The sequence below is a fragment of the Actinacidiphila guanduensis genome, from assembly GCF_900103985.1.
Classification (GTDB): Bacteria; Actinomycetota; Actinomycetes; order Streptomycetales; family Streptomycetaceae; genus Actinacidiphila; species Actinacidiphila guanduensis.
The window spans coordinates 459372-517042 of the sequence record NZ_FNIE01000005.1; the positions used below are offsets into that span (position 1 = coordinate 459372).

At 73.7% G+C, this 57671-nt stretch carries 49 protein-coding genes (1 of these 49 only partly in view); 31 read left to right on the top strand and 18 right to left on the bottom strand.

The window, feature by feature from the left end:
• The 8 genes from rapZ to BLR33_RS13610 all read left to right on the top strand — a co-directional run.
• A protein-coding gene (rapZ, locus tag BLR33_RS13575; protein WP_093784650.1) for an RNase adapter RapZ crosses the window boundary here: on the top strand, positions 1–883 show its 3' portion. The gene continues 176 nt to the left of window position 1, outside the view; the window shows 883 of its 1059 coding nt (coding positions 177–1059); the start codon falls outside the window, past its left edge; its stop codon occupies positions 881–883.
• 2 nt (positions 884–885) lie between these two features.
• Positions 886–1905 carry a gluconeogenesis factor YvcK family protein gene (locus tag BLR33_RS13580; protein WP_093784803.1) on the top strand — a complete coding sequence of 340 codons (1020 nt, stop codon included), beginning with the start codon at positions 886–888 and terminating at the stop codon, positions 1903–1905.
• A complete protein-coding gene (gene whiA, locus BLR33_RS13585) occupies positions 1896–2873 on the top strand; it encodes a DNA-binding protein WhiA (protein WP_093784651.1) in 978 nt (325 codons plus the stop codon). Before BLR33_RS13580 ends, whiA begins: the two co-directional genes overlap by 10 nt.
• A gap of 202 nt (positions 2874–3075) precedes the next feature.
• Positions 3076–4080, top strand: coding sequence for a type I glyceraldehyde-3-phosphate dehydrogenase (gene gap, locus BLR33_RS13590; protein WP_093784652.1), 1005 nt, complete (start codon positions 3076–3078; stop codon positions 4078–4080).
• A 142-nt stretch (positions 4081–4222) separates the two neighbouring features.
• Entirely contained in the window at positions 4223–5437 is a 1215-nt protein-coding gene (locus BLR33_RS13595) for a phosphoglycerate kinase (RefSeq protein ID WP_093784653.1), read from the top strand.
• A 7-nt stretch (positions 5438–5444) separates the two neighbouring features.
• Positions 5445–6230, top strand: a complete 786-nt coding sequence (tpiA, locus tag BLR33_RS13600; protein ID WP_093784654.1) for a triose-phosphate isomerase — start codon at positions 5445–5447, stop codon at positions 6228–6230.
• A 218-nt stretch (positions 6231–6448) separates the two neighbouring features.
• The gene (gene secG / locus BLR33_RS13605; protein WP_093784804.1) at positions 6449–6679 is read left to right on the top strand and encodes a preprotein translocase subunit SecG; all 231 of its coding nucleotides are present in this window, start codon (positions 6449–6451) and stop codon (positions 6677–6679) included.
• Positions 6680–6879: 200 nt separating this feature from the next.
• Positions 6880–7215 carry an RNA polymerase-binding protein RbpA gene (locus BLR33_RS13610; RefSeq protein WP_073497103.1) on the top strand — a complete coding sequence of 112 codons (336 nt, stop codon included), beginning with the start codon at positions 6880–6882 and terminating at the stop codon, positions 7213–7215.
• A 109-nt stretch (positions 7216–7324) separates the two neighbouring features.
• Here the strand turns inward: BLR33_RS13610 and BLR33_RS13615 are convergent, their stop codons facing one another.
• A complete protein-coding gene (locus BLR33_RS13615; RefSeq protein ID WP_093784655.1) occupies positions 7325–8230 on the bottom strand; it encodes a MurR/RpiR family transcriptional regulator in 906 nt (301 codons plus the stop codon).
• A 180-nt stretch (positions 8231–8410) separates the two neighbouring features.
• Between BLR33_RS13615 and BLR33_RS13620 the strand changes: the two genes are divergently transcribed.
• The 4 genes from BLR33_RS13620 to BLR33_RS13635 all read left to right on the top strand — a co-directional run bounded on the left by BLR33_RS13620 (position 8411) and on the right by BLR33_RS13635 (position 11333).
• Positions 8411–9451, top strand: a complete 1041-nt coding sequence (locus BLR33_RS13620; protein WP_093784656.1) for an N-acetylglucosamine kinase — start codon at positions 8411–8413, stop codon at positions 9449–9451.
• A gap of 73 nt (positions 9452–9524) precedes the next feature.
• Positions 9525–10289 carry a sugar isomerase domain-containing protein gene (locus tag BLR33_RS13625; RefSeq protein WP_093784657.1) on the top strand — a complete coding sequence of 255 codons (765 nt, stop codon included), beginning with the start codon at positions 9525–9527 and terminating at the stop codon, positions 10287–10289.
• A 165-nt stretch (positions 10290–10454) separates the two neighbouring features.
• On the top strand, positions 10455–10910 hold the full coding sequence (locus BLR33_RS13630; RefSeq protein WP_093784658.1) for a hypothetical protein: 456 nt from the start codon (positions 10455–10457) through the stop codon (positions 10908–10910).
• A gap of 123 nt (positions 10911–11033) precedes the next feature.
• Positions 11034–11333, top strand: coding sequence for a PadR family transcriptional regulator (locus BLR33_RS13635; RefSeq protein ID WP_093784659.1), 300 nt, complete (start codon positions 11034–11036; stop codon positions 11331–11333).
• 26 nt (positions 11334–11359) lie between these two features.
• On the opposite strand, the gene BLR33_RS13640 is transcribed toward BLR33_RS13635, so the two are convergent.
• A complete protein-coding gene (locus BLR33_RS13640; RefSeq protein ID WP_093784660.1) occupies positions 11360–12295 on the bottom strand; it encodes an LLM class flavin-dependent oxidoreductase in 936 nt (311 codons plus the stop codon).
• A gap of 110 nt (positions 12296–12405) precedes the next feature.
• Here BLR33_RS13640 and BLR33_RS13645 point away from each other — a divergent pair, with 110 nt between their 5' ends.
• Positions 12406–12873, top strand: a complete 468-nt coding sequence (locus tag BLR33_RS13645; RefSeq protein WP_093784661.1) for a MarR family winged helix-turn-helix transcriptional regulator — start codon at positions 12406–12408, stop codon at positions 12871–12873.
• Between the two features lie 290 nt (positions 12874–13163).
• Here the strand turns inward: BLR33_RS13645 and BLR33_RS13650 are convergent, their stop codons facing one another.
• Together BLR33_RS13650 and BLR33_RS13655 are read right to left on the bottom strand one after the other, a co-directional pair.
• Entirely contained in the window at positions 13164–13847 is a 684-nt protein-coding gene (locus tag BLR33_RS13650) for an SMI1/KNR4 family protein (protein WP_093784662.1), read from the bottom strand.
• Between the two features lie 168 nt (positions 13848–14015).
• The gene (locus BLR33_RS13655; RefSeq protein ID WP_245771381.1) at positions 14016–15281 is read right to left on the bottom strand and encodes an APC family permease; all 1266 of its coding nucleotides are present in this window, start codon (positions 15279–15281) and stop codon (positions 14016–14018) included.
• 263 nt (positions 15282–15544) lie between these two features.
• Between BLR33_RS13655 and pgi the strand changes: the two genes are divergently transcribed.
• Positions 15545–17203 (top strand): glucose-6-phosphate isomerase, encoded by a 1659-nt coding sequence (gene pgi, locus BLR33_RS13660; RefSeq protein WP_093784663.1) that lies wholly within the window; start codon positions 15545–15547, stop codon positions 17201–17203.
• Between the two features lie 131 nt (positions 17204–17334).
• On the opposite strand, the gene pgl is transcribed toward pgi, so the two are convergent.
• Genes pgl through tkt form a run of 5 tightly spaced genes read right to left on the bottom strand, consistent with a single transcriptional unit; the run spans position 17335 to position 23943 of the window.
• Positions 17335–18117, bottom strand: a complete 783-nt coding sequence (gene pgl, locus BLR33_RS13665) for a 6-phosphogluconolactonase (RefSeq protein ID WP_093784664.1) — start codon at positions 18115–18117, stop codon at positions 17335–17337.
• Positions 18114–19151 (bottom strand): glucose-6-phosphate dehydrogenase assembly protein OpcA, encoded by a 1038-nt coding sequence (gene opcA / locus BLR33_RS13670; protein ID WP_093784665.1) that lies wholly within the window; start codon positions 19149–19151, stop codon positions 18114–18116. The genes pgl and opcA overlap by 4 nt, the downstream gene beginning before the upstream one ends.
• Positions 19148–20701: a glucose-6-phosphate dehydrogenase gene (zwf, locus tag BLR33_RS13675; protein WP_093784666.1), complete on the bottom strand. Its 1554-nt coding sequence runs from the start codon at positions 20699–20701 to the stop codon at positions 19148–19150. Before zwf ends, opcA begins: the two co-directional genes overlap by 4 nt.
• Before the next feature lies 1 nt (position 20702).
• Positions 20703–21824, bottom strand: a complete 1122-nt coding sequence (gene tal, locus BLR33_RS13680) for a transaldolase (protein ID WP_093784667.1) — start codon at positions 21822–21824, stop codon at positions 20703–20705.
• A 34-nt stretch (positions 21825–21858) separates the two neighbouring features.
• Complete coding sequence (gene tkt, locus BLR33_RS13685; protein ID WP_093784668.1) at positions 21859–23943, bottom strand: transketolase; 2085 nt, start codon at positions 23941–23943, stop codon at positions 21859–21861.
• A 295-nt stretch (positions 23944–24238) separates the two neighbouring features.
• Between tkt and BLR33_RS13690 the strand changes: the two genes are divergently transcribed.
• The 3 genes from BLR33_RS13690 (at position 24239) to BLR33_RS13700 (ending at position 26880) form a co-directional block, all read left to right on the top strand.
• A complete protein-coding gene (locus tag BLR33_RS13690; RefSeq protein ID WP_093784806.1) occupies positions 24239–25198 on the top strand; it encodes a heme o synthase in 960 nt (319 codons plus the stop codon).
• Between the two features lie 116 nt (positions 25199–25314).
• Positions 25315–25674, top strand: a complete 360-nt coding sequence (locus BLR33_RS13695; protein ID WP_093784669.1) for a hypothetical protein — start codon at positions 25315–25317, stop codon at positions 25672–25674.
• Between the two features lie 111 nt (positions 25675–25785).
• Positions 25786–26880 (top strand): amidohydrolase, encoded by a 1095-nt coding sequence (locus BLR33_RS13700; RefSeq protein ID WP_245771382.1) that lies wholly within the window; start codon positions 25786–25788, stop codon positions 26878–26880.
• A 118-nt stretch (positions 26881–26998) separates the two neighbouring features.
• On the opposite strand, the gene BLR33_RS13705 is transcribed toward BLR33_RS13700, so the two are convergent.
• Positions 26999–28087, bottom strand: coding sequence for a COX15/CtaA family protein (locus tag BLR33_RS13705; RefSeq protein WP_245771383.1), 1089 nt, complete (start codon positions 28085–28087; stop codon positions 26999–27001).
• 321 nt (positions 28088–28408) lie between these two features.
• Between BLR33_RS13705 and BLR33_RS13710 the strand changes: the two genes are divergently transcribed.
• Positions 28409–29707 carry a glycosyl hydrolase family 28-related protein gene (locus BLR33_RS13710; RefSeq protein ID WP_093784670.1) on the top strand — a complete coding sequence of 433 codons (1299 nt, stop codon included), beginning with the start codon at positions 28409–28411 and terminating at the stop codon, positions 29705–29707.
• 49 nt (positions 29708–29756) lie between these two features.
• Here the strand turns inward: BLR33_RS13710 and BLR33_RS13715 are convergent, their stop codons facing one another.
• The gene (locus tag BLR33_RS13715; protein WP_093784671.1) at positions 29757–30566 is read right to left on the bottom strand and encodes an ABC transporter permease; all 810 of its coding nucleotides are present in this window, start codon (positions 30564–30566) and stop codon (positions 29757–29759) included.
• Positions 30563–31489, bottom strand: coding sequence for an ABC transporter ATP-binding protein (locus BLR33_RS13720; RefSeq protein WP_093784672.1), 927 nt, complete (start codon positions 31487–31489; stop codon positions 30563–30565). Before BLR33_RS13720 ends, BLR33_RS13715 begins: the two co-directional genes overlap by 4 nt.
• A 180-nt stretch (positions 31490–31669) precedes the next feature.
• Here BLR33_RS13720 and BLR33_RS13725 point away from each other — a divergent pair, with 180 nt between their 5' ends.
• The 12 genes from BLR33_RS13725 (at position 31670) to fxsT (ending at position 45619) form a co-directional block, all read left to right on the top strand.
• Complete coding sequence (locus tag BLR33_RS13725; protein WP_093784673.1) at positions 31670–32545, top strand: helix-turn-helix transcriptional regulator; 876 nt, start codon at positions 31670–31672, stop codon at positions 32543–32545.
• The gene (gene sufB / locus BLR33_RS13730; protein WP_093784674.1) at positions 32542–33963 is read left to right on the top strand and encodes a Fe-S cluster assembly protein SufB; all 1422 of its coding nucleotides are present in this window, start codon (positions 32542–32544) and stop codon (positions 33961–33963) included. The genes BLR33_RS13725 and sufB overlap by 4 nt, the downstream gene beginning before the upstream one ends.
• Before the next feature lie 65 nt (positions 33964–34028).
• Positions 34029–35195: a Fe-S cluster assembly protein SufD gene (gene sufD, locus BLR33_RS13735; protein ID WP_093784675.1), complete on the top strand. Its 1167-nt coding sequence runs from the start codon at positions 34029–34031 to the stop codon at positions 35193–35195.
• Complete coding sequence (locus BLR33_RS13740; RefSeq protein WP_093784676.1) at positions 35195–35533, top strand: non-heme iron oxygenase ferredoxin subunit; 339 nt, start codon at positions 35195–35197, stop codon at positions 35531–35533. Before sufD ends, BLR33_RS13740 begins: the two co-directional genes overlap by 1 nt.
• 7 nt (positions 35534–35540) lie before the next feature.
• Complete coding sequence (gene sufC, locus BLR33_RS13745; protein ID WP_093784677.1) at positions 35541–36305, top strand: Fe-S cluster assembly ATPase SufC; 765 nt, start codon at positions 35541–35543, stop codon at positions 36303–36305.
• On the top strand, positions 36302–37579 hold the full coding sequence (locus tag BLR33_RS13750; protein ID WP_407639670.1) for a cysteine desulfurase: 1278 nt from the start codon (positions 36302–36304) through the stop codon (positions 37577–37579). The genes sufC and BLR33_RS13750 overlap by 4 nt, the downstream gene beginning before the upstream one ends.
• A gap of 13 nt (positions 37580–37592) precedes the next feature.
• Positions 37593–38060 carry a Fe-S cluster assembly sulfur transfer protein SufU gene (sufU, locus tag BLR33_RS13755; RefSeq protein ID WP_093784678.1) on the top strand — a complete coding sequence of 156 codons (468 nt, stop codon included), beginning with the start codon at positions 37593–37595 and terminating at the stop codon, positions 38058–38060.
• Positions 38057–38398 carry a metal-sulfur cluster assembly factor gene (locus BLR33_RS13760; RefSeq protein ID WP_093784679.1) on the top strand — a complete coding sequence of 114 codons (342 nt, stop codon included), beginning with the start codon at positions 38057–38059 and terminating at the stop codon, positions 38396–38398. The genes sufU and BLR33_RS13760 overlap by 4 nt, the downstream gene beginning before the upstream one ends.
• Positions 38399–38732: 334 nt before the next feature.
• Complete coding sequence (locus BLR33_RS34755) at positions 38733–38924, top strand: hypothetical protein (protein ID WP_143031687.1); 192 nt, start codon at positions 38733–38735, stop codon at positions 38922–38924.
• Positions 38925–38956: 32 nt separating this feature from the next.
• Positions 38957–40105 carry an FxsB family cyclophane-forming radical SAM/SPASM peptide maturase gene (locus BLR33_RS13765; RefSeq protein WP_176930255.1) on the top strand — a complete coding sequence of 383 codons (1149 nt, stop codon included), beginning with the start codon at positions 38957–38959 and terminating at the stop codon, positions 40103–40105.
• Positions 40106–40490: 385 nt separating this feature from the next.
• Complete coding sequence (fsxC, locus tag BLR33_RS13770; RefSeq protein WP_093784680.1) at positions 40491–41681, top strand: FxsC protein; 1191 nt, start codon at positions 40491–40493, stop codon at positions 41679–41681.
• Positions 41678–45619 carry an FxSxx-COOH system tetratricopeptide repeat protein gene (gene fxsT / locus BLR33_RS13775; protein WP_093784681.1) on the top strand — a complete coding sequence of 1314 codons (3942 nt, stop codon included), beginning with the start codon at positions 41678–41680 and terminating at the stop codon, positions 45617–45619. Before fsxC ends, fxsT begins: the two co-directional genes overlap by 4 nt.
• A gap of 148 nt (positions 45620–45767) precedes the next feature.
• Here fxsT and BLR33_RS13780 read toward each other — a convergent pair whose 3' ends face one another.
• From BLR33_RS13780 to BLR33_RS13800, 5 genes are all read right to left on the bottom strand, one after another.
• Positions 45768–46991, bottom strand: a complete 1224-nt coding sequence (locus BLR33_RS13780; protein ID WP_093784682.1) for a toll/interleukin-1 receptor domain-containing protein — start codon at positions 46989–46991, stop codon at positions 45768–45770.
• A gap of 71 nt (positions 46992–47062) precedes the next feature.
• Positions 47063–49978 carry a hypothetical protein gene (locus tag BLR33_RS13785; RefSeq protein WP_176930256.1) on the bottom strand — a complete coding sequence of 972 codons (2916 nt, stop codon included), beginning with the start codon at positions 49976–49978 and terminating at the stop codon, positions 47063–47065.
• Positions 49975–51003, bottom strand: a complete 1029-nt coding sequence (locus tag BLR33_RS35190; protein WP_093784684.1) for a hypothetical protein — start codon at positions 51001–51003, stop codon at positions 49975–49977. Before BLR33_RS35190 ends, BLR33_RS13785 begins: the two co-directional genes overlap by 4 nt.
• Positions 51000–51905 carry an AAA family ATPase gene (locus BLR33_RS13795; RefSeq protein WP_093784685.1) on the bottom strand — a complete coding sequence of 302 codons (906 nt, stop codon included), beginning with the start codon at positions 51903–51905 and terminating at the stop codon, positions 51000–51002. The genes BLR33_RS35190 and BLR33_RS13795 overlap by 4 nt, the downstream gene beginning before the upstream one ends.
• A 433-nt stretch (positions 51906–52338) precedes the next feature.
• Positions 52339–54669: a hypothetical protein gene (locus BLR33_RS13800; protein WP_093784686.1), complete on the bottom strand. Its 2331-nt coding sequence runs from the start codon at positions 54667–54669 to the stop codon at positions 52339–52341.
• A gap of 323 nt (positions 54670–54992) precedes the next feature.
• Here BLR33_RS13800 and BLR33_RS13805 point away from each other — a divergent pair, with 323 nt between their 5' ends.
• On the top strand, positions 54993–56093 hold the full coding sequence (locus tag BLR33_RS13805; RefSeq protein WP_143031688.1) for a hypothetical protein: 1101 nt from the start codon (positions 54993–54995) through the stop codon (positions 56091–56093).
• Between the two features lie 141 nt (positions 56094–56234).
• Here BLR33_RS13805 and BLR33_RS13810 read toward each other — a convergent pair whose 3' ends face one another.
• Positions 56235–56954, bottom strand: coding sequence for an aminoglycoside N(3)-acetyltransferase (locus tag BLR33_RS13810; protein WP_322987161.1), 720 nt, complete (start codon positions 56952–56954; stop codon positions 56235–56237).
• Between the last annotated feature and the right edge of the window lie 717 nt (positions 56955–57671).

Sequence of the window (57671 nt, forward strand, 5' to 3'; positions counted from 1 at the left end):
CAGGGGCGGCGAGCCGGGCGCGGCCATCCCCGAACTCGTCATCATCTCCGGGATGTCGGGCGCGGGCCGCAGCACCGCGGCCAAGTGCCTGGAGGACCTGGGCTGGTTCGTGGTCGACAACCTGCCGCCCGCCCTCATCCCCACCATGGTCGACCTCGGGGCGCGCTCGCAGGGGAACGTGGCGCGCATCGCGGTCGTGGTGGACGTGCGCGGCCGGCAGTTCTTCGACACCCTGCGCGAGTCGCTGGCCGACCTCGCCGGCAGGAGCGTGCGGCGCCGGGTGATCTTCCTGGAGGCGTCCGACGACGCGCTGGTGCGCCGCTTCGAGTCCGTACGGCGCCCGCACCCGCTGCAGGGCTCCGGGCGGATCGTGGACGGCATCGCCGCCGAGCGCGACCTGCTGCGCGAACTGCGCGGCGACGCCGACCTGGTGATCGACACCTCCAGCCTCAACGTGCACGAGCTGCGGGCCAAGCTGGACGCGCAGTTCGCCGGCGAGGAGGAGCCGGAACTGCGGGCCACCGTCATGTCGTTCGGCTACAAGTACGGCCTGCCGGTCGACGCCGACCTGGTGGCGGACTGCCGCTTCCTTCCGAACCCGCACTGGGTGCCGGAGCTGCGGCCCTTCACCGGGCTCAACGACGAGGTGGCGACCTACGTGTTCAACCAGCCGGGGGCCAAGGAGTTCCTGGACCGCTACGCCGAACTGCTGCACATCATCGCCGCCGGGTACCGGCGGGAGGGCAAGCGGTACGTGACCATCGCCGTCGGCTGCACCGGCGGCAAGCACCGCAGCGTGGCGATGTCGGAGCGGCTCGCGGCACGGCTGGCGGCGGACGGAGTGGAGACGGTGACGGTGCACAGGGACATGGGGCGCGAGTGATCATGACAGGTCGGCGGCGGCGCCGCGGCGGACTCGGGTCCGCTGCGGGCCGTCGCGGCGGGGCGACGCCGAAAGTCGTCGCCCTCGGGGGCGGGCACGGCCTGTCCGCCTCGCTGGCCGCGCTGCGCCGGATCACCGGCGACCTGACCGCGGTCGTCACCGTCGCCGACGACGGCGGCTCCAGCGGCCGGCTGCGCGCCGAGATGGGCGTGCTGCCCCCGGGCGATCTGCGCAAGGCCCTGGCCGCGCTGTGCGGGGACGACGAGTGGGGCCAGACCTGGTCGCGGGTGCTGCAGCACCGTTTCGTCAGCGGCGGCGACCTGCACGGCCACGCGGTGGGCAACCTCCTCATCGTCGCGCTGTGGGAGCAGCTGAAGGACGAGGTGGCCGCCCTGGAGTGGGTGGGCCGGCTGCTGGGCGCGCACGGCAGGGTGCTGCCGATGTCGGCGGTGCCGCTGGACCTGGAGGCCGTGGTGCGCGGCCACGACCCGGAGCGGCCCGAGGCCGTCTCGACGGTCCGGGGGCAGGCCGCGGTCGCCCTCACCCCCGGCGAGGTGCAGCAGGTGCAGCTGGTGCCGGCCGACCCGCCGGCGGTGCCGGAGGCCGTGCAGGCGGTCATGGACGCCGACTGGGTGGTGCTCGGGCCCGGCTCCTGGTTCTCCTCGGTGATCCCGCACCTGCTGGTGCCCGAACTGGCCGACGCGGTGGCCCAGACCCGGGCCCGCCGGGTGCTCACGCTCAACCTGGCGCCCCAGCCGGGCGAGACCGAAGGTTTTTCTCCGCAGCGTCACTTGGAGGTTTTGGGCCGACACGCCCCTAAACTCACCATCGACGTGGTTCTCGCCGACGAAGCCGCCGTGCCCGACCGGGACAGCCTCTGCGAGGCCGCCCGCAAGCTGGGCGCCTCGGTGGAGCTGGCCGCGGTCGCCGCCCCGGACGGGCCGCGGCACGACCCGGAGTCGTTGGCCGCCGCGTACGACCGGATTTTTCGAATGCGTGGAAGGATCGGCCCATGGCGATGACGGCAGCGGTGAAGGACGAGATCTCCCGGCTCCCCGTCACCCGGACCTGCTGCCGCAAGGCGGAGGTCTCGTCGATCCTGCGCTTCGCGGGCGGCCTGCACCTGGTGAGCGGGCGGATCGTGATCGAGGCGGAGCTGGACACCGGGATCGCCGCGCGCCGGCTGCGCAAGGACATCCTGGAGATCTTCGGGCACGCCTCCGACCTGGTGGTCATGGCGCCCGGCGGGCTGCGCCGGGGCAGCCGCTACGTGGTGCGGGTGGTGGCCGGGGGCGACCAGCTGGCCCGGCAGACCGGCCTGGTGGACGGGCGGGGCCGGCCGATCCGCGGCCTGCCGCCCCAGGTGGTCTCCGGTGCCACGTGCGACGCCGAGGCGGCCTGGCGCGGTGCCTTCCTCGCCCACGGCTCGCTCACCGAGCCCGGCAGGTCCTCCTCGCTGGAGGTGACCTGCCCCGGGCCCGAGGCCGCGCTCGCCCTGGTGGGGGCGGCGCGCCGGCTGCAGATCCCGGCCAAGGCGCGCGAGGTGCGCAACGTGGACCGCGTCGTGGTGCGCGACGGCGACGCGATCGGCGCGCTGCTGACCCGGCTCGGCGCGCACGACTCCGTGCTGGCCTGGGAGGAGCGGCGGATGCGGCGCGAGGTGCGCGCCACCGCGAACCGGCTGGCCAACTTCGACGACGCGAACCTGCGGCGCTCGGCCCGGGCCGCGGTCGCCGCGGGCGCGCGGGTGGCGCGCGCGCTGGAGATCCTCGGCGACGAGGTGCCCGAGCACCTCGCCGCGGCGGGGCGGCTGCGCATGGACCACAAGCAGGCGTCGCTGGAGGAACTCGGCTCGCTGGCCGAGCCGCCGCTCACCAAGGACGCGGTCGCCGGCCGTATCCGCCGCCTCCTCGCGATGGCCGACAAGCGGGCCTCCGACCTGGGCCTGCCGGGCACGGAAGCGAACCTCACCGAGGAAATGGTCGGCTAGCGGCACCCCGCGCCCCCGAGGTGCCAGACCGTGCCGTTCCGAGCGGCGGCGCCACGGCGAGCCGTACCCCGTGGAGCAAGCCGCAGGCGGCCCGCCGGTGTCACCCCGTACACCTCGGGGAGGTAGGGTCGGAGGTGGTCGGGGACATCCCAAAATTCGCAGCCGGAGAGGGACTCCGGCGACTGAGCGAGGAGATCGGTTCGTGACGATCCGGGTAGGCATCAACGGCTTTGGCCGCATCGGTCGTAACTTCTTCCGCGCCGCCCTGGAGCAGGGCGCGGACATCGAGATCGTGGCTGTCAACGACCTGGGTGACACCGCGACCACCGCGCACCTGCTGAAGTACGACACCATCCTCGGGCGCCTGAAGGCCGAGGTGAGCCACACCGCCGACACCATCACCGTGGACGGCCACACCATCAAGGTGCTCGCCGAGCGCGACCCCGCCGCCATCGCCTGGGGCGAGCTGGGCGTGGACGTCGTGATCGAGTCCACCGGCATCTTCACCAAGGCCGCCGACGCCGGCAAGCACCTCGCGGGCGGCGCCAAGAAGGTCATCATCTCGGCGCCCGCCAAGGACGAGGACATCACCATCGTCATGGGCGTCAACCAGGACAAGTACGACTCCGCCCAGCACAACATCATCTCCAACGCCTCCTGCACCACCAACTGCGTGGCGCCGATGGCGAAGGTGCTGCTGGAGAACTTCGGCATCGTCAAGGGCCTGATGACGACGGTGCACGCGTACACCAACGACCAGCGCATCCTGGACTTCCCGCACAAGGACCTGCGCCGCGCCCGCGCCGCCGCCGAGAACATCATCCCGACCACCACGGGCGCCGCGAAGGCCACCGCGCTGGTCATCCCGGAGCTGCAGGGCAAGCTGGACGGCCTGGCCATGCGTGTCCCGGTCCCGACCGGCTCGGTCACCGACCTGGTCGTCGACCTGGAGCGCGAGGTCACCAAGGACGAGGTCAACGCCGCGTTCCAGAAGGCGGCCGAGAGCCAGCTCAAGGGCCTGCTGGAGTACACCGAGGACCCGATCGTCTCCTCGGACATCGTCAACACCCCGGCCTCGTGCACCTTCGACTCCTCCCTGACGATGGTCCAGGGCAAGACCGTGAAGGTCGTCGGCTGGTACGACAACGAGTGGGGCTACTCCAACCGCCTGGTGGACCTCACCGTCTTCGTCGGCGAGCAGCTCTGACCTGCCGGCCGGCACAACCGCCCCACCGCACCGCGATGTGAGCGACAGGGTCCGGACGGACGCGACGACGCGCCGGCCGGGCCCTGTTCGTGTGCGCGCGGCGCGGGACCGCACGGACCCGTACTCACAGGAGACCGCAACGATGAAGACGATCGACGATCTGATCGCCGACGGGCAGGTAGCGGGCAGGCGCGTGTTCGTCCGCGCCGACCTCAACGTGCCGCTGGACGGCAGCACCATCACCGACGACGGCCGCATCCGCGCCGTCGTGCCGACGATCCGCCGGCTCGCCGAGGCCGGCGCCAAGGTGATCGTGGCCTCGCACCTGGGCCGGCCCAAGGGCGCCCCCGACCCGGCGTTCTCCCTCGCCCCCGTCGCCGCGCGGCTCGGTGAGCTGCTGGGCACCGAGGTGGCCTTCGCCGCCGACACCGTGGGCGACTCCGCCCGCGGCACCGTGGCGGGCCTGGCCGACGGGCAGGTCGCGCTGTTGGAGAACCTGCGGTTCAACGCGGGCGAGACCGCCAAGGACGATGCCGAGCGCGGCGCCTTCGCCGACCTCCTGGCCGAGCTGGCCGACTCCTACGTCGGCGACGGCTTCGGCGCGGTGCACCGCAAGCACGCCTCCGTCTACGACCTGCCCGCGCGGCTGCCGCACGCCGCCGGCGAGCTGATCGCCACCGAGGTCGGGGTGCTCAAGAAGCTCACCGAGGACGTCGCCCGCCCGTACGCGGTGGTGCTCGGCGGCTCCAAGGTCTCCGACAAGCTCGGCGTGATCGACCACCTGCTGGAGAAGGCCGACCGCATCCTGGTCGGCGGCGGCATGCTCTTCACCTTCCTCAAGGCCCAGGGCCACGATGTCGGCAAGAGCCTGCTGCAGGAGGACCAGCTGCCCGCGGTCACCGAGTACCTGGAGCGGGCGAAGGCGCGCGGGGTGGAGTTCGTGCTGCCGGTGGACGTCGTCGGTGCCACGCAGTTCCCCGACCTGAAGACCAAGGCCCCGGCCGACCCGGTCACCGCGCCCGTGGACGCCATCCCCGCCGACCTGATCGGCCTGGACATCGGCCCGGAGTCGCGCAAGCTGTTCGCCGCCAAGCTCGCCGACGCCGCCACCGTCTTCTGGAACGGCCCGATGGGTGTCTTCGAGCACCCCGACTTCGCCGACGGCACCCGCGCCATCGCGCAGGCGCTGGTCGACGGCGCCGGCTTCAGCGTGGTGGGCGGCGGCGACTCCGCCGCGGCCGTGCGCATCCTCGGCTTCGACGAGGACGCTTTCGGCCACATCTCCACCGGCGGCGGCGCCAGCCTGGAATACCTCGAGGGCAAGACCCTGCCCGGTCTCGCCGCACTGGAGAACTGACACCGACATGACCGAGCAGAGCACCCGCACCCCGCTGATGGCGGGCAACTGGAAGATGAACCTCAACCACCTCGAGGCCATCCGCCACGTCCAGAAGCTCGCCTTCGGGCTCACCGACAAGGACCACGACGCCGTCGAGGTCGCCGTCCTGGTGCCCTTCACCGACCTGCGCTCGGTGCAGACCCTCGTGGAGGGCGACCGGCTGCGCATCCGCTACGGCGCCCAGGACGTCTCCGCGCACGACTCCGGCGCCTACACCGGCGAGGTCTCGGGCCCGATGCTGTCCAAGCTGAAGTGCACCTACGTGGCGATCGGCCACTCCGAGCGCCGCCAGTACCACGGCGAGGACGACGCCCTGGTGAACGCCAAGGTCAAGGCCGCCTACCGGCACGGGCTCACCCCGATCCTGTGCGTCGGCGAGGGCCTGGACGTGCGCAAGGCCGGCAACCAGGTCGCGCACACCCTCGCCCAGGTCGACGGCGCCCTGAAGGACGTCACCGCGGAGCAGGCCGCCACCGTCGTCATCGCCTACGAGCCGGTGTGGGCGATCGGCACCGGCGAGGTGGCCACCCCCGAGGACGCCCAGGAGGTCTGCGGGGCGATCCGCGGCCGGCTGGCCGAGCTGTACGACCAGGAGCTCGCCGACGCCGTGCGCATCCAGTACGGCGGCTCGGTGAAGTCCGGCAACGTGGCCGCGATCATGGCCCAGCCGGACGTCGACGGCGCCCTGGTGGGCGGCGCGGCGCTCGACGCGGACGAGTTCGTCAAGATCGTGCGCTTCCGCGACCAGTAGCCGGGCAGTAATCGGACACCAGTCGGGTGGCAGCCGGGCCGTGGCTGTCCGGTGGCCGGGCACGTGGCCGCCCGGTGGGCAAGCCGTGAGCGACCGGTGATGTCCTGGGCGCCGTGAAGTACCCTTGCGGGGCCGAACCGTGTAGCTCGACGGTTCGGCCCCGCACTGCAACCGTGCAGTGCCGTCCTGTAGTCGAGAGAGTTGGTCCAGCCGTGGAAATCGGGTTCTCCATCGCCCTCATCATCTTCAGCCTGCTGCTCCTGCTGCTCGTGCTGATGCACAAGGGGAAGGGCGGCGGCCTTTCCGACATGTTCGGCGGCGGCATGCAGTCCTCGGTCGGCGGCTCCTCGGTGGCCGAGCGCAACCTGGACCGGATCACCGTGGTCGTCGGGCTGCTCTGGTTCGCCTGCATCGTCGCGCTCGGCATCGTGATGAAGGTGAACAACTGACGTTCCGTCCGGGTCGGCACACGGCGTCCGACTTCCGCCCGTACGGGGAGATCTGACGCCTCGTCGCCAAGGCGGCGCATCCGCGACTTATCATGGAGCCGCGCCTTGGGATACGGTGCCCATTCCCGCCGGGGTGCGGGGGCGTACCGGTCTCCCCTCCAGGGCGACCTCGCAGCACCATCACGCAGGGAGTTACGACCGTGGCAAGTGGCAACGCGATCCGTGGCAGTCGGGTCGGAGCGGGGCCGATGGGAGAGGCCGAGCGCGGCGAGTCCGCGCCGCGCCTGCGCATCTCCTTCTGGTGCTCCAACGGGCACGAGACCCAGCCGAGTTTCGCCAGTGACGCGCAGATCCCGGAGACCTGGGACTGCCCCCGCTGCGGCTTCCCGGCCGGGCAGGACGAGGAGAACCCGCCGGCGCCGCCGCGCACCGAGCCGTACAAGACCCACCTGGCGTACGTGCGCGAGCGCCGGTCGGCCGCGGACGGCGAGGCGATCCTCGCCGAGGCGCTGGCCAAGCTCCGCGGCGAGATCTGATCCGCATCACCCTCCTCACCCTTCGTCCGCTCCTCGCCGTACCCGTCCCGCCCGTGCGGACCGTCGCGGCCCCGCAGCGGCGGCTCCGGCCCCCGGCGGCCGGGCGGGCTCACCGTGGCGAACGCGGCGGATCCCCCCGGCGGCCGGGGGCCTTGCGTGTGCTGTGGCCGTCGGCGATGTGCGCGGTCAGCGCGATCGAGGCGGTGGCCCGCTCGTAGGTGAGCTGGGCAACGCGCGCATAGAGGCAGTCCACCAGCAGCAGCACCGAGTGGCGGGTGCCGAAGTTGCCGCGGCGGAAGCTGGTCTCGCCGGAGAAGAATGTCAGCGTGATGTCGGCGGCCCGGGCGATCGGCGAGCGCGGGTCGCCGGTGACCGCGATCGTGGTGGCGCCGCGGTCGGCGGCCAGCCGCAGCGGCTCCAGGACCTCCCGGGTGGTGCCCGAGTGCGAGACGGCCACCACCGCGTCGGAGGGCGTCAGCAGCGCCGCGGAGGTCTCCGCCGCGTGCACTTCCGTCCAGGCGTGGGCGGCGCAGCCGATACCGAACAGCCGGGCCTGTGTCTCGTGGGCGACGATGCCGGAGCCGCCGACGCCGTAGACGTCGATCCGGCGGGCCTTGGCGAGGGCCTGGGCGGCCCGCTCCAGCGCCTCGCGGTCCACGTGCTCGGCGGTGTGCCGCAGGGCCCGCAGGTCCGCCTCCGCGACAACGGCGATGACCTTCTCCAGATCGTCGTCCGGCCCGATCCGCGGGCCGAGCGCCGCCTGAGCGTCCGGGCCGGCCTGCGCTCCCTGGGCGCCCTGCTCCTGGGCGAGCTCGATGAGCAGCTGCTGGTAGGAGTCCAGGCCCAGCGCGCGGCAGAAGCGGGTCACGGTGGCCTGCGAGGTGCCGGTGCGGCGGCCCAGCTCGGCGGCCGAGCCGTGGGTGGCCGCGGCGGGATCGGCGAGCACGCCCTCGGCGACCTTGCGCAGGGAGCCGGACATCCGGGGGAGTTCCGAGCGGATCGTTGCGGTGATCATGGCGACTCGTCTCGGTCGGGGGCCGTGCGGGTGGCTGTACGGGGCGGGGTCGGGGTCGGGCGGGGCGTGGGGGGCGTGGGGGTGAGTCGGGGCTGTATGTCTGCGCGAGGCCGTGCGGGGGGGTGCTGGATGCCGTTCGGGGTTGTGCTGGGGTGAATCTATCAACCACCATGCGTGTCGATGAGTGGAACAGACAGCCGGCACCTGGTGGTCGGCATCGACGCGGGCGGCACCCGCTGCCGGGCCTGCCTCGCCGCCGTGGGCCCCGGCGGCGCCCGTACCGTGCTGGGCCGCGGCAGCGGCGGCCCCGGGAACGCGATGAGCGTCGGCCGCGCCGACCTCACCCGGCACCTGACCGAGGCGGTCGGCGGCGCGGTCCGCGCGGCGCGGGCCGCCGACCCGCGGATCGCCACCCGGGTGGTCGCGTCCTTCGGCGGCTTCGCCGGCGGGGCGGCCGGGCTCGGCCCCGAGCGCGGCAAGGACCTGGCCGTCTCCTGCTTGCGGGACGCGCTCGCCGCGCACGGCATCACCGGTGTGCCGGTGGGGGCCGGCGGCGACATCGAGGTGGCGTTGGCCGCGGGCCCGGGCGCTCCCCGCGACGGACTCGTGCTCATCGCCGGCACCGGCGCCATCGCGGCCCGGCTGGCCGCGGGCGGCCGCCGCATGGTCTCCGACGGGCACGGCTGGCTGCTCGGCGACGAGGGCAGCGGCTTCTGGCTCGGCAACCGCGCCACCCGCGCGGCCCTGGAAGCGCTCGACGGCCGCGGGCCGTGGACGGCGCTGGTGCCGCGGGTGACCGCGCACTACCTGGGCGAGGACGTGGCGGCGGAGGTCGCGGGCGGGGACGCGCCCGGCCGGCTGGACGGGCCGGCGCGGCACCGGATCGCCGAGGCGGTCGTGGCGGCGGCCTACGAGCAGGCGCCCGCGCGGCTGGCGGCGGTCAGCCCGATCGTCGTGGCGGTCGCGGCCGAGGGTGACGCGGTGGCGCTCGGGCTGCTGGACGCGGCGGCCGACCTGCTCGCCGGGACGGTGGGGTCGCTGCGGCCGCTCGCGGGGGAGCCGGTCGTCGCCACGGGCGGGCTGCTGGCGCCCGCGGGCCCTCTGCTCGAACGGGTCTCCGGGCGGCTGGCGAGGCAGGGCCTGCGGGTCTTTCCGGTGGCGGACCCCTCGGAGGGCGCGGCGGCGCTGGCGCTGACGCTGCTCCTTGACGGCGCCGGGTGAAGGAATGTTTCATCAACATGCGTGATCGCTGGTTGGTTGAACCGGCGACGTGCCGACCGAAGGGGACGCCGGAATGTCCGAGGGACCGATCAACGCCGCCAGGTTCGCCGACGAGGGCCGCGCCGCCGTCGAGCGGGCGATCGCGGCGAACAAGGAGTCCGTCGCGGCCGCCGCCCGGATCTTCGCCGACACCGTCGCCGCGGACGGGGTGATCCACGGCTTCGGCACCGGCCACTCCCAGGCGACCGTCCTGGAGATCGTCGGCCGCGCGGGCGGCCTGATCCCCACCAACCGGATCGGGCTGGCCGATCTCGTGCTGCGCGGCGGCGAGGACCGCTCCGTGCTGGGCGACCCGCTGCTGGAGCGGTCCCCGGGGCTGGCCCGGCGGCTCTACGACCTGGCCGGGCCGCGCCCGCAGGACGCCTTCGTGATCGTCTCCAACTCGGGCGTCAACAACTCGATCGTGGACATGGCGCTGCACGTCAAGGCGGCCGGCCACCCGCTGATCGCGCTCACCTCGCTCGCCCACACCCGCGCGGTCCCCGCGCTGCACCCCAGCGGCAAGCACCTCGCCGACATCGCCGACGCGGTCCTGGACAACTGCGCCCCCAAGGGCGACGCGATCCTCCCCCTCCCGGACGGCAACACGCTGGGCGGGGTCTCCACGATCACGTCGGCGATGCTGGTCCAGATGGTCGTGGCCGAGGCGGTCGGCATCCTCCTCGCGGAGGGCAAGGAGGCCCCCGTCTACGTCTCGGCGAACGTCCCGGGCGGCCACGAGCGCAACGCGGTCCTCGAAGAGCGCTACGCCGGCCGCATCCACCGCGGCGGCTTCTGACCCACCCCCGACCCGGCCCTCTTCCCCCACCCCCCACCCCACGCCGAAGCCGCCACGGCGACACGCACCCCTCAACGGGCGCCCCCACTACGATCTTGCGCGGGGGCGCCCCCAGTTCCCTTGGCTGTAGGACGAGTTGTCGTGCCCTCAAGAGGAAGAGTCTCCATGCCCGTAAGCGACTTCCAAGTGGGCGAGCCGCTGACGTTGGCCTGCGAACCTGCTGATGCGCGTGTCGCGACGGTGTGGGGCCGGTACATCTTCATCGAGTGGCCCTGGCGCCAGATCGACCCGGAATCACGGGTCAGGTGGAACGGTCAGGTCGCGCTTCCGAGAGAGGCCGACAGCGGCGAGTGGGCCAACACCCCCTGGCGTGTGGAACCTGCTGCCGATGAGCTCGCAGTGGGCGACTCCTGCAGGGTCGGTATCCCGAGAACGCGCGTGGTCGTGCGAGCGGTGCGCATTTATCGCCCGGCCAAGGACGTCGGGTGGCTTCCGCGTCCCACAGTGGCACTGTCCGTCGTGCCGTTCGGCGACTGTGACGGCGACGAGGAAGCCGGCTACCTCGTCCATGTGGATGGAGCCGAGCCCATCACGGCGGCCCGCGCCCAGGATTTCCGGTAGTGCGGGAGCGGTGAATCCCGAGCGGGTGGATGTCCGGCCGGTTCGGGAACCGCGGCCGCGGTTCCTGGGCGGCGTAGGATCGGGGGCCGATATCGGGGGCGTCACTTGTGGAGGTGGGCCGGGGTGCGGGAGTTCCAGCGGGGGGCGGTGCGGATGCACATCCTCCACCACGCGGCCGAGGACGAGGTGCACGGCGCCTGGCTCACCGAGGAGTTGGCCGGCCACGGGTACCGGATCAGCCCCGGCACCCTCTATCCGACACTTCACCGGTTGGAGGCCGACGGGCTGCTCACCTCCGAGCAGCGCGTGGTCGACGGCCGCACCCGCCGCGTCTACCGCGCCACCCCCGCCGGCCGCCAGGCGCTCGCCGAGGACCGCAAGGCCCTTGAGGAGCTGGCCCGCGAGGTCCTGGGCCACGAGTAGCGGCTCCCGCCGACGCTCGGGCCCCGTCAGGGGGCTTCCCCGGCCGCGCCGCGCACCGGTGCGATGATCTCGTCGACGAGCCACCGCGCGACCCCCGGCGGATAGGGGCCGCGCAGACTCAGCACGATGTGCGTCATGCCCGCGGCGACGAGTTCCGTGATCGCCGTGCGGTCGGCAGCCGGATCGTCGTAGGAGACGATGTACTGCACGGACCGGGTGATCGTCCGCGGGTCCCGGCCGATGGCGGCGCAGTGGCCGTCCAGGACGGCGCTGCGGTCGGCGATGTACTCCAGCGTGTTGTGCGGCGGCCCGGGGATGTTCCAGATGTCGGCGTGCTCGGCGACCAGGCGGAGCGTGCGGGTGCCCCAGCCGCCGATCAGCAGCGGCGGGCCCGGCGGCCGCTGGAGAGGTTTCGGCTCGTTGCGGTTGCCGGTCAGGGTGGAGTAGCGGCCGTGGAAGTCGAAGACGTCCCGCGTCCACATGCCGCGCAGGATCGCGATGGTCTCCTCCAGGCGGGCGATGCCCTCGGCGGGCGGGACAAGCGTGAGCCCGTAGGCGGCGTACTCCGCGGCCGCCGGGTTCTCACCCGCGACACCGCCCGCGCCGGGCGGCTGCACGGTGCCGCCCACGCCGAGGCCCATGATCAGCCGGCCCCCCGAGATCACGTCGACAGTGGTGGCGATCTTGCCGAGGACGGCGGGCGGCCGGATCCGGTTGCTCGTCACGAGCAGGCCCAGGCGCAGCCGCCGGGTGCGGGCGGCCAGGGCGCTCAGCAGCGTCCACCCCTCCAGGATCTGCCCGTCCTTCGGGCCGGCGATCGGCATGAGGTGGTCCCACAGCCAGGCGTCGGAGATCTCGGGCAGGTCGTCGGCCTCCTGCCACACGCGCAGGATGTCCTGGTAGGGGACCCGCATCGGGGTGGTCTTGACGCCGAATGTGACGGAGGGGAGGTGCTCGGACATGGGTGCCGTGTGCCCTTCGGATCGAGGCGGCGCCGGTGACGGCGGGGAGACCGTCACCATAGCTGATCGTCAGGACGGCTGACCATCAGTCCTCCGGATATGCTGGGGCCATGGCTCGCGACGCACCGCCCGAGGTCCTCACCTCCCGCCTCGGCTACCTGTTCAAGCACGCGTACTTGCGGCTGACCGAGGAGTCCGCGCGGGCGTTGGCGCCGTACGGGATCGACGGCCGCGAACTGGCGGTCCTCGCCGTCCTCGACGCGCACGCCGAGCTGTCCCAACTGGAAGCGGCCGGGCGACTGGGCGTCGACCGCACCACGATGGTGGCCCTCGTGGACACCCTGGAGGGCAAGGAACTGGTCGAGCGGCGCCGCAGCCCGCAGGACCGGCGCAAGAACATCGTCCGGCTCACGCCGAGCGGACGGCAGCGCCTGCACGACGCCGAATCGGCCCGGCAGGAGATGGAACGGCGCTTCCTCGCCGCGCTTTCGCCGAGCGACGCCACGCGCCTGTTCGCCATCCTGCAGTCCTTGGTCACCGCCCCGGCCCCTTCCGAGCGGGTGCCCGACGCGACGTGAGGGACCGCCTTCGCCCGGCGGGCCCCGCGGTCGGGGTCCACGAGGCGCCGCGGTTGCCGTGCCCGGCAGTCGGGAGGCGCCGCGACGTAATTCGCGCCAGCACCCTGGCACATTGCTGCGCGGGACCGAGCGTTTGTGTCCGCCGCTCTAGCTCGATGGGGCGCATGTGCCGCCTGCGGCGGGCGCCGGTGGGTGCTGCGGTGGTGCCGCGGCTTTCCGCGGGTGGGTGCCTTGGGTGCGAGGGTGCTTGGTGCCTCGCCGCTGGTCGGCGGTGGTCCGGAACCGCAGGGTCAGGCTCTACGCGCCGGGAGTTCGTCCAGCCACTCCAGGTACCACTCGGCAAAGCGGGTGCGACGGCGCTGTACGTGCCCCAGCGGAGCGAGCGGGCCGTCCGAGCATCGCGGGTCGAACCAGAGGTTGCCGCGCTCCTCGCCGGTGACGACGAGCCAGGTGAAGTAGCCGCATCCTGCGTGGCTCAGCCGTACGGCTCCCGCGGTCATCGCCGGGTACAGCTCGTCCTCGGCCGCTCGGAAGGCCGCGAGCGCCGGATCGGTTGTCCCGTCGGTCTCGTGGGAGGCCCTGGCCGCCCCCTCCAAGGTGCGCAACTGCTCGGTCAACCGAGTGCGTACGTCATCGCTCGGGAAGGGCTGGGCAAGCAGGGACCCACCCGGGCCTCCCGCCTCGCCCCACTCCGGCCAGCCCCAGATCCCGTCGCGGCAGACCAGCGAGGCCACTCCGTAGCCCGGGCCGAACCCTCCGGCGCCGACCTCCAGCAGGAAACCGCGATAGTCCGCGGGGAAGGTGATGCCGAACTGACGCTCGGCGGCCCGGACTTCGTCCTCGGTGAGCGGGTCATCGAGCAACGGGGTGAAGGACCCCGCGGGCCATCGCAGCAGACGCCGTAGCGGATGCCCCTTGTACGGCGGCGCCCCAAGTGCGAGCACGCGCTCCCGCACCCCGTCCCACTCGCCCATCGCTCCCCCCGACCCGAGGCCCACTTCTTCGTGGACATCATCGTCACCGACGAGTAAGCCTCTTGCTCCCAGGTGCCCTGCCACACTGCCGCGCGGAACCGAGCGATTGCGGGGCCGGCGTTCCGGGCGGCCCCGCGATGGGCCGGGTGCTCTCAGAGCGGGGCGCCGTCAGGTGCGGCGCGGGCGGTGGCGGACGGCGTACGCTGCCGCGCCCGCCGCCAGGACGGCTGCTCCCCACAGGACCGAGGCCGCGGGGAGGGCGAAGGCCAGGGTGAGGCAGCCGAGGAGGCCCAGGGCGGGAAGGGCGCGGGGCGGGCGGCCCTCCGCGCGGGTGAGGGTCCACGCGGAGGCATTGGCGATGGCGTAGTAGGCGAGGACGCCGAAGGACGAGAAGCCGATGGCGCCGCGGACATCGGTCGTCGCCACGAGGACGGCGACCACCGCGCCCACGGCGATCTCCGCGCGGTGGGGCACCTTCGTGACGGGGTGGATCGCCGCCAGGGCGTGCGGGAAGTGGCGGTCGCGGGCCATCGCCAGCGTGGTGCGCGAGACCCCGAGGATCAGCGCGAGCAGCGAGCCGAGCGCGGCAACCGCGGCCCCCACCCGTACGACCGGGGCGAGCCACCCCGCCCCCGCCGCCCGTACGGCGTCGGACAGCGGCGCACTCGCGTGGGCGAGACCGGCCGGGCCGAGAACCGACAGGGCGGCCACGGCGACGGCCGCGTAGACGACCAGCGTGATGCCCAGGGCGAGCGGGATCGCCCGCGGGATGGTGCGGGCCGGGTCGCGGACCTCCTCGCCGAGCGTGGCGATCCGCGCGTACCCGGCGAAGGCGAAGAACAGCAGGCCCGCGGCCTGGAGCGTCCCGCCGAAGCTCGCGTCGCCGCCGATGTCGAGCCGGGAGGCGCGGGCGGCGCCGGACGAGAGCGAGGCGACCACCACGGCCGCGAGTACCGCGAGGACCACGGCCACGATCACCCGGGTGAGCCACGCCGACTTCTGTACGCCCAGGTAGTTCACCGCGGTCAGCGCCACCACCGCGGCCACGGCGACAGCGTGCTCCTGGCCCGGCCAGACGTACGAGCCGACGGTCAGGGCCATGGCCGCGCAGGATGCGGTCTTGCCGACGACGAAGCCCCACCCGGCGAGGTAGCCCCAGAAGTCGCCCAGGCGCCGGCGCCCGTAGACGTACGTGCCGCCGGACGCGGGGTAGCGGGCGGCCAGGCGGGCCGAGGAGGTCGCATTGCAGTACGCGACGACGGCGGCCACGGCGAGACCGATCAGGAGGCCGGAGCGGGCCGCCCGTGCCGCGGGGGCGAGGGCGGCGAAGACGCCGGCGCCGATCATCGAGCCGAGGCCCAGCACGACTGCGTCGGGCAGGGCGAGTTGGCGTACCAGCTCGCCTTCCGCGGGGGGCGGGGGCTGTCGTTCCACGGTGCCGTCCTCTTTTACGGTGGCCGATATCGGCGATCGATACGGTACCCGGTGGGATCAGGGGTGCCCAGACCCGAACGGAGGGGTGGTTGCTGCCGTCCCCGGACGCCAGGCCGGTTCTTGGTCTCTCGCGCAGTTCCCCGCGCCCCTCAGGTGGCCCTCTTGTTGCCAAAGGCACCCCGTCTTCGGGGTGGTGCCTCGGCCGTCGGGGCAGGGGGATCAACTAGGTTGGAGGGGCAGCGAGGACGAGGAGAAGTGGACTGATGTCCGAAACGAACACGCAGGGCACCCCCCGGCTCGACCAGCGGCCGGAGTGGCACGCCCTCGCCAAGCACCGCGACGAGCTGGCCGGCACCCATCTGCGGGAGCTGTTCGCGAGCGACCCCGAGCGGGCCGACCGCTACACCCTCCAGGTCGGCGACCTCCACCTGGACTACTCCAAGCACCTGGTGACCGACGAGACCCTGGGGCTGCTGCGCGAACTGGCCGCCGCCACCAAGGTGTTCGACCTGCGGGACGAGATGTTCCGCGGCGAGCGGGTCAACCTGACGGAGAACCGCGCGGTGCTGCACACCGCGCTGCGGGCCCCGCAGTCGGCCACCATCGAGGTCGACGGGCAGAACGTCGTGCCCGGCGTGCACGCCGTGCTCTACAAGATGACGGTCTTCGCCGACCGCATCCGCTCCGGCGAGTGGACCGGCCACACCGGCAAGCGGATCCGCAACATCGTCAACATCGGCATCGGCGGCTCCGACCTCGGCCCGGCGATGGCGCACGAGGTGCTGCGCCCCTACACCGACCGCGGCCTGACGGTCCGCTTCGTCTCCAACGTCGACGGCGCCGACCTGCACGAGTCCGTACGCGACCTGGACGCCGCCGAGACGCTGTTCATCATCGCCTCCAAGACCTTCACCACGATCGAGACGATCACCAACGCCACCTCGGCCCGGCAGTGGCTGCTCGGCCAGCTGGGCGCGGGCGAGGAAGCCGTCGCCAAGCACTTCGTGGCGCTGTCCACCAACGCCGAGAAGGTCGCCGAGTTCGGCATCGACCCGCAGAACATGTTCGAGTTCTGGGACTGGGTCGGCGGCCGCTACTCCTACGACTCGGCGATCGGCCTGTCGCTGATGGTCGCCATCGGCCCGGAGGCGTTCCGCGACATGCTCGCCGGCTTCCACCTGGTCGACGAGCACTTCAGGACCGCCCCGCCGGAGCGCAACGCGCCCCTGCTGCTGGGCCTGCTGGGCATCTGGTACGGCAACTTCCACGGCGCCCAGTCGCACGCGGTGCTGCCCTACAGCCACTACCTCAGCCGCTTCACCGCCTACCTGCAGCAGCTCGACATGGAGTCCAACGGCAAGTCCGTGGACCGCTCGGGCCGCCCGGTGGACTGGCAGACCGGCCCGATCGTGTGGGGCACCCCCGGCACCAACGGCCAGCACGCCTACTACCAGCTGATCCACCAGGGCACCAAGCTGATCCCCGCCGACTTCATCGGCTTCGCCCGCCCGGTCGCCGAACTCGGCCCGCTCGCCGGGCAGCACGACCTGCTGATGGCGAACTTCTTCGCCCAGACGCAGGCGCTCGCCTTCGGCAAGACCCCCGAGGAGGTCCGCGACGAGGGCGTGCCGGAGGAGCTGGTGCCGCACAAGACGTTCCGCGGCAACCACCCCACCACCACGATCCTGGCCACCGAGCTGACCCCCTCGGTGCTCGGCCAGCTGGTCGCGCTCTACGAGCACAAGGTGTTCGTCCAGGGCGCCGTGTGGAACATCGACTCCTTCGACCAGTGGGGCGTCGAGCTCGGCAAGGTGCTGGCCAAGCGGGTCGAGCCGGCCCTCACCGAGGGCGTGGACGTGCCCGGCCTCGACCCGTCCACCACCGCGCTGGTCGCCAAGTACCGCGAGCTGCGCGGCCGCTGACGGCACAGCGCCGAGCACGGCGGCCGTCCGTCGTCGGCAGGCAGCCGGCGGCGGACGGCCGCGGGAACGGGAACGGCGGGCCGGGAGGAATCCCGGCCCGCCGTCGTCCTGCTGCTTACCGCGCCCCGCCCTTACGCCGAGGCCGGCGGGTACAGCTGCGGCGGCAGCTTCGCCGCCGCGGCCCGGTCCAGCAGCCACAGCGTGCGCGAGCGGCCGTACGCGCCCGAGGCCGGTGCCTGGACCTCACCCGGCGCCGACAGCGCCACGGCCACCGCGCCCGCCTTGTCCTCGCCCGCCGCCAGCAGCCACACCTCGCGGGCCGCCCGGATGGCCGGGAAGGTCAGCGAGATGCGGGTCGGCGGCGGCTTGGGGGAGCCGTGCACGCCCACCACGGTGAGCACCTGCTCGCGCGTGGCCGGGTGCTCCGGGAACAGCGAGGCCACGTGCGTGTCCGGGCCCACCCCGAGCATCAGCACGTCGAACGCGGGGACGTGCGCGTGATCCTCGCCGCCGGCCGCGGCCGCCAGCTCCGCCGCGTAGCCGGCCGCGGCCGCCTCCACGTCGGGGCCGAAGGCGCCGTCGGAGGGCGCCATCGGGTGCACCCGGGCCGGGTCCACCGGCACCGCGTCCAGCAGCGCCTCGCGGGCCTGCGTGACGTTGCGCTCCGGGTCGCCCTCGGGCAGGAACCGCTCGTCGCCCCACCACAGGTCCAGCCGCGCCCAGTCCACGGCGTCGCGCGCCGGGGACCGGGCGAGCGCGGCCAGCAGCCCGTTGCCGTTGCGCCCCCCGGTGAGGACCACCGAGGCGCTGCCCCGGGCGGCCTGGGCGTCCACGATCCTCGTGATCAGCCTGGCCGCCGCGGCCTGCGCCATCAGCTCCTTGTCCCGGTGGACCACCACCTGAGGGGTGCTCACTTCTCGGCCGCCGCCTTCCCGGAGGAGGCGGACCTGCCGCGGCCCGCCGGCTTGGCCTGCGGGGCGGCCTTGGGCGGCTCCGGCTCGGCCTTCTCACCGTTGGCACCGGCGTTGACCAGGTGCCGCAGGCCGAACTGGACCGTGGCGCGGTATATGTCGTCCGGGTCCAGCCGGCGCAGCTCCTCGGCGATCAGCTCGGAGGTCTCCCGCCGCTTGAGCGCCACGTGCCGGTCCGGCTGGCCCGGTACGGCCAGCTCGGCGAGCGCGCCGTCCGGCCGGTCCAGGCAGATGTCGCCCTCGGTGGTGTAGAGGCGCACCGCGGTGATGCCGGGGCCGTTGCTGACCCGCCGCTCCACCTGCACGCCCAGCCGGTCGGCGAGCCACAGCGCCAGCAGCTCGGAGCTGGGGTTGTAGCCCTCGCCCTCGACCGCCGCCGAGGTGATGGTGCCGTGCCGCTGGTCGAGCGCGGCGGCCAGCATCGAGCGCCACGGGGTGAGCCGGGTCCAGGCCAGGTCGGTGTCGCCGGGGCCGTAGGCCCGCGCCCGCTGGGCGAGGGTGGCCACCGGGTCCTCCGACGCCGAGGCGTCGGTGATCCGGCGCTGGGCGAGGCGGCCGAGCGGGTCCTCCGAGGGGTTCTCGGGGGCGTTGTCGGGCCACCAGGCGACCGCGGGGGCGTCCGGCAGCAGCAGCGGCAGCACCACGGACTCGGCGTGATTGGCCAGCTCGCCGTGCATGCGCAGCACCACGGTCTCGCCGGTGCCCGCCTCGTCGCCCACCACGACCTCGGCGTCCAGCCGGGCCAGCGCGCGGTCGCGGGGCGAGCGTCCGGGCCGCTTGATGACCACCAGGATGCGCGAGGGGTGCTCGCGGGACGCCTCGTGGGCGGCCTTGAGCGCGTCGTAGGCGCTGCCCTCGTCGGTGACGATGACCAGGGTCAGCACCATGCCGACCGCGGGGGTGCCGATCGCCCGCCGGGCCTCGATCAGCCCGGCGTTGATGCGCGAGGACGTGGTGTCCGTCAGATCGATCCTCATGGCCGGCGCCAGCTCCTGCCGTCTCGTGCGAGCATTTCGTCCGCCTCGATGGGTCCCCACGTGCCGGAGGCGTACTGCGCGGGCTTGCCGTGCTTGTCCCAGAACGCCTCGATGGGGTCGAGGATGTTCCAGGACAGCTCGACCTCCTGGTGCCGCGGGAAGAGGTTGGCGTCGCCGAGCAGCACGTCGAGGATCAGCCGCTCGTACGCCTCGGGGCTGGATTCGGTGAACGACTCGCCGTAGGCGAAGTCCATCGTCACGTCCCGGACCTCGGTGGAGGTGCCCGGCACCTTCGAGCCGAACCGCACGGTGACGCCCTCGTCCGGCTGCACCCGGATCACCAGCGCGTTCTCGCCCAGCTCCTCGGTGGCGCCGGACTCGAAGGGCAGGTAGGGGGCCCGCTTGAAGACGACCGCGATCTCGGTGACGCGGCGGCCGAGCCGCTTGCCGGTGCGCAGGTAGAACGGGACACCGGCCCAGCGGCGGTTGTTGATCTCCAGCTTGATCGCGGCGTAGGTGTCGGTCTTGGACTTGGGGTCGATGCCGTCCTCCTCCAGGTACCCGAGCACCTCCTCGCCGCCCTGCCAGGCGTGCGCGTACTGGCCGCGCACGGTGTACTTCGCCAGGTCGTCGGGGAGGACGACCGCGCTGAGCACCTTGAGCTTCTCGGCGGTGAGCGCCTTGGGGTGGAAGGAGCCGGGCTCCTCCATGGCGGTCAGCGCGAGCAGCTGCAGCAGGTGGTTCTGGATGACGTCGCGGGCGGCGCCGATGCCGTCGTAGTACCCCGCGCGGCCGCCGATGCCGATGTCCTCGGCCATGGTGATCTGCACGTGGTCGACGTAGGAGCGGTTCCAGATCGGCTCGTACATCGTGTTGGCGAACCGCAGCGCCAGGATGTTCTGGACGGTCTCCTTGCCCAGGTAGTGGTCGATCCGGAAGACCTCGTTGGGCGGGAAGACGTCGTGCACGATGCGGTTGAGCTCCATCGCGCTCGCCAGGTCGTGGCCGAACGGCTTCTCGATGACCGCGCGGCGCCAGGAGTCACCCGTGCCCTGCGACAGGCCGTGCTTCTTGAGCTGCTGGACCACGTTGGGGAAGAACTTCGGCGGCACCGACAGGTAGAAGGCGAAGTTGCCGCCGGTGCCGCGGGCCTTGTCCAGGTCCTCGATCGTCGACTTCAGCTGCTCGAACGCCTTGTCGTCGTCGAAGTCGCCCTGCACGAAGCGGCAGCCCTCGGCGAGCTGCTGCCACACCTCCTCGCGGAAGGGGGTGCGGGCGTGCTCCTTGACGGCGTCGTGCACCTCCTGGGCGAAGTCCTCGTTCTCCCACTGGCGGCGGGCGAAGCCGACCAGGGCGAAGCCCGGCGGCAGCAGGCCCCGGTTGGCCAGGTCGTAGACCGCGGGCATCAGCTTCTTGCGGGACAGGTCGCCGGTGACGCCGAAGATCACCAGGCCCGAGGGGCCGGCGATGCGCGGCAGCCGGCGGTCCAGCGGGTCCCGCAGCGGGTTGCCGCCCGCCGCGGGCTGCCCGGACTGCTTCTCGGTGGTCACCTCATGCCTCCGAAGGGGCGAGCCGTTCGAGCTCGGACCGGGTCGACGCGAGCAGTTCGTTCCACGCGCTCTCGAACTTCTCGACGCCCTCGTCCTCGAGGACCTGCACCACGTCGTCGTAGGAGATGCCCAGCGCCTCCACGGCGTCCAGGTCCGCCTGCGCCGAGGCGTAGCTGCCGCGGACGGTGTCGCCCGTGATGCTGTCGCCGTTCTCCGCGGTGGCCTCCAAGGTGGCCTCCGGCATGGTGTTGACGGTGTTCGGGGCGACCAGGCCCGCGACGTAGAGGGTGGCCGGGTAGGCCGGGTCCTTCACGCCGGTGGAGGCCCACAGCGGGCGCTGCTTGTTGGCGCCGGCCTTCTCCAGGGCGGCCCAGCGGTCGGTGCCGAAGACCTCCTCGTAGGCCTGGTAGGCCAGCCGCGCGTTCGCGACGGCGGCCTTGCCCTTGAGGGCCTTGGCCTCGTCGGTGCCGATCTTCTCCAGCCGCTTGTCGATCTCGGTGTCGACGCGGGAGACGAAGAAGGAGGCCACCGAGTGGATCTCGGCCAGGTCCAGGCCCGCCGCCTTGGCCTTCTCCAGGCCGGTCAGGTAGGCGTCCATGACCTCGCGGTAGCGCTGCAGGGAGAAGATCAGCGTCACGTTGACGCTGATGCCCTTGGCGATGACCTCGGTGATCGCGGGCAGGCCGGCCTTGGTCGCGGGGATCTTGATCAGCGTGTTGGGGCGGTCCACCAGCCAGGCGAGCTGCTTGGCCTCGGCGACCGTCGCCTTGGTCTCGTGCGCCAGGCGGGGGTCGACCTCGATGGACACCCGGCCGTCCTGGTGGCCGGTGGCCTCGTAGACCGAGCGCAGGACGTCGGCCGCGTCGCGGACGTCCGCGGTGGTGATCATCCGCAGCGCCTCCTCGACCGTCACCCGGCGGGCGGCGAGGTCCTCCAGCTGGCCGTCGTACCCGTCACCCTGGGAGATGGCCTTCTGGAAGATCGAGGGGTTGGTGGTGACACCCACCACGTGCTGCTGGTCGATGAGTTCGGCCAGGTTGCCGGACGTGATGCGCTTGCGCGACAGGTCGTCCAGCCAGATCGCGACGCCTTCGTCGGAGAGGCGCTTGAGTGCGTCTGTCATGGGAATTGCATCTCCTGATTGTCGTGTACCTGCGTCAGCGATCGGCTGCGGCCAGAGATTCCCGGGCCGCCGCGGCCACGGCCTCGGGGGTGAACCCGAACTCGCGGAAGAGCACCTTGGCGTCGGCCGAGGCACCGAAGTGCTCCAGGCTGACGATCCGTCCGGCGTCGCCCACGAACCGGTACCAGGTCAGGGCGATGCCCGCCTCGACGGCCACCCGCGCCTTCACCTCCGGCGGCAGGACGCTGTCGCGGTACGCCTGGTCCTGCTGGTCGAACCACTCCACGCACGGCATGGACACCACGCGGGTCGGCACGCCCTCGGCCTGCAGCTGCTCGCGCGCCGCCACGGCCAGCTGGACCTCGGAGCCGGTGCCGATGAGCACGACCCGGGCCGGGCCGCCCTCGGCCTCCTGCAGGACGTAACCGCCGCGGGCGGCGTCCTCGTTGCGCTCGTAGACCGGCACGCCCTGGCGGGTGAGGGCCAGGCCGTGCGGGGCGCCCTTGCCGTCCTTGGTCCAGCGGCGCTGGATCTCACGCCAGGCGATCACCGTCTCGTTGGCATCGGCGGGGCGCACCACGTTGAGCCCGGGGATGGCGCGCAGCGAGGCGAGGTGCTCGACCGGCTGGTGGGTCGGGCCGTCCTCGCCGAGGCCGATCGAGTCGTGCGTCCACACGTACGTCACCGGCAGGTGCATCAGCGCGGACAGCCGCACCGCGTTGCGCATGTAGTCGGAGAAGACGAGGAACGTGCCGCCGTAGGCACGGGTGTTGCCGTGCAGGGTGATGCCGTTGAGCTCCGCGGCCATGGAGTGCTCGCGGATGCCGAAGTGCACGGTGCGGCCGTACGGGTCGGCGCCGGCCAGCGGGTTGCCGACCGGGAGGAAGGAGGAGTTCTTGTCGAAGGTGGTGTTGTTGGAGCCGGCGAGGTCGGCGGAGCCGCCCCACAGCTCGGGGATCACCGGGCCGAGCGCCTCGAGCACCTTGCCGGAGGCCGCGCGGGTGGCCAGGGAGGAGCCGGGCTCGAAGACCGGCAGGTGCTCCTCCCAGCCGGCCGGCAGCTCGCCCGCGTCGATGCGGTCGAAGAGCAGGGCGCGCTCGGGGTTGGCGGTGCGCCAGGCGGCGAAGGACTTCTCCCACTCGGCGCGGGCCTCGCGGCCGCGCTCACCGACCGCGCGGGTGTGGGCGATCACCTCGTCGGCGACCTGGAAGTGCTGGTCGGGGTCGAAGCCGAGCACCTCCTTGGTGGCGCGCACCTCGTCCTCGCCGAGCGCCGAGCCGTGGGCGGCCTCGGTGTTCTGCTTGTGCGGGGCGGGCCAGCCGATGATGGAGCGCACGGCCACGAAGGACGGCCGGTCCGTCTCGGCCTGGGCGGCCTTCAACGTGGCGTACAGGGCGTGGACGTCCAGGTCGCCGTTCTCCTTCGGGGCGACGCGGTGGACGTGCCAGCCGTACGCCTCGTAGCGGCGGATGGTGTCCTCGGAGACGGCGGTCTCGGTGTCGCCCTCGATGGAGATGTGGTTGTCGTCCCACAGCAGCACCAGGTTGCCGAGCTTCTGGTGGCCGGCGAGCGAGGACGCCTCCGCGGAGATGCCCTCCTGCAGGCAGCCGTCGCCGGCGATGGCCCAGATGGTGTGGTCGAAGGGGGAGGTGCCCGGCGCGGCGTCGGGGTCGAACAGGCCCCGCTCGTAGCGGGCGGCCATGGCCATGCCCACGGCGTTGGCCACACCCTGGCCGAGCGGCCCGGTGGTGGTCTCGACGCCGGTGGTGTGCCCGTACTCCGGGTGGCCCGGGGTCTTGGAGCCCCAGGTGCGGAAGGACTCCAGGTCGGAGAGCTCCAGCCCGTATCCCGAGAAGTACAGCTGCGTGTAGAGGGTCAGGCTGGAATGGCCGGCGGAGAGCACGAACCGGTCGCGGCCGGTCCAGTCCGCGTCGGACGGGTCGTGCCGCATCAGCTTCTGGAACAGCAGGTACGCGGCCGGAGCCAGGCTCATCGCCGTGCCGGGATGGCCGTTGCCGACCTTCTGCACGGCATCCATGGCCAGGACTCGGGCGGTGTCGACGGCACGCGCGTCCAGATCGGTCCACTCAAGGTCTGTGGTGGTCGGCTGCTTGCTCACCCTGGGTCAGGGCTCCTCTCCACATATGTTGAAAAAGCGCCGGTGACTGGTGCCTACCCGACGCTGTCGAGCCTACCGCCGCAGGGTCGCGCGGCTTTGCGCACGCTGGCCCTTCTGTGGACAACCCGCGGACGGGCCGCCCCGGCCGACACGGAGCACCCCCGGGGAAAGCCGGGTATTCCCTCCGTCTAGAGTGGCGTGGTACGCGCAAGCCGCACGTTTTGCCGCGGCCCGGCTGTCCGGGCTTTCCGGCAGGAGACGGCGCTTGCCTGGGCTCATCTCTCGTGGGGTGTTCGTGACGGCCGTCGATTCCCGACCCGCAGGGGTCATCGGAACAGACCCTGTGCCGGCGGGCACCGCCCACCGGCCGCCGCGGGCCCGCGCCATGGCGTTCGTGGCGCTGACCAAGCCGCGCATCATCGAACTGCTGCTCATCACGACCGTTCCGGTGATGTTCCTCGCCGCGGGCGGGGTGCCGAGCCTGTGGCGCGTGCTCGCGACGGTCGTCGGCGGTTACTTGTCGGCGGGCGGCGCCAACGCGCTGAACATGTACATCGACCGCGACATCGACGCGCTGATGCACCGCACCGAGCAGCGCCCGCTGGTGACCGGCATCGTCTCGCCCCGCGAGTGCCTGGTCTTCGGCATCTCGCTGGCGGTCGTCTCCACCGCCTGGTTTGCGGTGCTGGTCAACCCGTTGTCGGCGGCGCTGTCGCTGACCGCGATCCTCTACTACGTCTTCGTCTACACGCTGTGGCTCAAGCGTCGCACCGCGCAGAACATCGTGTGGGGCGGGGTCGCCGGCTGCCTGCAGGTCTTCATCGGCTGGTCGGCGGTGCGCGACGAGCTGGCGTGGGCGCCCTTCGTGCTCTTCCTGGTCCTCTTCTTCTGGACGCCGCCGCACTACTGGCCGCTGTCGATGAAGGTGAAGGACGACTACGAGCGGGTCGGCGTGCCGATGCTGCCGGTGGTCGCGGGCAACCAGGTGGTGGCCCGGCAGATCGTGCTCTACAGCTGGGTGATGGTGCTGACCTCGCTCACCCTGTGGTGGCCGCTGGGGGCGACCTCCTGGTTCTACCCGGTGGTGGCCGCGGTGCTGGGCGCCTTCTGGCTCAAGGAGGCGCACGGGCTGCAGTCCCGCGCCAAGGCCGGGATCACGGGCGCGAAGCTCAAGGAGATGCGGCTGTTCCACTGGTCGATCACCTACGCGACGCTGCTCTTCGTCGCCATCGCGGTGGACCCCTTCCTGCACTGAGGGGCCGCCCCTCCCCGGGAGCCTTCCGCTGGGCTGTGTCCACGGAGGGCTCCTCCTTTTGCGGAGGCTCCCGGTCCCCTCTCGCCCTTCTCGTTACCGGCCAGTAGGATGCGGGCATGGCTGAGAGCACCGCGGACCAGCACTCCGGAACACAGACGGGCAAGGACCCCAGGGCCGAGCGGCGGGCCGCCCGGCTCACCCGGCAGATCCACGCCTTCGGCCGCCGGCACGGCGCCCTGCAGGCGCAGCTCGCCTACCTCGGGCAGCGCGGCGCGCGCATCGTCCTCGTCGCCGAGGACGGCACCTGGGGCGACCTGGTGGCGCCCACCTACGAGATCGGCCGCCGCGCGCTGCGCGACTCCGGCGCCACCCTCCACGAGGACTTCGACGGCGAGATGGCCGCCAAGGTGCGCACGGGGCCGTACGAGTGGTCGAGGATGGCCGGCATCCAGATCGGCGGCCCCGCCAACACCTGAGGGGTTCCTCGCGCGTTAGTCCCGGTGCGGGCGGCCGCGGACGCGCCGGGCGGCCGCCGCACCGTGAGGGCCGGCAGCCGGCGGGCCCGCAACGTAGGGACGGGGTGCGGCATGCCCGGAAGTGGGCCCGCGAGCAGGGCCGGAAGCGCGGCCGCGACGCCCGCGGCGACACAGCCCCGCCTGGTGGACGCCCACTGCCACGGGGTGTACCCGGGCGACCTGGGCATCGGCTCCTTCGAGGCCCGGCTGCCCGGTGCCGCGGCACCCGGCACCACCGTCTTCGACAGCCCCGAGGGCTTCGCCGTACGCCGCTGGTGCCCGCCGCTGCTCGGCCTCGAACCGCACTGCCCGCCGGCCCGCTACCTCGCCCGGCGCCGCGAACTGGGCGCCTACGAGGCGACGCGGCTGCTGCTGCGCGGCGCGGGCATCGCCGCCTACGTCGTCGACACCGGCGAGGTGGGGGAGTTGACACCGCCCAAGGAGCTGGGGGCGGCCGGGCACGCGCCCGCGCGGGAGGCGGTACGGCTGGAGCAGGCCGCCCAGCAGGTCGCCGACACCTCCGGCACGGTGGACGCCTTCCTGGGGAACCTCGCCGAGGCCGTGCACGGCGCCGCGCTCGACGTGGCCGCCTTCTCCTGCCGTACCGATCCGGCCGCCCAGGACACCGCCGAGGACACCGGGCCGCCCCCGCTGTCCGAGGTCCGGCGGGCGGCCGGTCGCTGGCTGGCGACGCGCCGGGTCGGCGAGCGGCCCGACGACCCGGTGCTGCTGCGGCACCTGCGCTGGAACGCCGTCGCCACCGGGTTGCCGCTGCTGCTGGGCTACCCCGCGGCCGGGCCCGGACCGGAGGCCGACGCCGTCTTCCTGCGGGCGACCGGCGGGCTGGGCACCGACATCCTGCTGCTGCCGTCCCTCGCCCACGAGACGGCCGCGGCCGGCCTCGCCTGCGCGCTGCCGCACGTCCATGTGGGCGTGGCCGGCGACCCCGCGGGCGTCCTGGCCCGCACCCCCTTCGGCAAGGTGCTCTACGCCAGCGGCTCCGGCGGCCTGCCCGAGCTGTACGTCACCGCCGCCCACCGCTTCCGGGCCGCGCTGGCGCGAGCCGTCGCCTGCCGGGTCGGGGCGGGCGAGTGGTCGGGCGAGGACGGGCGGCGGGTGACGGCGCTGGTGGCGTCGGGAAACGCGGCACGGCTCTTCGCGGCGTAGCGGACGCGCTGCCGTGCCGGCCGGGGGCTGGTTACGGACGGCCGTGACGGCTCAACGGGCGCGCTGGGTGGGTCACGGACCGCCGTGACGGCTCAACGGGCGTCCCGCGGCGCCTGGTTCAGTGAGCGGCCTGGTGCGCCTCGTGGGTCTGCGGCACCGCGGTGCCGGACGCCGTCGCGGGCTGAGCAGTGCCCGGGGCGGCGCCTTCCGGCGTGCCCTGGGCGGGCAGCGGCTCCTGCGTGCGGGACCCGGTCCGCGGCCGCTCGGCGAAGGGCCGCTCGCGGAAGGAGAGCAGCACCCGCAGCGTGGCGATCCACACCAGGCACGCGCCGAACATGTGCAGGTCGACCAGAGCCGCGGGCAGGTGGGTGAAGTACTGGACGTAGCCGATGACGCCCTGGCCCATCAGCACCAGGAACAGCTCGCGCACCCGGCGCTGCGGGGCCGCGGGGGCGTCCACCGCGCGCAGCACGAACCACAGAGCGACGGTCAGGCCGACCACCACCCAGGCGAAGTCGGCGTGGAGTTGGGCGATCGTCTTCCAGTCGATCGGGATGCGCCGCACCTTGTAGCTACCGCTGGACTCACCCGGGTGCGGGCCCGCGCCGCTGACCAGGGTGCCCACGACGATCAGCACCGCGGCCGCGGCCGTCAGCACCTGCCCGAGCTGCCGCACCGGCTTGCCCACCAGCGGCCGCGCCGAGGCGTCGCCCTCGCCGACCCGCTGCCAGGTCAGCACCGCGACCGTGATCAGGGCGGCCGAGAGCAGGAAGTGGAAGGAGACGACGTAGGGGTTGAGCTTGGTCAGGACGGTCAGGCCGCCCCAGACCGCGTTGAAGACGACGACCCAGAACTGCGCCCAGGCCAGCCGGGCGACGCCCCTGCGGGCGGGCTTCATCGCCCGGATCGCCACGATCGCCCAGCCGACGGTGGCGCACAGCACGTAGGTCAGCATGCGGTTGCTGATCTCGATGGTGTGGTGGATGCCCATCTCGCGGGTGCCGAGCAGGCTGTCTCCGCGGCAGGTCGGCCAGGTCGGGCAGCCCAGGCCCGAGGCCGTCACGCGGACCGCGCCGCCGGTGACCACGATGACCACGGACATGACCAGCGCGGCCATCGCGGCCCGGCGCACCGTGCGGGGGTCCGGCGTCCACCGCGCGGCGACGAAGGCGATCGGGTTGCGGGCGATCTGGGGCAGCTTGGACACGGGGCCATGGTAGGCGCTGCCTTGTGCACGGTTTCACGAGGGTCCCCGCAGGATTCAACCACTGTCCCGCCGCTGTCCTGCCCCCGATCCGCCCCCGATCCCGCCCCGGTCAGCGGCCATTCCGCCCCCGTCCCGCCCCCGCCGCGCTCCGAAAGCGCCCCGCCCACGGGGGACGGATCACCGGAAACACCCACGAGCGGGACCTCGCGGCCCGTACCATCGGCGGTCACAGCGGAAGCGGGACGAGACGCCCGGGACGGCCCCGACGGGTCCGTGCGGGTCTGTACGGGTCTATACGGGTCTATACGGGAGGGGCCGCGGATGACCGGCGCGCACCGGGACGGCGTCAACCGCCGTCGGCTGCTGTACGGCGGGGCGGCCGCCGCCCTGGGTGGCGCCGGGGGCGCGGCCTGGGCGTCGGGCGCCTGGGACGCCCCCGCGCAGGGCGCGGTGCCCGCGAGCCACCCCGGATACGCCGACGTGGTCGCCGACTTCGGCGCGAAGGGCGACGGCCGTACCGACGACAGCGCCGCCTTCCGCGCCGCCTACGCCTACGCCGAGGACCGCGCCTCGTCCGGCACCGGTCGCACGGTGGTGCTGGTGCCGCCGGGCCAGTACCTGGTGACGCAGCCCGGCGCGCTGCTCGACGCCGACCAGCCCACCCGGCAGCGCAACGGCCTGCGCTTCGTCGGCGGCGGCCTGCGGATCAGCGACATCGTCTTCGCCCCGGAGCACGTGGACGCCACCGCCGGCAGCTACCTGTGCCGCAACAACGACACCTGGCAGAACATCTCCTTCGAGGGCCTGCGCTTCACCTCCGGCACCCCCGGCGCCTCGTTCTTCTCCTCCTACTCCACCGGCGGCGCGGCCAACTACCGCTTCTCGGACTGCGAGTGGATGGGCGAGTGGGAGTACGGCCTGGCGCTCGACGGCAGCAACACCAACTCCGAGATGCGCTGGGAGGCGTGCCGGGTCGGCGGCGCCTACCGCAAGGCGTTCCTGTACTCGGGCCTGTCGCAGCGCTCGCAGAACCCCGAGCAGCAGGACCAGTTCCTCAACTACTGGTTCACCGACATGAACGTCACCTTCGAGTGGGGCACCTTCCTGGAGTTCCCCTACGGCGGCTCGGTGACCTGCCGCTCGGGCAGCTACATCATCACCGGCCGCCGCCCCACCCCGGACCCCGACCACGGCTACGAGAGCGCCTTCTTCCGCTTCCCGCGCCCCTCGCACTTCGACGGCGTCCAGCGCTTCCACGCCGAGGACATCCGCTTCGAACTGCGCGACGACGCCGTGGTGGTGATCGACTGCGCCTGGAACCGCGGCACCGTGCACTTCAACGACTGCGACGACACCGCCCACGCCTTCAAGTCCTTCTCGCCGGCTCTGCGCGCCCACCGCTACACCCCGACCGCGAACGGCCCTCTGATCCGCTACGACTCCTGCCAGCTGGTGGGCACCCACCTCTACCGCGGTGCCGAGGACGGGCAGCCCGCCGCCGCGTGCGTGCGCTACGACATGTGCCGGCTGGCCTCGCACCCGCAGGCCGGCTTCCTGGTCACGCAGGCACCGGCCGGGCCCGAGGTCGCCCGCTTCGTGGACTGCCTGCCCGCGGGGTGAACGCACCTGCGCCGGGCGGGGGCCGGCGGGGCCGCAGCCGTGGCGGCCGCTACTCCCAGCGGAAGAAGCGGGCCGCGGCCGCCAGGCCCACCACCGCCCACACCGCGAGGATGCCGAGGTCGCCCCAGGGGACGCCGGCGCCGTGCTGGAGGACGTCGCGCAGGCCGTCGGACAGCGCCGAGATCGGCAGCAGCTTCAGCACCGCCTGCACGCCGGAGGAGAACTTGTCCATCGGCACGATCACCCCGCCGGCCACCAGCAGGAGGAGGAAGACGAGGTTCGCCGCGGCCAGGGTGGCCTCGGCCTTCAGCGTGCCGGCCATGAGCAGGCCGAGGCCGGAGAAGGCCGCGGTGCCCAGCAGCAACAGCAGCAGCACCGACAGCGGGTTGCCGTGCGGCGACCAGCCCAGCGCGAAGGCGATGGCGACCAGCAGCAGGACCTGCAGTGCCTCGGTGACCAGCACCGAGCAGGTCTTCGCGGTCATCAGCGCCCAGCGCGGCAGCGGCGAGGCGCCCAGGCGCTTCAGGACGCCGTAGCGGCGCTCGAAGCCGGTGGCGATGGCCTGGCCGGTGAAGGCGGTGGACAGCACGGCCAGGGCGAGGATGCCCGGCGTCAGGAAGTCCACCGACTTGCCCGCCCCGGTGTCCACGATGTCCACGGCGCTGAACAGCACCAGCAGCAGCGCCGGGATGACCACGGTGAGCAGCAGCTGCTCGCCGTTGCGCAGCAGCATCCGCGTCTCCAGCAGCGCCTGGGCGCGGATCATCCGCGGCAGGGGGGCGGTGCCGGGGACGGGGGCGAAGGCGCCGGTGCCGGGCGCGGCGGTGGCCGGCGCGGGCGGGGTCACGGGGGGGATCATGCGCGCAGCTCCCTGCCGGTCAGCTCCAAGAAGACGTCCTCCAGGGTGCGCCGCTCCACCGCCAGGTGGTCGGGCATGACGCCGTGCTGGGCGCACCAGGAGGTCACGGTGGCCAGCAGCTGGGGATCGACCCGGCCCTCGATGCGGTAGGAGCCGGGTGACAGCTCGGCGGCGACGGTGTCGGCGGGCAGGGCGTTGAGCAGCGAGACGAGGTCGAGTCCCGGCCGGCCGGTGAACCGCAGGGTGTTCTCGGCGCCGCCGCGGCACAGCTCCTCGGGGGAGCCGGTGGCGATGGCCCGGCCGCCGTCGATGATCACGACGTCGTCGGCGAGCTGCTCGGCCTCCTCCATGAAGTGCGTGGTGAGCACGACGGTGACGCCGTCGGTCCGCAGCTCGCGGACCAGGTCCCAGGTGGCGTGCCGGGCCTGGGGGTCCAGGCCGGCGGTGGGCTCGTCGAGGAAGACCAGCTCGGGGCGGCCGACGACGGCCATGGCCAGGGCGAGCCGCTGCTGCTGCCCGCCGGACAGCCGCCGGTAGGCGGTGCGGCCGCAGGACTGCAGGCCCAGCCGCTCGATGAGGACGTCCGGGTCGACGGGGTCGGCGTACATGCCGGCGGTGTGCCGGAGCATCTCCTCGGCCCGCGCGCCCGGGTAGACGCCACCGGACTGGAGCATCACGCCGATCCGGGGGCGCAGCCGCGCGCCCTCGGTGACGGGGTCGAGGCCGAGGACCCGGGCGGTGCCCGCGTCGGGGCGCCGGTAGCCCTCGCAGACCTCGATGGTGGTGGTCTTGCCGGCGCCGTTGGGGCCGAGCACGGCGGTCACCCCGCCCGCCGCGACGGTCAGGGACAGGCCGTCCACCGCGGTCTTCGCCCCGTACCGTTTGACCAAGGAGGTCACCTCGACGGCGGACTCGTATCGCATGGCGACGAGTCTAGGGAGGCGGCCGGCGTGTCCCGGACGGGACCCCGCGGGCGGCTGCCGCGCACCGGCCGCGGACCTGCGCGGGAGAGGCGAAGTGAGGTCACCCTAAGTGATGCGAACCACCACCTGTGGGACCGGCGGCGCTTGCCCGGCCGCGCGGAATTACGCAACAATGGCATTGTGAAAAACGTCGGTGGCACCGCCCGGGAGGCGGCGGAGGAGCACACGACAGGGGAGCGGCGGACCCGCAACCGTGTCGCGCGGTCCATCCTGGGCCACGGCCCGTCCACCGCCGCCGAGCTGGCCAAGCGGCTGGGCCTCACCCAGGCCGCCGTGCGGCGGCACCTCGACGCCCTGGTGGCGGAGAACATCGTCGAGGCCCGCGACCAGCGGGTCTACGGCAGCCGCGGCCGCGGCCGCCCCGCGAAGGTCTTCGCGCTCACCGACTGCGGCCGGGACGCGTTCGACCAGTCCTACGACCAGCTGGCGGCCGACGCGCTGCGCTGGATCGCCCAGACCGCCGGCGGCGGCCCGCAGGGCGAGGCCGCGGTCTCCGCGTTCGCCCGCGCCCGGGTCGCCGCCCAGGCCGAGCGGTACCGCGCGCTGGTGGAGGCGGCCGCCCCCGAGGACCGCGCCAAGGCGCTCGCCCGCGCGCTGTCCGCTGACGGGTACGCTGCCACCGCGCGCAGCGCCCCGGCCCCGGCCGGCGGCGAGGGGCCGCGCGGCTTCGAGGGCGAGCAGCTCTGCCAGCACCACTGCCCGGTGGCGCACACCGCCGAGCAGTTCCCGCAGCTGTGCGAGGCGGAGGCCGAGGTGTTCTCGGCCCTGCTCGGCACCCATGTGCAGCGGCTGGCCACCATCGCGCACGGCGACGGGGTGTGCACCACGTACATCCCCCGCGCGCACCAGTCCGCCGACCCCGCAGGACAGACCCGAAAACCCGGCGGCGCCCGGGATGGTACGGCCGGCACGGCCGACAGCCCCGCGCAGCCCCCAGCACGACCCACCGACTCAGACCAGGCACCAGCCGGCACGTCCGGGAGGAACCCCGCATGACTGCTCCCACGGAGACCACTCACCCGGAGCTCGAAGGAATCGGCAACTACGAGTATGGCTGGGCCGACTCCGACGTCGCCGGCGCCGCCGCCAAGCGCGGCCTGTCGGAGGCGGTGGTCCGCGACATCTCCGGCAAGAAGTCGGAGCCCGAGTGGATGCTGAAGCTCCGCCTCAAGGGTCTGCGGCTGTTCGAGAAGAAGCCCATGCCGACCTGGGGCTCCGACCTGAGCGGCATCGACTTCGACAACATCAAGTACTTCGTGCGCTCCACCGAGAAGCAGGCCGCCACCTGGGACGACCTGCCGGCGGACATCAAGAACACCTACGACAAGCTCGGCATCCCCGAGGCGGAGAAGCAGCGCCTGGTCGCCGGCGTCGCCGCCCAGTACGAGTCCGAGGTCGTCTACCACCAGATCCGCGAGGACCTGGAGGCCCAGGGCGTCATCTTCCAGGACACCGACACCGCCCTGAAGGAGCACCCCGAGCTCTTCCAGGAGTACTTCGGCACCGTCATCCCGGCCGGCGACAACAAGTTCGCCTCGCTGAACACCGCGGTGTGGTCCGGTGGCTCGTTCATCTACGTGCCCAAGGGCGTCCACGTCGAGATCCCGCTGCAGGCCTACTTCCGGATCAACACCGAGAACATGGGCCAGTTCGAGCGGACCTTGATCATCGTCGACGAGGACGCCTACGTGCACTACGTCGAGGGCTGCACCGCGCCGATCTACCAGTCGGACTCGCTGCACTCCGCGGTGGTCGAGATCATCGTCAAGAAGGGCGGCCGCTGCCGCTACACGACGATCCAGAACTGGTCGAACAACGTCTACAACCTGGTCACCAAGCGCGCCGTCGCCTACGAGGGCGCGACCATGGAGTGGATCGACGGCAACATCGGCTCCAAGGTGACGATGAAGTACCCGGCGGTCTACCTGATGGGCGAGCACGCCAAGGGCGAGACGCTCTCCATCGCCTTCGCCGGCGAGGGGCAGCACCAGGACGCCGGCGCCAAGATGGTGCACATGGCGCCCAACACCTCCTCGAACATCGTCTCCAAGTCGGTGGCCCGGGGCGGTGGCCGCACCTCCTACCGCGGCCTGATCGAGATCGGCGAGGGCGCGCCCGGCGCGAAGTCCAACGTGCTGTGCGACGCGCTGCTGGTCGACACCATCTCCCGCTCCGACACCTACCCCTACGTGGACGTCCGCGAGGACGACGTGTCCATGGGCCACGAGGCCACCGTCTCCAAGGTCTCCGACGACCAGCTCTTCTACCTGATGAGCCGCGGCATGACCGAGTTCGAGGCGATGGCCATGATCGTGCGCGGCTTCGTCGAGCCGATCGCCAAGGAACTGCCCATGGAGTACGCCCTGGAGCTCAACCGGCTGATCGAGCTGCAGATGGAAGGCGCGGTCGGCTGACACCAGGCCGCCCCGCCCTTCCCACCGACCAGCCCGGCCCCGACCAGAAAGCACATCCAGAAGCAATGGCAGAGATCACGCCCGCCGGCGCCACCACTGAGGGCGCCATCACGGTGGGGCAGCCCACCGACGCCCGGGTCGCCGCCGGGCCGTCCTTCGACGTGGCCGACTTCCCCGTACCGCACGGCCGCGAGGAGGAGTGGCGCTTCACCCCGCTGGAGCGGCTGCGCGGCCTGCACGACGGCACCGCGGAGGCGACCGGCGGGCTGCGCGTGGAGGTCACCGCGCCCGACGGCGTCACCGTGGAGACCGTCGACCGCGACGACCCGCGGCTCGGCCGGGCCGGCAAGCCCGTCGACCGGATCGCGGCCCAGGCGTACAGCTCGTTCGAGAAGGCGTCGGTGGTCACCGTCCCCAAGGACACCGTGCTCACCGAGCCGGTCCGGATCGCCGTGCACGGCGAGGGCGGCACCGCCTACGGCCACCAGGTGATCGAGGTCGGCGCCTTCGCCGAGGCGGTCGTCGTCCTGGACCACACCGGCGACACCACCCTGGCCGCGAACGTGGAGTACGTGATCGGCGACGGCGCCCGGCTCACCGTGGTCTCCGTGCAGGACTGGGACGACACGGCCGTGCACGTGGCCCAGCACACCGCGCTGGTCGGCCGCGACGCCGGCTTCAAGTCGGTCGTGGTCACCCTCGGCGGCGACGTGGTCCGGCTGCACCCGCGGGTCGTCTACGGCGGCCCCGGCGGCGAGGCCGACCTGTTCGGGCTGTACTTCACCGACCAGGGCCAGCACCAGGAGCACCGGCTCTTCATCGACCACGACACCCCGCACTGCCGCTCCAACGTCGCCTACAAGGGCGCCCTGCAGGGGCAGGATGCGCACGCGGTGTGGATCGGCGACGTGCTGATCCGGGCCGCGGCCGAGGGCACCGACACCTACGAGCTCAACCGCAACCTGGTGCTCACCGACGGCGCCCGGGTCGACTCCGTGCCCAACCTGGAGATCGAGACCGGCGAGATCGTCGGCGCCGGCCACGCGTCGGCCACCGGCCGGTTCGAGGACGAGCAGCTCTTCTACCTGATGAGCCGCGGCATCCGGGCCGAGGAGGCGCGCCGCCTGGTGGTGCGCGGCTTCTTCGGCGAACTCGTCCAGCAGATCGGCCTGGCCGACCTGGAGGAGCGGCTGATGGCGAGGATCGACGAGGAGCTGGAGGGGTCCGTCTGATGAGCACCCCCGCTGCCCCCGCCGGCTTCGCGCGCGTATGCGCGCTGGGCGAGCTGGAGGAGGACACCCCGCACCGGGTCGAAGTGGACGGCGTGCCCGTCTCGCTGGTCCGCACCCAGGGCGAGGTGTTCGCCATCAACGACATCTGCTCGCACGCCAACGTCTCGCTGTCCGAGGGCGAGGTGGAGGACTGCCAGATCGAGTGCTGGCTGCACGGCTCCAGCTTCGACCTGCGCACCGGCAAGCCGTCCGGGCTGCCCGCCACGCGGCCGGTCCCCGTTTACCCCGTCAAGATCGTTGGGGACGACGTGCTCGTCTCCGTCACCCAGGAGTCCTGAGTCACCCATGGCCACGCTTGAAATCCACGACCTGCACGTCACCGTCGAGGCCGACAACGCCACGAAGGAGATCCTCAAGGGCGTCGACCTGACCGTCAAGCAGGGCGAGACGCACGCCATCATGGGCCCCAACGGCTCCGGCAAGTCCACCCTCGCCTACTCGCTGGCCGGCCACCCCAAGTACACCGTGACCGGCGGCACCGTCACCCTCGACGGCGAGGACGTCCTCGCGATGACCGTCGACGAGCGGGCCCGGGCCGGGGTCTTCCTCGCCATGCAGTACCCGGTCGAGATCCCCGGTGTCTCCGTCTCCAACTTCCTGCGCACCTCGGCCACCGCGGTCCGCGGCGAGGCGCCCAAGCTGCGCACCTGGGTGAAGGAGGTCAAGGAGACGATGGACCGGCTCCAGATGGACCCCTCCTTCGCCGAGCGCAACGTCAACGAGGGCTTCTCCGGCGGCGAGAAGAAGCGCCACGAGATCCTCCAGCTCGAACTGCTCAAGCCGAAGATCGCGATCCTGGACGAGACCGACTCCGGCCTCGACGTGGACGCCCTGCGGATCGTCTCCGAGGGCGTCAACCGGGTCCGCGAGAGCGGCGAGGTCGGCACCCTGCTGATCACGCACTACACGCGCATCCTGCGCTACATCAAGCCCGACTTCGTGCATGTCTTCGCCGCCGGCCGGATCGCCGAGTCCGGTGGCGCCGAGCTCGCCGACAAGCTGGAGGAAGAGGGCTACGAGTCCTATGTGAAGGGTGGCGCTGCCGCGTGACCACGACCCCGTCGGCCGGCCGGGCGCTGCCGGGCCTGCTGGACACCGAGGCGATCCGCAAGGACTTCCCGGTGCTGGACCGCCTCGTGCACGACGACCGCAGGCTGGTCTACCTCGACAACGCGGCCACCTCCCAGAAGCCGCGCCAGGTGCTGGACACGCTCGCCGAGTACTACGAGCGGTACAACGCCAATGTGCACCGCGGTGTCCACGTGCTCGCCGAGGAGGCCACGGCCCTGTACGAGGGGGCGCGCGACAAGGTCGCCGCCTTCGTCAACGCGCCCAGCCGCGACGAGGTGATCTTCACCAAGAACGCCTCGGAGTCGCTGAATCTGGTGGCGAACATGCTCGGCTGGGCCGACGAGCCCTACCGGGTGGACCGCGACACCGAGATCGTCATCACCGAGATGGAGCACCACTCCAACATCGTGCCGTGGCAGCTGCTCGCGCAGCGCACCGGCGCGAAGCTGAAGTGGTTCGGCCTGACCGACGACGGGCGGCTCGACCTGTCCGACATCGAGCAGGTCATCACCGAGAAGACGAAGATCGTCTCCTTCGTGCTGGTCTCCAACGTGCTGGGCACCGTCAACCCGGTCGAGCAGATCGTCCGCCGGGCCCAGCAGGTCGGCGCGCTGGTGCTGATCGACGCCTCGCAGGCCGCCCCGCACATGGTGCTGGACGTGCAGGCGCTCGGCGCGGACTTCGTCGCCTTCACCGGCCACAAGATGCTCGGGCCCACCGGCATCGGCGTGCTGTGGGGCCGCCAGGAGCTGCTGGAGGACCTGCCGCCCTTCCTCGGTGGCGGCGAGATGATCGAGACCGTTTCGATGCACTCCTCCACCTACGCGCCCGCGCCGCACAAGTTCGAGGCCGGCACCCCGCCGATCGCGCAGGCCGTGGGCCTGGGCGCCGCGGTGGACTACCTGACCGCGATCGGCATGGACAAGGTGGCCGCGCACGAGCACGCGCTGACCCGCTACGCCCTGGAGCGGCTGGTGGAGGTCCCGGACCTGCGGCTGGTCGGCCCCACCGCGGCCGAGGACCGCGGGGCGACGATCTCCTTCACGCTCGGCGACATCCACCCGCACGACGTCGGGCAGGTGCTGGACGAGCAGGGCATCGCGGTCCGGGTCGGGCACCACTGCGCCCGGCCGATCTGCCTGCGGTACGGAATTCCCGCGACCACGCGGGCGTCGTTCTATCTGTACTCGACGCCGGCCGAGGTGGACGCCCTGGTCGACGGCCTCGAGCAGGTCCGGAACTTCTTCGGCTGATGGTGGTGCTGCTGTGAAGCTCGACTCGATGTACCAGGACGTCATCCTCGACCACTACAAGAACCCGCACGGCCGGGGACTGCGCGACGGTCAGGCCGAGGTGCACCACGTCAATCCGACCTGCGGGGACGAGATCACCCTGCGGGTGCGGATGGACGGCACCACGATCGGCGACGTGAGCTACGAGGGGCAGGGCTGTTCGATCAGCCAGGCCAGCGCCTCGGTGCTCAACGAGCTGCTGGTGGGCAAGGACGTCTCCGAGGCGCAGAAGATCCAGGAGACGTTCCTGGAGCTGATGCAGTCCCGCGGGCGGATCGAGCCCGATGACGCGATGGAGGAGACGCTGGAGGACGCGGTCGCGTTCGCCGGTGTCTCGAAGTACCCGGCGCGCGTGAAGTGCGCGCTGCTGAGCTGGATGGCGTGGAAGGACGCGACGGCGCAGGCGCTGTCGGGCACGGCCGCACCGAAGGAGTCCGCATGAGCGACAACACCGCAGGAGCCACCCTGACGCCCGCCTCCGAGGAGGAGATCAAGGAGGCGCTGTACGACGTCGTGGACCCGGAGCTGGGCATCGACGTGGTCAACCTCGGGCTGATCTACGGCATCCACATCGACGACACCAACGTCGTCACCCTGGACATGACGCTCACCTCGGCGGCCTGCCCGCTCACCGATGTCATCGAGGAGCAGGCGAAGACCGCGACCGAGGGCATCGTCAACGACCTGAGGATCAACTGGGTCTGGATGCCGCCGTGGGGCCCGGAGAAGATCACCGACGACGGGCGCGAGCAGCTGCGCGCCCTGGGTTTCAACGTCTGAGCACTCCGGAACCCCGGACGGCCGCCGTGCACCGCACGGCGGCCGTTTGCGTCATCCGGCCGTTGTACCGCCGTGATTCGGCCGAACCGGCGTCGCACCCGTGGTGCCGGGGGCGGCCTGTTTGTGTCATGGATGGTGGCCCGGTGTCCGACGCTGTGCTTCCCTGGAGGCGGGAGCCGTCACCGATCAGCCCGACGGGGGAGTCGGCGGTGCACCGAGAGCTCCAGTCACGTCCGCTTCCGCCCGTGCCGACGACGCAGGGACCGTGCCTTGATCACGCAGGGGTCCGTGCAGCGCCGGCGAGGGCGGCGAAGGGTACCGGGGGCAGCGTTCGATGGAAACGTCACCACGTGACGTGGGCCTGGATGTCATGAACCTGTACGAGAAGGCAGGTGAACGTCCCGACGCCCCGGTTCCCGACGCCCCGGTTCCCGGCGCCCTGGTGGAGTCGCTGCGCAGGGTGGCGGCGCACGAGGAGGCGGACCCGGCGGCGGGCGCTCCGGCCGCGTTCAACTCGGCACTGTGAGCCCGGGCGGGCGCACCCGCGGGAGGTGGGCGATGGCGGCGGTGGAGCCGTTCTCGGAGTTCGTGGTGAAAGTGCACGGCCGCTGCAACCTGTCCTGCGCCTACTGCTACGTCTACGAACTGCGCGACACCAGCTGGCGGCACAAGCCCGCGGTGCTCTCCGCCGACCTCGCCGACCGCCTCGCCGTGCGGATCGCCGAGCACGCCGGGGCCCACGGCCTGCCCGCGGTACGGGTGGTGCTGCACGGCGGTGAGCCGCTGCTGGCCGGGCGGGCCAGGATCGGCCGCCTGCTGGCCGCGGTCCGCGCGGCGGTACCGCGAACTACGGCTGTGCAATTCGCCGTTCAGACCAACGGCACCTTGCTCAACCCTGCTTGGATGGAGTTGTTCCACCGGTACGGTGTGCGCGTCGGGGTGAGCCTCGACGGCGGCCGCGAGGCCACCGACCGGCACCGGCGCACCCGCGGCGGGCACGGCAGCCACGCGGCGGTCGAGAGGGGATTGGAGCTGTTGGCGCGCGAGGAGAACGCGAGCTTATTCGGCGGGCTGCTGTGCGCCGTCGATCTCGCCAACGACCCCGTGGAGGTCTACGAGGACCTGCTGCGCCACCGCCCGCCCGCGATCGACCTGCTGCTGCCGCACGCCACCTGGCAGTTCCCGCCCCCCGGCCACGACCCCGCGACGGCCCCCTACGGCCGCTGGCTCGTCGCCGTCTTCGACCGCTGGTACGCCGCCCCGGTCCGCGAGACCCGGCTGCGGCTCTTCGAGACCGTCATGGACCTGGTGCTGGGCGGCTCTCCCGTCGCGGAGTCCGTCGGCCTGGCCGCACCCCCCTTCGTCGTGGTGGACACCGACGGCTCGATCGAGCAGCCCGACTCCCTGAAGGCCGCCTACGACGGCGCCGCCGCCACCGGACTGCACATCGGCGCCGACGACTTCGACACCGCCGCCGCCCACCCGCTGCTGCGCCAGGGCCGGCTCGGCGCGGCGGGGCTGGCGCGGCAGTGCCTTTCCTGCCCGGTGGTGAAGCTGTGCGGGGGCGGCCTGCGGGCCCACCGCTACCGCCCGGGCAGCGGCTTCGCCAACCCGAGCGTCTACTGCGCCGACCTCAAGCTGCTCACCGAGCACATCAGGGACCGCGTGCTGGCCGACGCCCGCGCGCTCGCCGGGCGGACCCCATGAGGGCGCCCACGAGGCGGCGACCGACGGGGCGCCCCGGTCCCGGGCCGGTCCGAACGGCCCACGACGGCCACCCGTTCGGGTGGAACCCCGCGCCCGGCCGCCGCCGGCCCGCGCCGCGCGCCGCCACCCGGGCCGCCCGCCGCGCGGCCCCAGGCAGCGCCCGCCATCGCCCCGGCGCCGTTCCCGTACGCCCCGCAGTGCCGCGCGTGAACCCCGTCGAGGAAGGGCCGGCGATGCCCATGTGCACCGGGACCAGGTGCCCCAATGTGGTATTCATCCGCTATTGCTCGCATAGTGCCGCCCGCGAGGTCCCGTCGGCCGCTATGGGGTCGTCCTCGCAGCCGTGCGTGCCGCGGGATGTTTCGGCACGCGTAACGGAGACACCATGAGCCGCTTCTACCTGAGCCACATCCGCGGGGTCGACGAGGAGTGGACGGCGGCCTTCGTCCGCGACCTCAGCGCCGCGGTGGCGGCCCGCACCGGCGAGGCGGCCGACCGGATCGCCGTGCGCGCGGACCCCCACGTCCCGGGCGCCGCGGTGGAGCAGATGGCCGCGGCGACCACCATGGTGGTCCTGCACGCGCCCGGCTACTTCGGCCAGTCCTACTGCGCGGCCGAGTGGACGTACTTCCAGCAGCGCGCCCAGGTGCTGTGGTCGCGCACCGGCCGGACCGCCGACGCCATCATCCCCGTGGTCTGGGAGCCAACCGGGCAGCCGCTGCCCGCCGCGGTCCGCCGCCAGGCGCCCCTGGCCGTGGACTCCGCCGCCTACGCGCGCGACGGCGTGCTGCACCTGCTGCGGCTCAAGGCCCGCTACGCCGAGGACTACCGGCGGGTGGTCGCCGCGCTCGCCGACCGGGTGGCCGCCACCCACGGCCGGCCGCTGCCGGAGGTGCCCGGCTTCGACGCCGGCAGCAGCGGCTCCTTCAGCTTCCCCGTCCTGCCCGCCGAGCCCGGCGAGGGCCAGCGAGCGGTGCGCTTCGTCATGGCGGCAGCGGCCGCCGACGACCTGCCCGCCGAGCGCACGGCCACCGAGTTCTACGGCCGCAGCCCGACGGACTGGACCCCCTACGCACCCGGGCAGCCCGGTGTCCTGGCCGCCCTGCTGCGCGACACCGCCGCCGCCCTGGACTTCGCCCCCACCGTCCTCGCGCTCGACGAGGAGACGGTGGGCCGGGTCCGCTCCGGCGCACGGGCCGAGGAACTGCTGGTGCTGCTGGTGGACGCCTGGGCGGCCGGCCTGCGGGAGAAACGGGCGCTGCTGGAGTCCCTGGACGCCGAAGTGGCCGACACCGTCGCCGTCCTGGAACCCCGCAACCGCGACGACCCGCAGACCACCGCCCACGCGCCCGAACTCGACGGCTTCCTCGACCGGGCCCTGCCCTCGCTGCGGCGGCACGCCACGGAGCTGGAGCGCTGGGGCCTGCCGGACGTGGAGAAGTTCACCACGGCGCTGCGCAAGGCCCTGATCCGGGCGCAGAACGACGCCATCAAGTCCTCGCAGGCCGGCCGGCGCCTGCCCACGCCACCCGGTGGCCTCGACTCGTTCCCCCTGCTTGGAAGGTCCTTCTCATGACGCACGCCGCGGGTGAGGCCGCGCCCCAGGACTCGGGCACCGTCGTCACCTTCTACTCCTTCAAGGGCGGCACCGGCCGCACCATGGCGCTCGCCAACGTCGCGTGGATCCTGGCCAGCAACGGCAAGCGCGTGCTCGCCATGGACTGGGACCTCGAAGCACCCGGCCTGCACCGCTACTTCGCGCCCTTCCTGCGCGACCCCGAACTGAACTCCACCTCCGGCGTGATCGACCTGGTGCGCGGCTTCGAACTGCTCACCCCGCGCCCCGCCGAGGGCTTCCGGGCGCACGCCCGCGTCGACCGCTTCTCCCAGTCGCTCGACTGCGACTTCCCCGGCGGCGGCTTCATCGAGTTCGTCTCCTCCGGCCGCCGCACCCCGGAGTACTCCGAGACCATCAACACCTACGACTGGCGCGGCTTCTACGAGCGGCGCGACGGCAAGGCGTTCCTGCACGCACTGCGCGAGGACATGCTCGCCAACTACGACTACGCCCTGATCGACAGCCGCACCGGCTTCTCCGACACCTCCGGCATCACCACGCTGCTGCTGCCCGACGTGCTGGTCAACTGCTTCACCCTCAACGTCCAGTCGGTCGACGGCGGCGCCAACGTCGCCCGGGACGTACGCCGCAGCGCCCCGCACGTGCGCATCCTGCCGGTCCCGATGCGGGTCGACGCCGACGAGCAGGAGCGGCTCAACACCGCCCGCAACCACGCCAGGGCCCGCTTCCAGGAGTTCCTCGAGGACCCCGCGCGGCCCGACGCCGACCGCTACTGGGGCGACGTCGAGATCCCCTACCGGCCGTACTACGCCTACGAGGAGGCGCTGGCCGCCCTCGTCGACCCCCGCCACATCCAGGGCACCCTGCTCACCGCCTACGAGCGGCTCACCTCGGTGATCACCGGCGGCGAGGTGACCGCGCTCGGCCAGGTCGCCGAGGAGCAGCGCGCCCAGCAGGCCCGCCGGTTCGACCGCGCCCACCTGCCCGGCGCCGCTGCCCCGCGGGTCCGGCTGGACTACGCGCTGCGCGACCGGCTGTGGGCGGAGTGGATCGCCAACCAGCTCAAGGCGTCCGGCGCCACGGTCAGCCTGCGCCCCAGCAGCCCGTCCACCACCACCCCGATCCACCCCTCGCCCGCCGACATCGTGATCGCGCTGCTCTCCCCGGACTTCGCCGGCACCACGCTCGCCGCCGAGGTCCGCACCATCGCCACCGCCACCGACCAGCGCATCGTCGGCCTGCGCACCCGCGAGTACGCCGCCGACGCGGTGCTGGGCCAGCTGCCCGGCTTCACCCTGGCCGGCATGCCCGCCGGCCAGGCCGCCGAGCGGGTGTGCGCCCTGGTCGGGGTGGACACCCCTGTCGGACCGGTCGGCGGCGGCCCGCGCTACCCCGGCGAGGCCCCCGCGATCTTCACCGTGCCGCCCCGCTACAACCTCTTCACCGGCCGCGATGTGCAGCTGGAGCGGCTGTGGGACGAACTCGGCCTGGACTCGCTGGACCCCGGCACCCCCGCCGGCCGGGTCTTCCTCTACGGCCTGGGCGGCATCGGCAAGACCCAGATCGCCCAGGAGTACGTGCACCGCTTCGGCGCGCAGTACGACCTGGTGCACTGGATCTCGGCCGACCAGCTCGACCTCGTCCCGCAGAGCCTGGCCGACCTCGGCTCCCGGCTCGGCGTCCCCGGCGAGGCCGCCGACGACCGCGCCACCGCCACCCTCACCGCGCTGCAGAACGGCCGGCACGGCCGCTGGCTGCTCGTGTACGACAACGCCGAGAACGCCGACACCGTGCGTGAGGGCGGCCGCACCCTGGAGGACTACCTGCCCACCATGGGTCCCGGGCACGTGATCATCACCGCCCGGCACTCCCGCCAGTCGCCCGGCCTGACCTCGGTGGAGGTCGACGCCTTCAGCCGGCCGGAGTCCGTGGCGCTGCTGCGCCGCCGCATCGACGGCCTCAGCCGCGAGGACGCCGACCGCATCGCCGAGGAACTCGGCGACCTGCCGATGGCCGTCGAGCAGGCATCGGCCTGGCTGCGGGAGACCACCATGCCGGTGGACACCTACCTGGAGCAGGTGCGCAGCCGGGTCAGCCAGGTGCTCACCTCCGAAGGCGGCGCCCAGGACGCCCAGACCTCGCTGCCCGCGGTGTGGCGGCTGTCGGTGGACCGGCTGCGGGCCGAACGCCCGGCCGCCGTACGCCTGCTGGAGCTGTGCTCCTTCTTCTCGCCCGAGCCCATCGCCGACTCCCTGCTCTACAGCGACGGCATGCGCAACCAGCTGGCCGAGTCCGACCCGGCGCTGCGCGACCCAATGATCATGGGCTACCTCATCCGCGACCTCGGCCGCTACGCCCTGGCCCGGATGGGCAAGGACTCCCTGCAGGTGCACCGGCTGCTGCAGGCCGCCATCCGCGAGTGGATCGCCGAGGAGCCCGGGGCGCTGGAGCGCACCCGCCACCAGGCGCACCTGGTCCTGGCCAGCGCCCTGCCCTCGCCCGCGCAGGGCGAGGACAGCGCCGCCTCCCTCAAGCGGTTCGCCGAGCTGCGCCCGCACCTGGAGCCCTCCGAGGCGATCGGCAACCTGGACCCGCAGGTCGGCGAGTGGGTGGTCAGCCAGGTCCGCAACCTGTGGAAGATCAACGACCACCGGGCCGCGATCGGCCTGGGCCGGCGGGCGCTGCGCCGCTGGACCGAGATCCGCGGCGCCGACGACCCGCTGACCCTGCGGCTGGCCGCCCAGCTCGCCAACCCCTTGCGCTCGCTCGGCCGCTTCGCCGAAGCCTACGAGCTGGACGAGTCGACCCTGCGCCGCCAGCGCGCGCACCCCCAACTGGGGCCGGACCACCCGCACACCCTGATCACCGCCCGCAACTACGGCGCCGACCTCAACGGGCTGGGCCGCTACACCGAGGCGAGCGAGTCCGACACCGACACCCTGGCCCGCTACCGCCGCACGGTGGGCAGCGACCACCAGGACACCCTGCGCGCCATCAACAACCTCGGCGTCTCCCTCAACCTCATCGGCCGCCCCCGCGACGCGCTGGCCCTGGCCGAGGAGGCGTACCGCACCGCGCGCCAGAACCTCGGCCTGCGCAGCGGCATGACCTGGGCCTTCGCCCAGGGCGCCGCGCTGGACCGGCGGGAGAACGGCGACTACGACGGCGCGCTGGAGCTGCTGCTCGAAGCCCGCAACCACCTCGTGGAGCTCTTCGGAGAGCAGTCCCCGCAGGTGATGCGGACCGACGCCTCGCTGTCGGTGACCCGCCGCCGGCTCGGCGAGCACCGCGCCGCCGAAGCGCTCAGCCGCACCACCTACGACCAGTTCCGCCGCCGCTACGGCGACAACCACCCCGAGACGCTCGCCTGCGCGGCCAACCTGTGCTGCGACCTGCTGGCCCTGGGCGCCGACGACCCGGCGCTGTACGAGAAGGCGCGCGAGATCGGCGAGCGCAACCACGGCACCTACCGCTCGGTCCTCGGCGAGGAGCACCCCTTCACCCTCGCCGCGGCGACGAACCTGATCATCGTCCGCCGGATGCACGACGAGCCGCTGGCCGCCCTCGACCTCGGCACCGCGACCCTGCGGGCCCTGACCGAGCGGGTCGGCCCCGGCCACCCCGCCGCGGTCGCCTGCCGCGGCAACCTCGCCGGTGTGCTGGTCCAACTGGAGCGCTACGAGGAGGCGCTGACGGAGGACGAGCGCACGCTCGGCCACTACCGCGAGCTGTTCGACGACCGGCACCCGCGGGTGCTGTGCGGCGAGTACAACGTGGCGGTGGACCGGCTGCTGCTCGGCCACGCGGGCGCGGACGGCCAGATCCGCGAGATCGGCCGCCGGGCGACCGCGCGCTTCGGCGACAAGCACCCCACCAGCAAGGCGATGACCGAGCGCCGCCGCATCGACTTCGAGGTGGAGATGCCGCCGATCTGATGCCGCCGACCCGACCCGACCCGACCCGACCGGGGCCCGGGCCACCGGCGGCCGGGGCGGGGCCCTGCGCGTCGCGGTCCTGCGCGCGCGGCCCTGCCGGTCGGGGCAGGTCGGGGCGGGCTCCGTTCCGTCGCGGGGCCCGCGCGGCTCAGGCGGTGCCGGCGGAGGCGTAGCGGCGGACGAAGGTGCGGATCGTACGGTTCATCTCCTCCTCGTGCGGCCGCGGCAGGCCCTGGAGGCGGGGCAGCGGGCCGGGCGCGGCCGCCGCCAGGTCGCCGTCCGCGACGAACAGGAACAGCACGCCGACCGGGAACTCCGCGTGCAGCCGCGCCACCAGGTCCTGGTCCGGCGGGTGCGGCACCACCACCACGACCGGGCCGAAGTCCCGCTCGTGCTGCACCAGCGTCTCCAGGTCGTAGACGTCGATCTCGGCGGCCAGGTGGTCGCGCACCCCCTCCACCAGGCCGTCGGCGATGCCCGTCCCGGCCGGGATCGGCACCACGAAGTGGTCCCAGGCGACGGGGTCCTCGCTGGCCCGGTGGACGAACCGCCGGGCGGTCTCCGTGGAGCGCGCGGGCAGCACCGCCGCCCGCGGGCCGACCGGGTCGGCGAGCACCTCGTGGATGCGGCGGGAGTCCGCCGAGGGCACCCGGGCGTGCGTGACGCTCAGCTCGACCACCTCGCGCGAGTGCGAGGGCGCCTGCAGCGGCAGCAGTTCGGTCAGCGCCGCGCGCAGCGGGTCGGCCTCCGGCTCGCTGCGGCGCTCGGCGAGCAAACCCGCGGCCAGGCGGTGGTGCATCAGCGGCAGCAGCATCTGCGGCGGCACCCCCAGGAGGCTGCCGGCCCGGCTCAGCGTGGGCTCCGCCACGTCGCCCAGGTGCTGCACCATCCGCCGGTGCACCCGGGAATTGTTCAACCCGGCCCGCATCAGCTCCAGTTGCGGGGCGATGTCGCGGCGGACCGCGGCGAAGTCGCCGTCCGTCGGCCAGTCGATGTTCTGCCGCCGGGTCGGGTTGAGCGAGCCCAGCCGGCTGCGCTCCAGTTGCTCGCGGTCCACCTCGGGCAGCAGCACCAGGATGACCGGGAAGCCGTCGTGCCGGTTGCGCAGCTCGGCCATCGCCAACTCGTTCTGCACGTGCGGGGACTCCACGGCGTGCGAGGAGGCCAGCAGCACCATGCCGTGGGCGTTGACCATGCCGTCGGAGATGGCCTCCATCCAGTCCTGCCCCGGCACCAGCGACTCCTTGTCGACCACGACAGGCTCGCAGCCCGCGTCCTTGAGCATCTGCACCACGGACCTGCGCGCCTGCCAGCACGTGCAGGTGCAGCCGGGACGCTCACTGCGGCTGAGGAACACGAGCGGTCGGGTCATGGCACTCCTCGCGGGGACGGGGGACCCGGTCCCGGCCGGAGCGGTTCCGGCCGGAACGGGTGGCGGTGAGGTCAGTCGGACGGCAGTCCGTAGGTGTGGGCGAGCGCCGGGAAGCGGTGGGTGCCGTCGCTGTCCCAGGCGCTCAGCCACAGGGTCCGGCCGGGCGCCAGCACGACGGTGAAGGCACCGTTCGCGGCGTGCAGCACGGTGGGGGCGGCCCCGGGGGGTGACGGGGCGGGCGCGGAGGCGCCGTCCGCCACGGCCTCGGCCAGGACGAGGAGTTCGGGTTCCTCCGGGCGCGCGGGCACCCGCAGCGTCCGCTGCGTGCCGGAGGTGTTCGTCAGGCACAGCACCGCCTCGCTGCCGTGCCGCCGCCACACCGCCGCGACCCCCGGCACGGGTTCTGCGAGCGCGGGCGTCGCCCCGCCGAGCGCGAGTGCCTGCTGCCGGCTCCTGGCCGCGAGCAGCCCGCGCAGCGCGGCCGAGTGCCCGTCGTCGGCCACGAGCAGCCGGTACGGCACCTCGCGGCACCCGGGAAGCGCGAGCAGCCGGCACGTGTCCGCGTAGGACGCCGCATCGGGCAGGGCCCAGCCCCGGTCGCCGGGAACCCGGCGCAGCAACTCGGCTGCCGGGCCGCCGACGGTGAGGTGGGCGCCGTCGACCACCTCGGGCGGAGCGGGGGCGTCACCGCGGGAGGTGCCGCCCAAGTGCGACGGCCGGTCGGGGACTTCGGCGGAGCCGGCGGGCGCCGCGGGCGGGGCGAGGGCGGCGATCAGGGCGGCGTGGGGGTAGGCGTCGACCAGGTGGCGCAGGTCGTGGACGAGCGCGGCGGGCCAGGCTTGGGCGGCGGTCAGGCGGAGGCCGTCCAGCGGGAGGTCGAGCAGACGGCGGGCGGTGACGAGGAGATCGCCGGGGGAGTCGGCCGGGGCCGCGGGCAGGTCCGCTATCAGCCGTACACCGGCGTCCCCGGCCCGGCTCGCGGCCGCGGCGAGCGCGGACCCGTCCTCCAGCAGGTCGCCCGCCACGTGGAGGTGCCCCACGCCGAACCGCCGGGCGGACCGCAGCAGTTCGGCACTCGGCGCGGCCGCCGGGGGGAGGGTTGCCCCGATGGAGGAGCGCAGCCAAGCGGGGCCCGCGGTGGTGACGGGGGTGGCCGCGGCGTCCGGCAGGACCAGGTGCCCGCGGCCGTCCTCGGCGCGTATCTCCACCGGGCCGCCGGAGCCCACCAGCACCAGCCGGTCGCCCTCGGCGGCGAACACCTCGCGCACCCGGAAGGGCAGCGGCGCCCCCGCCGGGAGCGGCTCGCCCGACCCGCCCGGCTGGGGCTCCGGGTGCCAGGGCAGCCGGTGCACCCGGCGCCCGCCGTCCGCGGCGACCACCAGGCCCGCGGCGGGGGACAGGGCGAGCGAAACGGCGGGCCGGGCCAGGGTGCCCAGGACCACGGGCGCACCGCCGCTGCCGGGCACGGCGCCCTCATCGCCGGGTACAGGCCCGCCGCCGGCCCGCAGGACCCGCCCGTCCTCGGTGGCCCAGGCGAGCGCGCCGCCCTCCGGCTCCCCGGCCAGCGCGGTGACCCGCGGGCCGGGGCCGCAGAGCTGACGCGTCGTCACCGCGCCGTCCGGGGCGAGCCGGTGGACGACCACGCGCCCCTCGGCGTCGGCGACGGCGAGCAGCCCGGCCCGCATCGAACTCCACAGCCGCACCACGTCGGCCTCGTGGGCGAGCCGCAGCAGCACCCGGGCCGGGTCGCCCTCCTCCAGCAGGTGGACCTGGCGGCCCTGGGCCACGCACAGCGCGACCCTCGGCCGGACCGGGCCGCTCAGCGTCGTCCAGCCCAGGCCGGCCGGCGAGGGCACCCAGCCGCGCGGGGTCACCTCCCCCGAGCCGTCGAGCGCGGCGGTGACCACCTGCAACCCCAGGTCGCCGGCCGCGGCGGCCCGCGGCGGCCCGTCGTCCGCGACGGCCAGCAGGCCGGGCGGCTCGGGCAGTTCGGCGGACAGGACGCGGTCGCCGGCGTCGATCCGCAGCGCGGTGCGGTCGCCGGCCGTCACGCTGACCGCGCCGGACTCGCCGGACCACGCGGAGCGGACGGTGTCGCCGAGTTCGGCCCGGCCGCCGTCCACGGTGCCGTCGAAGCGGGCGGCCACGACGACGTCGAGGCGGGCTTCCACCGTGGTGTGCTCGTGCAGGTCCACCTGGTGCCAGGACGCGCCGGGCAGGGCGGCCCGCATCCGCAACCGGACCCGCGCGGCCCCGCTGACCTGGCAGACCAGGGCGTCGCGCTCGGGCGGGCGGCTCAGCACGACGCCCTCGGGGGTGGCCCGCACACCGATGTCGACCTCGCCGTGCACCAGCCGCCGTACCGCCTCGGTCTCCGGCCCCGCCTCCTCGCCGTCCCCTTCCGCGCCGAGGTCCAGGCCGAGCCGTTCGGCGGCGACGATCACCAGCCGCCTGGCCGGTGCCGAGTCCCGTACGGCGGCCGGCAGCCGCGGCAGGTAGCGCAGCGCCCAGCGGCTGGCCTCCAGTGCCTCGGCGCCGCCGGCCAGCACGTGCGCGAGGAAGGGGGCGAGCGCCCGCCGCACCCGCGCCTCGGAGGGGACCTGCTCGGCGGTCGCGCTCCACAGCAGGCTCTCGAAAGTGCGTACCGCCAGCGGCGCCTCGCGGTGCGCCCGCTCGGTGAAGCCGCGCACGGAGGCGAGGAAGTCCCGGTCGCCCTCGGCCAGTTCCCAGCGCAGCGCCGAGGCGACCTCCGGGTCGAGCACCAGGGCGCGGCTGTCGGCGGCCTCGACCAGCGGCGAGAACCACAGCTGGGCCTCGAGCCCGGTGCTGCTGCTGGGCAGGAACCGCAGCCGGGCCTCACGCACCACGTACGGCTCGGCCTGCGCGGTCAGGCTGAGGGACTGCGCGAGGCGCACCACATCCGGCTGGTCGGTGCGCTGCTCGGCGATCAGGCGGGCGGCCGGCGTGCGGCCCGGCGCGGTCGTCATCCGCCGGGCCCGGCGCGCCGGATGCCGCGGACCGCCGAGCGTGCCGACCACACCGATGTCCTGCGGTCCAGCGGCACCAGCGCGACCGCGCGGCGGAGTGCCGCGGGGTAGGACTCGGGCCGGAAGGGCGTCAGGCAGGTGACGGGGTGCCCGGCGCGGCGCAGCCGGTGCAGGAAGGCCAGCCAGTCGGCGGCGGTGGCCTGGTGCCGGCCGGCCACCGGCGGCCGCAGCCGGCCGAGGTCGGAGACGAGCAGCACCGGCCGGCCGGGCGGCAGCCAGGACTGCAGGCCGCTCCAGGACCGCCCGCCGTCGGCGCTGACGCCCTGGGCGAGCCGGAAGTCCAGGACCTGCAGCTGGTCCGGCGGCAGGACCCGGCGGGCGAGCCGGGCGACCCACTGGTGGTCGTGGCGGAAGGGCCGCATCGACGGCCCACGGTCCAGCAGCAGGTGCACGCCCGCGCGGGTGGTGGGCCGCAGCCGGTACGGGATGCGGGTGCGGGACGTGGGGGGCCGCCCGCCCAGCCGCCGCACCACCAGGTCCAGCAGCTGCCGGCCGTCCACCTCGCGGCCGGCGGCCTCGGTGGCGGCCACGGCGAGCATGATGGCCCGCTCGGTCCGCGGGTTCCACGGCGGGGCGGGCGCCACCTCCGGCACGGTGCCGGGCGCGGCGAAGAGGAGTTCGCCGGGCGCCGGCAGGGCGGTCCCGGCCTGCGGCGGGAGCGGTTCGGCGGCCGGGAAGCTCAGCAGCGAGGCGCCGCGCGGCTCGGTCGCGGGGGCGACGGGGACCGGTGGCGCCGGGGGCTCGGGCGCGGGGCGGGGTCCGGATAGGTCCGGGGCGGCGGGCGGCAGCGGGCGGGGCACCCCGGGTGGTAAGGGGCGGCCGGGCGCCGCGGGCGGCAGGGGGCCGCGGCCGGCCCCCGGCAGCTCCATGGCGACGGCGAGCGCGCGGACGCCCGCGGCGTCGCCGATCCCGAGCGCGGCGGCCGCGCGCAGCACGTCGCCCGCGTGCACCGGCCCGCGGCTCATGCGTACGCCGTGGGCTCTGCGGTGTCCTTCACCATCGCGAAGCGCGCGACCTCCCGCCACACCTCGGAGTCGGCGGTCAGCTCCATCTCGCGGCAGGCCCGCAGCGTGTCGAGGTACTCCGCGGTGCTCGCGCCGGCCGGCCGCCCCTGGGCCGGGACCTGGGCGAGGAAGAGGTCGGCGGCCTGGCGGCTCAGCTCGGGGTCGAAGTCCGGGCCGAGGTGCAGCCTGGCCACCTCCAGCAGGTGCTCGCGCCGGGGCACGCGCAGCCGCAGCGGGATGCAGCGGCGGCGGAAGGCGGCCGACAGCTCGCGCTCCTCGTTGCTGGTGACCACCACCAGCGGCGGGCCGATCTCGGGGCGGACCGTCACGGGCGTGCGGTCGGGGCCCTCGAAGCGGAGGTTGTCCAGCGGGTCGAGCAGCGCGTTGGGCAGGTCGGGGTCGGCCTTGTCGATCTCGTCGATGAGCACCACCGCGGGCCGATCGCGCAGCTCCTGGCCGACCGTGTCGTCCTTCGCCGGGTCGAGCGCTTTCCACAGCGGGCCCGGTCGGTGGTACAACTCGTGCCCCGGCGGTCCGAGTTCGCCCCGGTGCGCGTCGTTGAGCTGGCGGAACGCCTCCTCGCGCCACAGCAGGTCGGACGCCTCGGTGCGGGCGGTGACGATCTCGGCGTAGTAGCGGTGGCGCATCAGCCGCGCCACGTTGGGCGCGAGAGTGGACTTGCCCGAGCCGGGCGGCCCCAGCACCAGCAGCGGCCGGCGGGTCACCAGGGCGATGTTCACCGCGAGCACGGTGTCCTCGTCGAACAGGTACACCTGGTCGTCGCGACGCCCCGCGACCCGGCCCGTCTCCGGCCCGGCAGCGGCGCCGAGCGCCTCGGGGTCGAAGACCTTGCTGTAGCGCATGAGCCCCCCGGGTCCCGCGTCCGCCACGTGCCGTGGCGCCACTGTAACGGACCGCTCGCGGCGCCATCCAGGTCCCGTCCGGCGAATCCGCCCGCCCCGTCCGCGAAGGGCGGCGCTGTCTGCTCCCGGCGGGGTTCGGCGGGGGCCGGCAGGGGTGTTCGCGGAGGGGTGTTGTGCGGGGTGGCGGCTTTCTGCGGTCGGGCGTCATCTGCGGGTGTTCGGTGGTGGGGTGTTGTGCGGGGGCGGCATGCTGCGATCGGACGCCACGCGCGGGTGTTCGGTGGTGGGGCGTTCCGCGGTGCGGCCGCATCCCGCGGTCGGACGGCATGTGCAGGTGGGGGCCAAGCCGCCGGGCGTCTCGGGTCCGCCTTTTCCCCTCGCGCCCGCCTCGGGCCGTACGCCGATCCTTCGCTCGGCCGATCTCGCGTGCCTGTCAGGCGCGTTGGCTGCGAATGTCCGCGTGCGCGTGGTCGTCGTGGGTGTGGACGCGGACTTCCACGCGGGCCAGCTGTTCGGTGAACGTGCCGCCGCCCGGGACCGCGCCCGGGGTGATGAGGTCCACCCGGCGCAGCCAGGGCGCGGCCGCCAGCGGGGCGAGGTCGAAGTTCTCGCGCCAGGGGTCCACCGTCAGGAAGGTCAGGGCGGAGCGGGCGACCGTCCGGACGTCGCGCAGGGCCGGGCAGTTGATCAGGCGCAGCGAGCGCAGGGCGGTGAGGCGGGCGAGGTCGGGCACCGCGGTCAGTCCCGGATGGTCGGCGATGACGAGGGCGCGCAGGCCCGGCAGCGCGGCGAGCGCGGTCTCCAGGCCGTCCAGCGGGCCGTGGCAGTGGACCTCGGTGACGGACTCCTGCCCGGCAAGGCGCCACAGCGCGTCGGAGGTGCGCACGACCCGGGGCGCGTCGCGGACGGCCGTGGGGACCGGGCGGGCGGTGAGCCGGCGGCCTTGCCCCCCGTTGACGCCGTGTTCCAGCAGCCCGGGCAGCCGTCCCGCGGAGCGCCGCGGGACCGACAGCTCCGCCACCAGCCGCGCCAGCCGGTCGGTGCCGGTCAGCCCGGCGTGCACGGCGAGCGCCCGCTCGGTCTCCGGGCCCGGCCGCGCGGCCAGGTGCTCGGCCGCGAGGAGCACCCGCGCGGCCTCGTGGCTGAAGGCGACCGTGCCGGGCGCGGGCGCGTAGAGCAGGCCCGCCCGGTCGGCGAGGGCGGCCAGCAGCCGGTCGGCGGTCACCGGGCCGGCCGAGCCGCCGACGTGCAGCGCCTCCAGGACCTCCAGCGCCCGCCCGACCGGCAGCGGCGCACCGCCGTCGGGGAGGGTGGCGACGGCGAGGCCGCCCGCCGCGGCCCGCAGCACGCTGTCGCGGACCCGGCTGCGTACCGGCAGGTCCTCCTCGTCCTCCTGCCGCCAGGAGGCGGTGACCGCGGCCCGCAGGAGGTCGAGCCGCCCGCGGGAGCCGTGCCGCCGGACCGCCTCCACCGCGGCGGGCCAGATCGTGGCGCTCTCCAGCAGGGAGCCGCCGGGCGGCCCGGCCGCGTCCGGCGACGGCCCTTCCGCGGCGGCCCCGTCCACCGCGGCACTGTCCAAAGGGGCCTTGGCCACGGGAGCCTGCGGGCCGAGCAGGCGGGCGCGGGCGGCGGCGGTGAGCGGTTCGAGGAAGACGGGGGCGAAGACGCCCTCCAGGCGGTGCCAGGGAACGGAGGTGCCGTTGGTCTCCACGACGATCGGCGCCTGCGGGTGGGCGGCGGCGGTGCGCAGCAGCCACTCCCAGGCCGCCGTACGCCGGTGGGCGGGGGCGCGGTCCAGGCCGTCCACGGCCAGCAGCGCGCGCCCCTCGTGCAGTTGGCGGGCGGCCCATCCGGCCGGCTCCTGCGCGGTGAGCGCCGGGGCGACCACCGGGACCAGCCCGTCCAGCGGGGGCAGGGCGCCGCTGTGCGCGGGCAGCAGGAAGGCGGTGCGGCAGTCCCAGGGCGCCCCGCCGCCGGCCCGCATCACCCGGCGGGCCAGCGCCCGCAGCTCCACGCTGCGCCCCGAACCCGCGGGTCCGACCAGCAGCAGCCGGCGGCCCGCGGCCGCGAGGGCGGCGGAGTCCTCGGTCCGCTGCCCGGACCCGGCCCGCCGGCGCAGCCTGCGCGGCAGCGGCTCGGGTTCGCCGGCCGGGCCGGGGATGTGCGCCCGGGCGCGGAAGAGGGCGGTGAAGCGGGCGTCGTCAGCGGCGAGCGCGCGTGGCAGCTCGCCGACGGAAGGTGCCGGGTCCGTCCCGCCGGGCAGTTCGGGGGCGGTGGCGCGGGATTCGGCGAACCAGCGGGTGAGGTCGGCGAGCACCTCGTCCAGGACGGCGCGGTGGCGGGCGGCCTGCATCGTCAGCAGGGCCAGGCCGAGCGAACGGTACTCGGGCGGCTGGCGGGCGGTGAAGCCGTCCGCCTCGGCGACCACGTCGGGCAGCCGCTGGGCCATCGGCTCCCACAGCAGCGGCAGCACGATCCGCGGCGAGCGGCCCCTGGCCCGCTCCAGGCTGGTGCGGTGGGCGAGCACGGCCCAGTCGGCGTCGGCGGGGCCCTCGGTGAAGTACGCGGGGGAGCACAGGGCGAGGACCAGGTCGGCGGTGGCGACACCGGGGGAGGCGGGGCCGGGGGTGCGGGCGGTCCAGCGGACGAACGTCGCGCCGGGGAGCGCGGCCAGCCGCGTATTCAGGTCGTCCAGAAACCGGGCCACCCACGCCTCGTCCCTGCCGTGCAGGTAGCTCACCGCGTAGGTGCAGGTGCTCTTCACGGTCCCCCGCCTGTCCGTGTCGTGTGCGCTGTCGGTGCCGGGTGTGCTGTGGCTGTCGTCCCTGCTCGGTGCAGGCCGTGCGGCGCTGTGTACGGCGTGTCCGGCGCGCGCCGTGTGTGCCGCGTGCGTCGGTGCACGTCTGTGCGTCTCGATGTGCCTCGGCGTGCCTCGGCGTGCCTCGGTGTACGCCATGTGCGCCGTGCACGCCGTGTACGGAGGTCCATGGTCTCGTGCGGGCCCGGCGCCGTGGAAGAATCCGAGGACGTTCATCTGCCGTCTCTGGCAGCGAATCTGACTGGTTATCACATCATATGTTCAATTCCATGGCGGACGGGAGCGAGCCCGCGACCCTCGTCCGTCCCGCGGGCCGTGCCCCCCTCGCACCGGCCGGTCTGGGGAAGAAGCAGGGGAACCTGCTCACCGCGGTGCTGCGCGGCATCCCGCTGCTCGGCCCGCAGGGGACCGTGCCGTTCGCGGAGGCCGACGTCCGCGCCTGCCTGGCCCGCTTCCAGCCCGCCGAGGGTCCCGGCGCCGAGACCGGACTCGTCAACCGGCTGCGCCCCCGGCTGCTCGACGCCGTGGTCGGCGCCCGGGCCAGGACCCGCGGGTACATCAGGGGGTTACCCGAGGGGGCCGTCGAACCCCTGCTCGACACGGTGGGCCGCGCGGTCGCCGAACCCCTCGTGCTGCGGGTGGTCTTCGGCGCGACGGTACGGGTGCCGCTGCGCGCGCTGAGCTATGTCCTGCCGGCCGCCCGCATGGCCGAACGCATCGCGGAGGTCACCGGCAGCGCGCCGTACCTCCAGGCGGTGTACGTCGGCGGCCTCGGCGCCCGGATCAACGACCTGCCCGCGCGGACCGTGGACGCCGAGGGCGCCCTGCTCGCCGGCTGCCTGGAGCGCGTGCTCGCCGCCACCGCTCCCGCCGTCCCCTACGGCTTTTTCGCCGACCGCCCCGTCCCCGCCCGGCAGGACCCGCTCGCTCCCGTCCTCGCCTCGCTCGACGCGCGCCGCCGCCATGAGATCGCCGAACTGCTCGCGGGCAAGGGCGGCAGCCGCTCCGCCCGGCAGACCCTCCAGTACGCGGCGGCCCACGCCCTGCTGCACGACCGCGACGCGATCCCCCTCGACCTCGTCCACGGCGCCAGGCCGCCGACCCGACCGGTCGTCCTCGACCTGGGCGGCCTGCAGGAACGCCACTTCCACAATGTGCGCGGCCTGTTCGCCGCCGAGGGCCGCCGCGTCCCCAAGCCGCTCGTCCTGACCCGCCACTCCGTCCCCCCGTACACGATGTCCCGGGCGGGCGACATCGCCCTGCGCGACTTCCTCGCGGGCGCGACCCCCGACTCCCCGGACCTCCCCACCGCGGTCCGCCGCGACCTGGACCTCCTCCGCGCGAACTTCCCCTTGGAGACGCTGAGATAACCGCCCGCAGCGGGGCCCGGCCCGGCAGAACCTCGCGGTGCGCACGAAGGGCAGTTGGCCCCGGCCCCGGCTCGGCGGGTGGACTGGTGGGGCAGGCGGGGTGCCGTGGGGGCGCGGGGAACCCCGCGCGCACGGCGCCGGCTACTGCACGTGCCCTCGATGACTCGGCAGCCAGGCCGTGGCGAAGTCCACCGCCGGGGCGAGGCCGAAGAGACGGCAGGGCGCGTCGGCGACCGTACCCGTGGCGACGGGACCCGAGCGGGCGAAGTCACCCCCGAGCAGAGCGAAATCGCTGTCGTCGAGCACCACGTCCTCGTAGGCCCACCACATGGGACGGTCGCGGTCACGGTCGCGCACCACGCACCGGTAGGAGCGCCGTGGCGGCCGCGGAACGCGGTACTCGGCCAGATGAAAAGCGCTGCACTTGTCGAAGCCGACCCCGAGGAGCAGCACGTCGGCCCGCACCCGGTAGAGCGCACCCAGCGGCGAGTGCTCGCCGAGGTGGCAGTCCTCGCGGTGCCCCGCGACGGTCGCGGCGGCGGCACGACCCAGCGCGGTGAAGGACGTCTGCGGGTGGCCGCTGCGCAGGGCGCCCGGCGTGGTCCGTATCGTCTCGGCGAGCACGCCCATGCCCGGCGCGGGGGTGGTAGTGGGGTCGAAGGGCGGCATGGCCGCGCGCAGGGCCGCGTGCGCCCAGGGCGCGAGCCCGCGCAGCCGCGCACGGTGCACGGCGGACGTGTCGGAGTTCTCCGGCGTGAAACTCGGCACCACGAGGGTCCCTTCGGGCCCGAGCGCCAGCAACAGCGCGTCCCGCAGCGCCTCGGCCCGTACCCCACGCGTCCGGCGCAGCGACGAGTGCACGAGCAACGTACTGCCCCGCCGCACCCCGAGCGCCACGAGCTGGTCGGCGAGCTCGCCAACGCCCTGTTGGCCCTGTTCGCCCGTTCCCGGAACGGGTGGAGTGGTGTTCGCGGTAGGGCCTCCTGTCGTACGGGGACGGGTGGTGACCGCGGCGTCGGGGGCGGCCGTGGCTGCTTCGGCGGCGGCGAGCGCCTTCTCACGAGTGCCGGTGGATCGATTCTGCTGCGGCTCCGTACCGGAGGGCCCGGCACGTCTCGGCGCCGCGGAGGCGAGGGGAACCGGACCGGGACGGCCGCGGCGTTCGCCCGGGGAGCGGGACGGCGTCATGAGCCAAGTCGTACCACGCCCAAGCCGGCGCAAGCCGGGCACCGGGGCGAAATCGACCGGAACACGGGTTGCCTGCAGGCAGGCTGAGGCAACAATTGCGGCAGACCACGCGGCCACGGGGCCGGCCTTCAGCCGCCCCCCGAACCCCCTCGGCCCCCCGTACCCCCGTGTACGGAAAGCCGGCCGCCCTCCCCGCACCTCCACCGGCCCCCGCCGCAGGCGGGCAATGCTCCCCTCGGGCACCCCGCAAGCAGGCCAAGCCCGCCCCGCGTCCAAGGCCCCACCCCCAAACGGTGGCGTGAAAGCAACGTGCGCACCGCGTGACCAGGCCGTGCGCGGAGAGAAAAAGACGGCTACCGGACATCGTCCGGGGAAACGCGATCCCGGCCG

Excerpts from the sequence above, each read along its gene's own strand:
- BLR33_RS13760 (WP_093784679.1), top strand. The coding sequence starts at position 38,057 with ATGAGCGACAACACCGCAGGAGCCACCCTGACGCCCGCCTCCGAGGAG.
- BLR33_RS13785 (WP_176930256.1), bottom strand. The coding sequence starts at position 49,978 with ATGACGACCGCGCCGGGCCGCACGCCGGCCGCCCGCCTGATCGCCGAG.
- sufD (WP_093784675.1), top strand. The coding sequence starts at position 34,029 with ATGGCAGAGATCACGCCCGCCGGCGCCACCACTGAGGGCGCCATCACG.
- BLR33_RS13595 (WP_093784653.1), top strand. The coding sequence starts at position 4,223 with ATGAAGACGATCGACGATCTGATCGCCGACGGGCAGGTAGCGGGCAGG.
- BLR33_RS13720 (WP_093784672.1), bottom strand. The coding sequence starts at position 31,489 with ATGCGATACGAGTCCGCCGTCGAGGTGACCTCCTTGGTCAAACGGTAC.
- BLR33_RS13640 (WP_093784660.1), bottom strand. The coding sequence starts at position 12,295 with ATGTCCGAGCACCTCCCCTCCGTCACATTCGGCGTCAAGACCACCCCG.
- sufC (WP_093784677.1), top strand. The coding sequence starts at position 35,541 with ATGGCCACGCTTGAAATCCACGACCTGCACGTCACCGTCGAGGCCGAC.
- BLR33_RS13780 (WP_093784682.1), bottom strand. The coding sequence starts at position 46,991 with ATGACCCGACCGCTCGTGTTCCTCAGCCGCAGTGAGCGTCCCGGCTGC.
- fxsT (WP_093784681.1), top strand. The coding sequence starts at position 41,678 with ATGACGCACGCCGCGGGTGAGGCCGCGCCCCAGGACTCGGGCACCGTC.
- pgi (WP_093784663.1), top strand. The coding sequence starts at position 15,545 with ATGTCCGAAACGAACACGCAGGGCACCCCCCGGCTCGACCAGCGGCCG.
- BLR33_RS13710 (WP_093784670.1), top strand. The coding sequence starts at position 28,409 with ATGACCGGCGCGCACCGGGACGGCGTCAACCGCCGTCGGCTGCTGTAC.
- BLR33_RS13715 (WP_093784671.1), bottom strand. The coding sequence starts at position 30,566 with ATGATCCCCCCCGTGACCCCGCCCGCGCCGGCCACCGCCGCGCCCGGC.
- BLR33_RS13765 (WP_176930255.1), top strand. The coding sequence starts at position 38,957 with ATGGCGGCGGTGGAGCCGTTCTCGGAGTTCGTGGTGAAAGTGCACGGC.
- BLR33_RS13630 (WP_093784658.1), top strand. The coding sequence starts at position 10,455 with ATGCCCGTAAGCGACTTCCAAGTGGGCGAGCCGCTGACGTTGGCCTGC.
- BLR33_RS13740 (WP_093784676.1), top strand. The coding sequence starts at position 35,195 with ATGAGCACCCCCGCTGCCCCCGCCGGCTTCGCGCGCGTATGCGCGCTG.
- BLR33_RS34755 (WP_143031687.1), top strand. The coding sequence starts at position 38,733 with ATGGAAACGTCACCACGTGACGTGGGCCTGGATGTCATGAACCTGTAC.
- BLR33_RS13615 (WP_093784655.1), bottom strand. The coding sequence starts at position 8,230 with ATGATCACCGCAACGATCCGCTCGGAACTCCCCCGGATGTCCGGCTCC.
- BLR33_RS35190 (WP_093784684.1), bottom strand. The coding sequence starts at position 51,003 with ATGAGCCGCGGGCCGGTGCACGCGGGCGACGTGCTGCGCGCGGCCGCC.
- opcA (WP_093784665.1), bottom strand. The coding sequence starts at position 19,151 with ATGAGGATCGATCTGACGGACACCACGTCCTCGCGCATCAACGCCGGG.
- BLR33_RS13580 (WP_093784803.1), top strand. The coding sequence starts at position 886 with ATGACAGGTCGGCGGCGGCGCCGCGGCGGACTCGGGTCCGCTGCGGGC.
- BLR33_RS13645 (WP_093784661.1), top strand. The coding sequence starts at position 12,406 with ATGGCTCGCGACGCACCGCCCGAGGTCCTCACCTCCCGCCTCGGCTAC.
- tal (WP_093784667.1), bottom strand. The coding sequence starts at position 21,824 with ATGACAGACGCACTCAAGCGCCTCTCCGACGAAGGCGTCGCGATCTGG.
- sufB (WP_093784674.1), top strand. The coding sequence starts at position 32,542 with ATGACTGCTCCCACGGAGACCACTCACCCGGAGCTCGAAGGAATCGGC.
- BLR33_RS13625 (WP_093784657.1), top strand. The coding sequence starts at position 9,525 with ATGTCCGAGGGACCGATCAACGCCGCCAGGTTCGCCGACGAGGGCCGC.
- BLR33_RS13700 (WP_245771382.1), top strand. The coding sequence starts at position 25,786 with ATGCCCGGAAGTGGGCCCGCGAGCAGGGCCGGAAGCGCGGCCGCGACG.
- BLR33_RS13620 (WP_093784656.1), top strand. The coding sequence starts at position 8,411 with ATGAGTGGAACAGACAGCCGGCACCTGGTGGTCGGCATCGACGCGGGC.
- whiA (WP_093784651.1), top strand. The coding sequence starts at position 1,896 with ATGGCGATGACGGCAGCGGTGAAGGACGAGATCTCCCGGCTCCCCGTC.
- BLR33_RS13695 (WP_093784669.1), top strand. The coding sequence starts at position 25,315 with ATGGCTGAGAGCACCGCGGACCAGCACTCCGGAACACAGACGGGCAAG.
- BLR33_RS13805 (WP_143031688.1), top strand. The coding sequence starts at position 54,993 with ATGGCGGACGGGAGCGAGCCCGCGACCCTCGTCCGTCCCGCGGGCCGT.
- BLR33_RS13795 (WP_093784685.1), bottom strand. The coding sequence starts at position 51,905 with ATGCGCTACAGCAAGGTCTTCGACCCCGAGGCGCTCGGCGCCGCTGCC.
- fsxC (WP_093784680.1), top strand. The coding sequence starts at position 40,491 with ATGAGCCGCTTCTACCTGAGCCACATCCGCGGGGTCGACGAGGAGTGG.
- BLR33_RS13650 (WP_093784662.1), bottom strand. The coding sequence starts at position 13,847 with ATGGGCGAGTGGGACGGGGTGCGGGAGCGCGTGCTCGCACTTGGGGCG.
- tpiA (WP_093784654.1), top strand. The coding sequence starts at position 5,445 with ATGACCGAGCAGAGCACCCGCACCCCGCTGATGGCGGGCAACTGGAAG.